This window comes from Alkalimonas collagenimarina, assembly GCF_030717845.1.
Classification (GTDB): Bacteria; Pseudomonadota; Gammaproteobacteria; order Enterobacterales; family Alteromonadaceae; genus Alkalimonas; species Alkalimonas collagenimarina.
This window is the reverse complement of sequence record NZ_JAUZVZ010000010.1, coordinates 1-57,083: the sequence shown is the minus strand read 5'-3', so window position 1 is coordinate 57,083 and position 57,083 is coordinate 1. Positions and strand designations below refer to the sequence as shown.

The window sequence follows — 57,083 nt, the reverse complement described above, 5'->3', positions numbered from 1 at the left end:
AAGCCAACTATTTGGTTGCACTGAAAAGTATTCTGAACAAAGAAACCAACCGATTCTTACGTATCTGGGTACAGACTTTAGTGCCACCTGCCATCACCATGACGTTGTACTTTGTTATTTTTGGTAGTTTGATCGGCTCACGTATTGGTGAAATGCAGGGCTTCAGCTACATGGAGTTTATCGTGCCTGGGTTGATTATGATGTCGGTGATCACCAGTTCGTATTCCAATGTTGCCTCATCATTTTTTAGTGCCAAGTTTCAGCGCAATGTGGAAGAGCTATTGGTAGCACCGGTGCCAAATTACATCATTGTATTGGGCTACATAGGCGGTGGTATGGCCCGCGGTATTCTGGTTGGCCTGATCGTTACACTGGTATCATTGCTGTTTGTTAGTGTGAAACTGCACAATATTCCGATTGTGATGGTGACGGTATTTCTCACCTCGATGGTATTTGCTCTGGGCGGCTTGATTAATGCGGTCTATGCCAAGACCTTTGATGACATTAGTATCATCCCAACTTTCGTGCTGACACCACTTACTTACCTGGGCGGCGTGTTTTATTCGCTGCAAATGTTACCGGGGTTTTGGCAGCAAGTAGCGGCGTTGAACCCCGTGGTGTATATGGTCAATGCTTTTCGTTTTGGCTTTATCGGCATCAGCGATGTCAATTTGTGGCTGGCTTTTGGCCTGCTGTTGATGTTGATTGTGCTACTCTTTAGTTTTGCTATGTACTTAATCAACAAAGGCATTGGTTTACGCAGCTGATCTGTCTGAAATCATGGTCTGCATTTTTTTGCAGACTTTTTTCATGCCTTGCAGTAAAGTGAACGCCCTTTTTTGCTCTGGATCCCTGATAAGCAGCTGGATGATAGATACCGAATGACAGATGTAACCAAACGGCAGGCAACGGCGTCGGAAGAAGCGCTATGGCGGATATTTACGGTGCCAGAAGCGCCGGATTCGACGCTAAGCATTATTGAGCAAAATATTTCGCAGAATCTGGCAGGTTTCTTGCGCGAGAGCATTGTGGCCGTTGAAAAGCCATTGTGGCAGATCGAGCGGGATTTTCAGGCTCATCAAATTCCTGAGCAGCCTCAGTTTGTTTCTGATTATGCTGAATGCATGATGGAAAAGCTGGTAGCACACTCCGTACATACTGCATCACCCAGCTTTATTGGCCATATGACGTCTGCTTTGCCTTATTTTGTTTTGCCGCTATCGAAAATGATGGTGGGTCTTAATCAGAATCTGGTCAAAATCGAAACCTCAAAAGCTTTTACCCCACTTGAACGCCAGGTGCTTGGCATGATGCATCATCTGGTGTACCAGCGAGACGATAACTTTTACGGCAAGTGGATGCATAGTGCCAACCATGCGCTTGGGGCGTTTTGCTCTGGTGGTACTATTGCCAACATCAGTGCATTATGGATTGCTCGCAACCGCTTATTGGGCCCTGATGGTGACTTCAGAGGCATCGCCCGTGAAGGTCTGTTGCGTGCCATGAAGCATTACGGCTACGATGGCCTGGCGGTATTAGTATCGGAGCGTGGGCATTATTCGCTCGGTAAGGCGACCGATGTGCTTGGGATTGGCCGGGATGATCTGATTGCCATTAAAGCCGATGGCAATAATAAAGTGGATGTGGCGGAAATGCGCCGGGTGTGTGCTGAGCTTAAAGCCAAAAATATCAAAGTACTAGCGATTGTTGGTGTGGCGGGTACCACCGAAACGGGCAGTATCGACCCACTGCATCAGCTGGCCGATTTAGCCGAAGAGCAGCAGTGTTTTTTCCATGTTGATGCGGCCTGGGGTGGTGCCACCTTGTTGTCGCAGCAGCACCGTCATTTAATGGCTGGTATCGAACGGGCTGATTCGGTCACCATCGATGCGCATAAGCAAATGTATGTGCCGATGGGCGCTGGCATGGTGGTGTTTAAAGACCCATCCAGTGCGCATGCCATTGAGCACCATGCTGAGTACATTTTGCGGAAGGGCTCAAAAGATTTGGGTAGCCAGACGTTAGAAGGCTCGCGGCCAGGTATGGCGATGCTGGTGCATGCTTGTTTGCAGGTGATTGGCCGCGATGGTTATGAAATTCTGATCAATCGAAGCTTAGAAAAAGCGCGTTACTTTGCTGATTTAATTAAAGCACATGCTGAGTTTGAACTGATCACCGAGCCTGAATTGTGCCTGTTGACCTACCGTTATGTCCCCGTTGAAGTCCAGCGTGTGCTTGCAAAAGCCAGCCCGGAGCAACGCGAAAAAATCAATGAATTGTTGAATAGCTTGACTAAGTTTATTCAAAAGCGGCAGCGGGAAGAGGGTAAATCTTTTGTCTCCAGAACCCGGTTAACCCCCGAACAGTACCAGCGGCAAGAGATGATCGTATTTCGGGTGGTACTGGCTAATCCACTCACCACCAAAGATATTTTGCAGGATATTTTGCAAGAGCAAACAGACATTGCTAAGCAAAGCCGGCAGGTCTATCCCAAACTGATGCAATGGGTAAAAGAGCTGGCGGCCTGAAGATTACTTATGTAATGCACCGGATTAAATGCCATATCAGGCTCTCTGCTATAGCCGTTGTTTAATAACTGGCTAGCCAATCGTCTGTTGGCTGAGTCACCTCAGCGAGCTGTGCGTCGAGCAGTGGGCTGTCCGCTTGCTCAGATAGAGTCAATGGTTGCGTCACGGCATCATCCAGGCTACAGAACACAGTATTTGCCAAACTCAAGTTGGCCACGACGATCACTGCAATCGCTATCCATTCTTTTTTCATTTCTGCTCTCCGTACATCGCTTGGTAGTGATCACAATGCAGGCTGTGTGCCAAATTATTTTATTTCTTAATATCAATGATTTAATCATTTGAAACACAGGTGGAGGGGAATCATTGGTGTAAATTGTTGCTCGCAGCATACAGTTCTGTGGCAATATCTGATTATAGTACTATGATCAGTACCTTACAATGTCGCATTATGGCGACACAAGAGAAGATGAAGCTGCATGAACTAGCGACCGAGCAGCCACAGGCTAAGCGCCAAAAAGCTTAGCAACAAAGCACTGCCATAACAGAGCCACTTGGCCAAAGCACTATGAGCCCATTGCAGATCATGCAGGCCATGATGAATGCGGTGCATAGCATGAAACAGTGGCAAAATAATCACAGCGCCGATAAACATCAAGCCGAGTGGGTGATAGAGCAACGTACTGATGCGCTGATAACTCAGGGTATCGGGACTCAAAAGCCCTAATGATGGGCCAAATACCAGCAAGACAATCAACGCTGGGATCAGCATGGCGACGCAGACGCCGCCAGCACTGAACAGTGACCACCAAATCGGCTCGTCAGAGCGTTGAAAACGTTTAGTTAATGACATGGTAGGCTCCCAATAACCACCACAGTGCCAGAAAGACCAGCAGCACACCAAACCATTGCCCGGCAATCATCCAACCGGCTGGCAGAGTACGGCTACCTACGCGCAGCGGCATCACCTGTGGAAATAAACGAAAAAACGTGAAGGCATGGAATAAGCTGGCGACAAGTGCCAGCCCATTCAGCGCCATCACCCAAGGCTGTTGCAGCCAGCTCAGCCAGACAAGCCAGCTGGCTTCGCCTTGGCTTAAGCAATACAAGCCATACAGCAGGCTACCGATAAAAAACAGCAGGGGCAGGACGGTAGCTTCGCGCAGCATATAAAAGCGATAGGCCGGATGCTTTAACCACCAATCCGCTGGCATTGACGGCTGATAGGGTTTTCGGCTCATGAGGTTGGCTCCTGCGGGGTTGCATCCAGTTGTTTTGGGCTAAACCATTGGATCACGCCATCCATGGTTGAAACGATTTTCCCCTGGTTGATAGCCGCCGCCGGGTCGACGCCTTTTGGACAGACGGTCGAGCAAAAGCCAACAAAGGTGCAGCTCCAGACGCCATCCTTGCTGTTGAGTGCCGGTTGCCGCTCTGCTTTGCCTTGATCGCGGCTATCCAGATTGTAACGATGAGCCAGCGCAATGGCAGCTGGGCCTAAAAACTCTGGGTTTAAGCCAAATTGTGGGCAAGCGGAATAACAGAGGCCGCAATTGATGCAGTTGGCAAACTGCTGATAGCGTTTGACTTGTTCCGGGCTTTGTAGCTGCGGTTGCAAGGCTGCTGAACTGGGCTGGTCTGAGCCAGCTGAAGCTGAACCGGCCTGAACGAGGCTGGGCTCGCCAATCAGATATGGCTTGATGGTTGTGAGGTGCTGCAAGAAGCGACTCATGTCGACCACCAGATCTTTCTCGATCGGGAAGTTTGCCAAAGCAGCCACTTTAAGACCCTGTGGGTAGTCGCGCAAAAACGTTTTGCAGCCCAGTTTTGGTGTGCCATCCACCATGACGCCACAAGAGCCACAAATAGCCATCCGGCACGACCAGCGGTAGGTTAAGCTGCTGTCCTGATGTTCTTTAATCCAGTGCAATGCATCGAGCACTGAGGTGCTGTCATCGTATGGCACCTGATACGATTGCCAGACAGGAGTATCATCCTGCTCAGGTCGATAGCGCTGGATAGCCACGCTGAGGTGTTGCATATCAGACGGTTTAGTCTCGGGCTGCTTCATACCGGTTTCTCCGAAGTCGATGCTGCCTGTTGCTTAGCAGCGTCACCATACAAACGAGCCGCCGGTGGCATCATGCTGCAATCGACGGCTTGCCAGTCGATGCGCGGGGCTTGGTCTTCCTGATAATACGCCAGACTATGTTGTAAGAAGTTTTTATCGTTGCGCTTGGTATAGTTGGCATCACGGCGCTGATGGGCGCCACGGGATTCTTTTCGTAACAGCGCGGCCTGACACATGGCTTCGGCGACATCCAGGCTAAAGCCGAGTTCCAGTGCGTGCAGCAATTCGGTATTGAATGCGAGGCCGCTATCGCCAACCTTTAGTTGCTGATAACGGCGTTTTAAATCGGCAATCGCCAGCAATGAGGCAGTCAGTCCCTGTTCATCGCGATAAATACCGCAGCCTTGTTCCATGGTTTGCGCCAGTTGTTGACGGATATCAGCCCATTGTTCGGTGCCATCACCCTGCCGTAGCTGCCGAATGGGCCCCGCGGCCTTGTCGGTTAGTTCCTGCATCACCGCATCACTGACCTTGGTTTGGCTGCAGTGAGCTGCAGCTTGCTCACCCGCTACCTTGCCAAACACCAGCAATTCACTGAGCGAGTTGGAGCCAAGCCGGTTGGCGCCATGCAGACCGACGGATGCACATTCGCCCACGGCGAACAGTCCGCGAATGCTGGTGGCACAGTGGGCGTCGGTCAGAATACCACCCATGGTGTAATGCACAGCCGGGCGAATGGGGATGGGGGCTGTTACTGGGTCAATATTGACATAGGCTTTCGCCAACTCGCAAATAAAAGGCAGACGTTCCAGCAAGTAACGCTGGCCTAAATGGCGTAAATCCAGATGCACAACATCGCCTTGTGGGTGTTGTATGGTGCGGCCTTGTTGTTGCTCATGCCAGAAGGCTTGCGACAACTTATCGCGTGGGCCTAATTCCATGGTTTTATTCTGCGGCTGGCCCAGCGGGGTTTCCGGGCCAAGGCCATAATCCTGTAGATAACGATAACCATCTTTATTTAGCAAAATACCGCCTTCACCGCGGCAGGCTTCGGTGATCAGTATGCCTGAACCGGGCAAGCCAGTGGGGTGGTATTGCACGAACTCCATATCGCGAAGCGCCACACCATGACGGTAGGCCAATGCCATGCCATCACCGGTGACAATGCCGCCATTGGTATTAAACTGAAAAACCCGACCAGCACCGCCGGTGGCCAAAATCACACTGCTGGCGAGGATCTGCAGCAGCTCTCCGCTGGCAATTTCAATCGCCAGTACGCCAACAATCGCTTGTTCATGCACCAGCAAATCCAGTAAAAAATACTCGTCCAGACGATGAATGCTAGGATACTTCAGCGAGGTCTGAAATAGCGTGTGTAGAATATGAAAACCGGTTTTGTCGGCCGCAAACCAAGTGCGCTCGGTTTTCATGCCGCCAAAGCGACGAACCTGCACCTGCCCGGATGCTTGCCGACTCCACGGGCAGCCCCAATGCTCCAGCTGCACCAACTCCTGATAGGCATGTTTGACGAAAAAATCGACCACCCCCTGCTCAGCTAACCAGTCACTCCCAGCCACGGTATCTTCAAAATGAGCGGCAATACTGTCGTGCTGCAAGGTCACGGCCGCTGCTCCCCCCTCGGCAGCTACGGTATGCGAGCGCATTGGATAGACCTTGGAAAGCAGATGAATGCTCAGTGATGGCTGAGCTTCGGCTGCCGCTATCGCACTCCGCAGGCCTGCACCACCGCCACCTACAATCAGCACATCGGTTGTTAGTTGCTTCATTTAAGCTCCAAGTGTTTTTTCCAGTATCAGCCCGGCTAAAACCAAAGCAGGCAGGGCATGTGTCAGCAGTACATTGCGCCCCAGTGTCGGCACCAGTTGCTTGGGTGCATCGGCATAGCGCGATACATCACGCATCAATACCAAGGCGAGCGGTAAGGTGAACAAAGCAAGCAAACTAAATGCAGGCAGCCATTGTTGCCAAACAGCCAGTAGCAATAGAGCATAGCAGCTGACGAGTAGGCCTCGATAAATATGAGCACTGGGTTTTCGCCCCAACACGATGGGGAGATGGCGACGTCCGACTTGTTGATCAGCGTCGACATCCGGGAATTGATTCAGCAGCAACAGATTACTAATCAGCAAAGCCAATAGCGCTGAGACACTTAGTGCCAAGGCATCAAGTTGACCGGCCAGAACCCAGTAAGCACCAAGGGTCATAAAGCCACCAAAGCCAAGACCGGGCGCGATCAGGCAAAGTAGGGGCAACTTATTAACGTACTGGGTGTAACTGTATATCAGCAGGACTCCCGGTATACCAAGCCAAAGTAACTGCCAACCATGTTGGGCGCCAAGCCATAATCCCGCTACCGTTACGAACAGCAAGCAACTGATGGCCAGCAGCAAGGCTAATTTGGTTTGTTCGGGCGCGGCAACCAGGGTGCCACTTCCGCCACTAAAAGGCGTACGTTCCGTTAAGTGATCGAGGCCGGAGTGAAAATCAAAGTACTCGTTAAAAGCATTCACACTGATATGGGCGGCCAGTGCCATCAGCAATACCAACCCTGTTAGCGACAGAGAAAAGTGACCGTACTGATACCATACACTACTTGCGGCAAGTGCGATGCACAAGGCTGTCAGGGTCAGAAAAGGTAAACGGGCAACACCACAGAGAATTTTGAGCACAGATTTTGAGGTCACTTGAGGATAGATATCTCCACAGTATAGCAAGTCGTTATGACATGCATTGATCCAGCCCAAGCAAAAGCCGATTAGCAGGCTTTAATAGTTGACTAAATTAGTCGGGTATTTTAGGCTGGTTGTTCTTCTGGTAGGCACGAGGTGGCAATGGCAAATTGGCTTGAAGCAAAGGTGGCAGAAAATGTGGCTTGGAATCCAACCCTGTGTAGCGTACGGGTAGAATTGCCGGGATTTGATTTTATTGCCGGCCAGTTTGTCCGTCTGGCCGTCGAAACGGATGAAGGTCGTATGCAGCGGGCTTATTCGTTAGTAAATGCGCCTGGCGACCCACGCTTGGACTTCTTATTAACACCAGTGGCCGATGGTAAGGTGTCGCCACGGCTGCATGCGCTGCAAGCCGGAGATGCCATTTGGGTTAGCCAACCAGCGACCGGATTTTTTACCCTTAGTGAAGTACCAGATGGCAAGGTGCTGTGGCTGATTGGCACCGGCACCGGTATTGGCCCTTACCTTTCTATGCTGGCGACTGCTGAGCCATGGCTACGTTTTAATCGGGTGGTGTTGGTGCATGGAGTGCGTCACGCTGAGGATCTGGTTTACTCTGAATTAATCCAGCGATGGCGGCAACAGTATCCACAGCAGTTTCATTATCAACCGGTAGTGACCCGGCAGCATGTTCCCGGTGCTTTATCAGAGCGGCTACCTCAGCTGATCCAGCAGCATAAGCTGCAAGAAGCTGCTGGCGCTCATTTTGATCAAGACAGTCAAGTGATGTTATGCGGTAATCCTGACATGATTAAAGACGTTCGTTCCGAGCTGGAACAACTGGGGTTGCAAAAAAATCTGCGCCGGACGCCAGGTCATATCACGGTTGAACAATACTGGAATTAACCCCATAGCCAAGTATATGAGCATAAGTATGTGAGCAATAGTATGAAGGCAATTTTTGCTGATGAGTTTGGCTGTCATTCTGACAGTCGGCTTTTCATCAACTAAGCTTATAGTCTTGCAAGCCATTCATCAAAAATAAGGAGTACGGACTCATGAGTCAGCGCACCATCGATTGTGCCACACCGCTTAAAGTGGGAGATACAACCTATCGCTATTACAGTTTGGATGCCGCCGCGAAAGCTCTGGGCGATTTGTCCCAACTGCCTTTATCCCTGAGGGTCTTGCTAGAAAATCTACTGCGCCATCAAGATGGCGTGAGCGTGCAATACGACGATTTGAAAGCCATTGCCGATTGGCAAGAGTTACGTCGCTCCAGCCGGGAAATTCAGTTTCGACCGGCTCGGGTACTAATGCAGGACTTTACTGGCGTTCCCGCATTGGTCGATTTAGCCGCGATGCGCGATGCAGTGGCGAAAACGGGTGCCGATGCCGAGTTAATTAATCCACTGTCTGCGGTGGATCTGGTGATTGATCACTCCGTGATGGTAGATCGCTTCGCCAATTCGGCAGCTTTTGGCGATAACGTGGCGTTGGAAGTAGAACGTAATAAAGAGCGCTATGCCTTTTTGCGCTGGGGTCAGAAAGCCTTTCAGAACTTCCGGGTGGTGCCACCTGGTACCGGTATCTGCCATCAGGTCAATCTGGAGTATCTGGCCAAAGTAGCCTGGACAGAAGAAAAAGGCGACGACACCCTGGTCTACCCGGATACGCTGGTGGGGACGGATTCGCATACCACCATGATCAATGGCCTGGGCGTGCTGGGCTGGGGGGTGGGTGGCATTGAAGCGGAAGCTGCGATGTTGGGCCAGCCTGTGTCGATGCTATTGCCTGAGGTCGTGGGTTTCAAGCTGGTTGGTCATATGCCTGAAGGCTGCACGGCAACGGATTTGGTCTTAACGGTCACGCAAATGCTGCGAGCCAAAGGCGTGGTTGGCAAGTTTGTCGAGTTTTTCGGCGAAGGCTTGGCGCATTTACCGCTGGCCGATAGAGCGACCATCGCCAATATGTCGCCCGAGTTTGGCGCCACCTGTGGCTTCTTTCCTGTCGATGAAGAAACAATCAAGTATCTGGAGCTGTCTGGCCGTTCTGAGCAACAAATTAAGTTGGTTGAAGCTTATGCTAAGGCTCAGGGTTTATGGCGAGACGATGAGCAGCCGCTCGCATTTAGCGATGTGTTGGAGCTGGATCTTGCTACCGTTAAACCGGTGATGGCAGGGCCAAAGCGGCCGCAGGATAAAGTGGCGTTACCAGATATCAAAGCGACCATGGAACTGGAGATTTCTCAAGCGATCGATCCTTCTCGAAAGGTTCCGGTGGAAGGCATGAAGCATCAACTGACGCATGGCGATCTGGTGATTGCCGCCATAACGTCTTGCACCAATACCTCCAACCCCAGCGTGATGATGGCTGCTGGTTTACTGGCAAAAAATGCCATCGAAGCAGGGCTGAATGTGAAGCCCTGGGTCAAAACCTCATTAGCACCCGGCTCAAAAGTGGTGACCGATTATCTGGATAAAGCTGGTCTGACATCGTATTTAGAACAGCTGGGTTTTCATTTGGTCGGCTATGGCTGTACGACCTGCATAGGCAACTCCGGTCCGCTGCCTGATGCCATTGCTAAAGCGGTTGATGAAGGGGATTTAACCGTATCAGCAGTGCTATCCGGCAATCGAAACTTTGAAGGCCGTATTCACCCGCAAGTCAAAGGCAATTGGTTGGCGTCGCCACCGTTGGTGGTGGCTTATGCTCTGGCTGGCACTACCTCCATTGATATCACCAGCGAATCACTTGGCGAAGGCAGCGAAGGGCCTGTGTATTTAAAAGATATCTGGCCAAGCAATGCGGCCATAGCCGAGCAGGTGGCTAAAGTAGATCATGCCATGTTCCGCAAGCAATATGCCGATGTATTTAGTGGCGATGAACACTGGCAGAAACTACCTGTCAATGAAAGCCGTACCTATGACTGGCAGAAGGAATCAACCTATATCCAGCATCCGCCTTTCTTTGAAGCCTTTGGTGAACCGGTGCTGATTGAACCGATCAAGGATGCCCGGGTTTTGGCACTGTTTGGTGACTCCATCACCACGGACCATATTTCACCGGCTGGGGCTATTAAGCCCAGCGCACCCGCTGGTGAGTATTTGCAACAACAAGGGATCAAGCCAGAAGATTTTAACTCCTACGGTTCGCGTCGTGGTAACCATCAGGTGATGATGCGGGGTACCTTCGCCAATATCCGCATTCGTAATCAGCTGTTACCTGGCTCGGAAGGAGGCGTTACCCGACATTTCCCCAGTGATGAAAAGGTCTCTATTTATGAAGCCGCTATGCGGTATCAGCAAGAGAACACCCCGCTGATTGTACTGGCAGGCAAAGAATACGGCACAGGTTCCAGCCGCGACTGGGCTGCTAAAGGCACGCGTTTGCTGGGCGTTAAAGCCGTGATCGCCGAAAGCTTTGAGCGTATTCATCGCTCTAACCTGGTTGGCATGGGCGTGTTGCCGCTGCAGTTTACGCATCACGAAAACGTCGAGGTACTGCAACTGACCGGTGAAGAGCATTTCAACCTGCCCGATCTCGGCGCAGATCTGAAAGTAGGCCAGTCACTGACCGTCGAAGCCATCCGGCCAGATGGCAAAGTGAAAAGCTTTCAGGTGCAATGCCGTATCGATACCGAAAACGAACTGCACTACTTCCGCAGTGGTGGCATTTTGCAGTATGTGCTGGAGCAGTTGTTGAAGCAGTAAAATGATGGTAATCAGAAGAACACACCCACTAGTTGTGTCGGCAACGCCGGGTGTGCTTTATGTAAGGGAAGCCAGATGAGCCACCCATTTCTCTTGCAAGCGGCCATATTGGCCGCGTCCTTGAACAAAATCCCTACTAGCTTTTAACGGTGTCAGCTTCCGCATCGGTGGGCCTGGCACTGCTGCGCTGGAACCACCAGCTTAGCAGTACCAGACTAAAGCCAAGGCCAATAAAAGACAGAGCGCGCAGCACGCCGGACAAACCTGCCAGATCGAACAGGAAAACCTTCAATGTCACCAGACTCAGCAATACAAAACCTGCCTTGCGGATGTGATGCCATTGTTGGCGCTGGGCGCTTAGCACCATGGCAATGGCCAGCAGCAAATACACCACCGAGTAGCTAAAATGCTCTGCCATGGAGGTACTGAGCTGAATACCAATGCTGCCGTCTTGCCAAAAATGCCGGATGCTTGCTGTGATAAAAAGCAGTGCAAAACCGGTTGCAACACCGAGCATTAGGGTGCGCAATTCGACAGGGACCAACCGGGCGCAAAGGAAACAGAGCAGTGCCGGAAGACCCCAGAGCGGTAACAATTGGTTCCACAGCAGCCAGCTACCCAGATTGGCATTGGTTGCAAAAGGATTGGCTTCCAGGCTGAGGTAGCCATGCATTAGGGCCGCAGCTGCCAACAACGCCATGGCCGCAATCCGGTACAGTTGCTGCAAGCTTCCAGCCAGAGCACTACGCCACAGGTAAACGATAGCCAGCAGCAACCAGTTGCAGGCATGCACAGCAGTGACCAGCGGTGATAGCTGCGCAGGTTCAAGCAAGGCATAAAGCGGGGAGCCTGTGGCCAGCCAGTATTGAGTTTGTACTGTGACAAAAAGCGCCAGCACATGCAGGCAGGCGCCTTCCAGCCAAGGCGTTAGCCCGGTGTTTTGCCATAACTTACGGGCTATAACAAAACATAGCAGCACCACAGGATACAGCACAAAAGACCAGTGCAGACCAAGCAAGGTCAGCTGTTGATAGCTATCGAGCACGGCAGCACCGGTTAGCCGTAGCAGTAGCAAACCGACGAGTAGCTTGATCAACCAGAGAGGTAAAGGCAATTGCTGCTTGCGACTAAGCAGGGTGATCAACACCAACTGCAGGGCAATGGCGATGGTGAGTGCGGCTGTGCTTAGCAGTAAAACCAGACAGAAAGTGAGCGCAAAGTTAGCCCCTGCACTGTGAATAAAGGCTCGTAGCGGCATGCCACTGCGGCGGCTAAGCAGGGCTTGCAGGATGGTCAGCAGGGCAGCATAACCCAGCCAGAGCGGTTGCAGTTGGGATTGCACTGCAGGGCTGGTAGTCGCATAACTAATACCCAGCATCAGCACTGGTGCTACGGCTAGCATACTGTGCCAGTGCAGGCGATCTGGCCGCAGACTGCCGCCAAGCAATGGGATGATACTGAGCAATACTATCAGCAGTTGTGCTGGCAGAAGTTCGGGGCTTAGCAACAATGGCAGCGTGTTGTCTGTCAGGTTTTGAATAGGGTGTCGCAGCAGATAACCAGCCGCCAGCAGCAGGGTGCTCCACAGCCAGAAGTCGGTCCGGCTGTGGCTAAAGGCTGCGGCAGAGAGCAGCAGCATCAGCAGTAGCATGGCACTGAAATTCACGGCTGCTGATGTTAACACTACCACCAGCAGCGCCATCAATAGCAACAGACCGCCCAACACATCTTCACGCCGCACCGGCAGCCATTGTGTTAAGGGGAGGTGGGCCAGCTGCAGGCTGCGTGCCCGATAGCCAAGTTGAGGCCACCAAACTAACAGCGCAAAACTTAGTCCCAACGCTAACCAGCTGAACCAAAGGGTGCTGTCAGAGGCGATTGCAAAGCTCAGACCAAGCCACAGCATATGGCCAGCCATAGGGAGGTACCAGAGCCAGAGGCGGCGCACCCGCTGTTCAACCAGTACCGACGAAGTGGTCACGAAGCCGGTGTAGAGCAACAATGCTATGGTATTTCCGGAGTCCTGTGATACCAGTGCAGGCACTGCGTAGGCGCCCACAATGCCCAAGACAGCGAGCACCGGCCCTTGCCGTAAGGCAAACCAACTGGCAGCGAGTGCAACTGCAGCCAGCAGCACAAAAGCCAACCACAGCGGCAGCAACTGATAAAATTGCGCAGCGGTTAAAATGGTGGCGTACAGCGTAATAAAACCAGCACCGGCAAAAGCGGCCGGGGCATAGTGCTGCAAGCCAGATTGGCCCCGATCGTGCTGATGCAGCCATTCGCTGAAGGCAATCAGAGCAAAGCCAAGCAGGCTGGCAGCAATTAAGCGCAATTCCGCGGTGAACCAGCCGGCATCCAGCGAGTGACGTACCAGAAAAATCCCACCGAGTGCCATGGCGATGCCACCCAGCCATACCATGCCGCGTTGGATCAGCTGCTGCTCCAGCCAGTTTAGGCTTTGAGCCCATAATTGGCTGCTGTTGGCGCCAGCAACCGATCGAGCGGTGGCTGATTTTGCTGCTATTGTTGGCCTGTCGGCTACTTTGCTGGCGGTCACTTTGGCGACTGTGGCCTGAGTTACAGGTTGAGTTGGTGCAACCGTCGCTGTTGCTGGTGCTGGTGAAGAAGGCGAATCGGCTGCGCGACTGACCGCCTGCTGAGATTGAGACGACTGGTTCGTATGGGGCGTAGCAAGCGTTGCCGGCTTGTTTTTCAGTTGCTGTGTTAACAGACGAAGTTGTTTACGAACACTTTGCAGCTGAATAAATGCCACCCAGCCGAGCACAGAGCCTGCCAGCAAGGCCAGCGAAAGCAAGATGAGCAGTAGTTCCATCAAGAAACATCCATTGGTCACACTTTTGTCAATTGACCAGCATAAAAAGATTTAGCGCTGGGCGCAATCCAGACGCGCAATAAATATAAGAAGTTCTAGCACAAATTCAAAAGCAATAAAGATTCGACTCGAAGGGAAGTATGGTTATTTTTTTGGTGTTATTGTGTGAATTTTTATTTGATAGCATTTCAATTCCATAGTACTTTATGTTTTTTAATGGACTAAAAAGGAACCGCCATGCAGCCAAGCTTACCTTATCGTCTCCCTGAAACTGTAACAGGCCAAATTGATTTTTTATGCCAGTTAATTGGTTTACCACGAAACTCTTTTAATGCTTATGGTAATTTATCAGCAATTCCAGATGATGTTGCTTTAGAAATTCTGACTGGTATTGTGTTGTATCATCATTTGCATCGACATGAACAGAGTCAGGTATTAAGGCTTATCCATCAGCAAATGCAAGGGCGCCCAGCTATCTCGCATGCAATAGCAAAGATTACTGATCCGATGGTTAACCCTATGTGGGGACTTTGGGCAAAAACAACCGCGGAACTTGAAGCAGATTTAGAGTTTTCCGAAACGGTGAGTAGTATTTTAGGTTTAGCTGGTGCTGGTTTTTCTGTCCCATCTCTGTACCAGATGACGAAAAAAAGCCCCGTTGGTTCAAGGGGGCCTGGGGTTCGAACCCACCCTGTTTTGCTAGTGATGATATGGGGTTTTTACTACAACCATGATGCAGGTAGAAAAGAGATTCAACAAGAGCTAGTAAGGCGTGCAAGGAGTCATTGAGTGGTTCTTTTAACATCCAAGGCAGCATTTTTACTTGAGAGAAGCATGCTTTTCCGCTGGATCAGGTTTTTATTGATCCCTCTGGGGATTCTGGTTGGTGTTGTTTTTTTACAAAGCGATATACAGCTGAATCTTGTCGTGAAACTCATTGTGTTCCACGCTGTGGTTTTGGCTATTTTCTTTGTTTTTACACGATTAAGTGACTGGCTTTCAGGCTTGTCCGATAGAAATGTTCAGATCGCCTGCTTTGATCAAGGCAAGTTATCTCTCAATTTAGATGTACAGGCGGAGTATGATGCTACAAGCATTCAACGTATCGAGTTTGTCATTCCCAGTGTGTTTAAAACATGGAATTGGCCGTACGCAAAAAATACCATAACGCTTTATGGTAATGATGGGGTAAAGCAGCTGAAAACGAGCTTTGAGTTGATGAGCTTGCAATCTTTTCTGTGTAATGTAAACCGCTCCCTGAATGAAAGTAATCAATCCTTTTTAAATAAGGCGGAAAATGTTTAACCATTTTATTTCAGATAAAAAAACTTCGTTCGTTGTTTTACTCTGTATCGCTGCATTTCCCTTGCTTTTTCACATGAAGTCTTGGGGGGGGGATGGTACAGGTGTGTCAGATGATGGCATGACAGACCAAATTAACACCTTATCGCATCTGGTTCAGCAAGGTGAAGTACATGATTTGCAGTCATTTCTTCAGGCTGAAAAAGGTGCATACTGGTTGCAAGACGAAGCAGCAGGAGTCGCTACTCTTAAGGCGTTAGAAAGCCGATGCTCAGCTGATATTGTTATCATACTTATCAAGTATGATGTTGGACTTTCATCCTCACAAGCAGGAACACCTTTTCATAACTTAGCTTTTAATGATTCAGTTGATGAATCCATTGAGTGTATGGATGCGTTAGTTCATGCTGGGGTCGATATCAATGCAGTGGATAAAGAGGGACACACCGCACTTGTGCGTACTTTGTATTCTCATCAGGAAAATACATTGCAAATCATAGAAGAACTATTGGCTCGTGGAGCAGATCCAACCATTCGTTCTGAGCGGGGGTTGGATTTAATTCATCATGCTTTGATGTTGCGTTTGCTATATACGGAGCAAATAGCATATAGCGAGCAGGAGGATGTTTTTAGTATCAAGGCTCAACAAATGATTAAGATGACTGAGCAGGTGAATCATTTAGCCAGCCAATATTATCTATCGAGATAAATTTTCAGTAGCAGCTGTCTTTCACCCACTGCAAATAACCAGCATGGCCCTTTTCAATCGGTAACTGAATGATCTCTGGAGTGTCATAACTGTGCAGCTTGCTAATGCAGGCCTCCAATTCGGTATAGCATTGGCGGGTGGTTTTGATCAGCAGTAGGATTTCGCTTGATTGTTCAAGTTTGTCTTGCCAGACGTAGTGGCTGTCGATGGTTTGGTGCTGAATGCAGGCAGCCAACTTTTGTTGCAGCAGAGCGGCGGTGATCTGCGCCGCCTCATCTTTATTCGGACAGCTCACCATCACTAAACAGTAGTCTGACATTCAGACCTCCAGATTATCCAGCAATTTGGTGTTGCCAAGCCAAGCGGCCGCTAGAATGACCAGTGCCTGCTGGCGACTGTCAGCAGGTTGCAATGTCTCACGATCGCTGATGTTCAGATAGTCTGGTCGAAAACCTGCGGCGCTAAGCTGTGCTTTTGCTTCACTTTCGAGCTGGCGGAAATCAGTCTCACCGCGCTTTATTTGCTGACTGACTTGCTGTAACACTTCTTGCAAAGTAGGCGCTATCGCCCGTTGCTTTACAGTGAGATAAGCATTACGAGAGCTTAGCGCTAAACCATCGGCAGCGCGCTCGGTGGGTACACCAATGATCTCAATGGGAAAGGATAAATCCTCGACCATCTGACGAATAATGGCTAGCTGCTGGTAATCTTTTTGACCAAAACATGCGACATCGGGCTGCACCAGATTAAACAGTTTCGCCACCACGGTTGCCACGCCACGAAAATGACCGGGCCGGCTGGAACCACAATGATGATCACCTAATTCTGGCACTTCAACAAAGCTTTGCTGTGCTAAACCACGCGGATAAATGATCTCTGGTGTTGGCGTAAAGACCGCATCGGTCTGCATTTGCTGCAAGGCAGCGCAATCGTCTTGCAGGGTACGAGGGTAGTTGTCGAGATCTTCGTTGGCACCAAATTGCATGGGGTTAACAAAAATACTGGCAATGACCCGATCAGCCTGTTGTTTGGCTACTTCAACCAGCCGCAGATGGCCCTGATGCAAATTGCCCATGGTGGGAACAAAGGCAATACGTTCACCTGCTTGCCGCCAGCTGGCAATTTCAGCCCGCAGGCTGCTGATGGAGTCTATAATCTTCATGTTATTGAAAGCTGTGTTCTGCTGCCGGAAAGGTTTGGCTTTTGACATCGGTCACATACTGGCGGATGGCTGAGCGTATCTCTCCGGTTTGCTGTAAAAAGTTTTTCGAGAACTTAGGAATATAACCACTGCTGATGCCGAGCAAGTCATGCATGACCAGAACCTGACCATCAGTGCCTGCACCGGCACCAATACCAATCACCGGAATAGTCAGCGCTGCCGTAATGCGGTTAGCCAGCTCGACCGGAATACACTCTAATACCAGCAACTGCGCACCGGCTGCTTGCAGTGCTTCTGCCTGACGCACCATGGCACTGGCTTGTTCATCACCACGACCTTGTACTTTGAATCCACCAAACAAATGCACCGATTGTGGTGTTAAACCTAAATGACCACAGACGGGCACACCGCGCTCAGTCAGGGCCTTGACGGTGGATAGTAGAAAATCACCGCCTTCCAGCTTGACCATATTAGCACCCGCTTGCATCAACGGCAGTACGGATTGAAAGGCCTGCTCGGTAGTGGCGTAGCTCATAAAAGGTAGATCAGCGATGACAAAAGCATCTGGCGCACCAGCGCGCACACAGCGTGTGTGATAAGCAATATCATCGACAGTGACCGGGAGGGTATCGGCATGGCCTTGTAGCACCATCCCCAGTGAATCGCCGATCAACAGCACATCCACACCTTCTTCTGCGAACAATTTGCCAAAACTGGCATCATAGGCCGTTAACGAGGTGATTTTATCGCCTTGCTGCTTCATTTTTTGCAGCACAGCAGTGGTTATTTTGGCCATGTATCTGCTCCGATCTCATGTCTGTTTATTCGGTTGCGAACTTTGTCATAAAGTCAGCATGGCTGCAAGCAGCTGTCAGCTAACTTAGCTGATGCAAGCCGTTACGTGGGACCTGGGTCAGCAGGTCGCGAAGCATGCGACCATCAGGTAATTGTAGTTCAGGGGCAATATCATGCAGTGGGTACAATACAAACTCACGCTCTGGCAAACCATAATGCGGCACAGTAAGCCGTTCGGTGGCAATCTGCTGATTGCCATACAGCAGTAAGTCCAAATCGAGCGTGCGAGGCCCCCAGCGTTCGTCCTTGCGCTGCCGCCCTTGTTGTTGCTCTATCCGTTGTAACTCATCCAGCAATGCTTCCGGGGCCAGCGTGGTGGCCAGCTCGGCGACTGCATTGACATAATCCGGTTGATCCTGCGGCCCCATGGGTTTGGAACCATAGAAGGCAGAGCAGTTCACGAAACGGCTGGCCGGGAGTAGACGCAAAGCGTTGAGAGCTTGCTCCAGTTGCTGCACTGGTTGGTCTAAATTGGCGCCCAGACCAATAAAACAGCGGATCATGGCTGACTCTGGCTAGTCCGTTTGCGTTTGTAATTGCGACGACGCTTGGGCTTGCTGGCACCTGGTGTTGCCGGTGCTTGTTGCACCATTTTCAGCTGATCATCTTCGGACTCAAACTGAAAGCGTTGCCACCAATCGGCTTGTTCTTGCAGCTCACCGCCTTCAGCTTTGGCTCGTAACACTAAAAAGTCAAAGGCAGCGCGGAATTTGGGCAATTGCAGCAAGCTATGCGCACGACGGCCATTGCGACGAGCTAAACGACCTTGCAGGCCCCAGATGTCGCGGGTAACCAAGCTAAACCGTTTAGGTAGCGAAATGCGCTGCTGCAAGTCGGATAATACTTCAGTCATGGCAATATTCAGTGCATCTACTGGTGGCAAACCACCTTCAAGCTGCATGGTTTGACTGCGCATTTCTACCTGATACCAGAAAAAGGCCGCAAACAAAAAGGCCGGTGTGACCGGCTTGCCATCGGCGACCCGTTGGTCGGTATCCTGCAGCGCCTGACTCACCAGCTGAAAGGTCTTGCCTTCCGGCTCCAGCTTGATGGCTTTATCCAGCGAGGGCATCAGTTGCTTGATAATGCCGAACTGTTTCATCAGCATAAAATTATCAAAGGCCTTGCCAGCCATGAAAAGCTTTAAGCATTCTTCGAATAAGCGTGCTGCCGGAATACTCTGCAATAGCGGAGCCAACTCAGCAATCGGTGCTGCAGTAGCTGGCGCGATTTGCATATTTAATTTAGTGGCAAAGCGAATAGCGCGCAGCATCCGCACCGGGTCTTCCCGATAACGGGTCTCCGGATCGCCGATCAATTCAATTTTGCGCTCAGCAATGGCCTGAATGCCATTGGCGAAATCGAGTACTTCAAACTTGTTGATGGAGTAGTACAGGGCATTGATGGTAAAGTCGCGACGTTCGGCATCTTCTTCAATGGTGCCATAGACATTATCCCGCAGGATCAAACCCTCTTCACTAGCTTTGGCCAGGTGCGTTTGATCGTCCTCGCTCTCGTCAGGCTGGCTGTGATGGCCACGAAAGGTGGCGACCTCAATGACTTCGCGGCCGAACAAGACGTGAGCCAGCCGGAAGCGGCGGCCAATCAGTCGACAGTTGCGAAATACTTGCCGTACTTGCTCAGGTTTGGCATTGGTCGCGACATCAAAGTCCTTTGGCTGCAAGCCCAGCAGTAAGTCACGAATACAGCCACCCACCAGATAAGCCTCAAAGCCAGCATCCTTTAAGCGATACAATACTTTTAATGCATTGGGGCTGATCTGCTTGCGCGAAATACTGTGTTGATCGCGGCTTAGGCGCTGCATCGGCGGTAACACACTGGCCGTTTGATGCTGCTTGATGGCAGCCTTTTTTCCAGTCGTTGCCGACTTAGTGCTTAAGTTACGACGACAGAAATTAATAACACGGGAAATTATAGCGAACTCCTGATTGCTCGGCTGCTGGTACTCCAGCGGTTATCTGGTTGTGTTTCTCAAGGGCGGTAGCTTAGTGTCCGCTCGCTGAAACACAGATTGAATCTTAATACATAAGGTTATTTTACCGCAGGCAGTGACAAAAAAGCATCAATTAAATGGATTTAACACGATTTCACTAACTTTTGGCACCGCAGAAGGTAACCAATTTTGTATAGCCCAGCTTAGGATCTCATCTACAGGCGCCCCGCTAAACTCGTTGGGACAAGACTGGCCCAGTACATTCAGTGCTTGAAACAGCAAGGTGGATGGCGGCTGCAAATGGATCGCCGGGGCATGATTCTGCTTGCTCAGCTTAAAACCCGCTTTGGCTGAAATCAGAGGAATATGACCAAAGGCTGGTGCTGTTGCGTCCAATAATTGGAACAGCCGTTGTTGCCGGGTCGTCATCTCTAATAAATCAGCGCCGCGGATCACCTCGCTGATCTGCTGATCAATATCATCAATGACGACCACCAATTGATAGGCAAACAAGCCGTCGCGGCGTTTGATAATATAATCTTCCTGACAGAATGGCGCAGGGATTTGCTGTGGCCCTTGCAATGTATCGTAAAAATCCGTTTGAACTCCGCTGGATTTAAGCCGGTAGGCCAGAGGTTTTTCGTGGCTGGGTTCTAGTTGACGCTCCCGGCAATGGCCATTGTAGTGACCTCCCATGGCTGCGACCTGTTTACGGCTGCAATCGCAGCCATAAATTAACTCCGCCTCTTTAAGCTGGTCAAAGACCTGCTGGTAGCGCTCTAAGCGTTCACTTTGATACCAAACCGGGCCATCCCAATGCAAGCCAAAGGCCGCTAAGTCACGCTGAATAGCATCGGCAGCGCCGGGCTGGGTTCTTGGCTGATCGATATCTTCAATACGAAGTAACCATTGACCACCACGGGATTTAGCGTGTAAAAAACTTGCGACGGCTGCCAGTAGCGAACCAAAGTGAAGCGGGCCGGAGGGGGATGGAGCAAACCGGCCCACAATAGGAAAGGCTTGGTCTGGCATATTAGCCGCCGAGTTGCTTTTCCTTGATTTCCGCTAAGGTCTTACAGTCGATACACATATCGGCGGTAGGACGAGCTTCCAGACGCTTAATACCAATTTCGATGCCACAGGTATCGCAGTAACCGAAATCATCATCTTCGATTTTCTGCAGCGTCTTCTCTATTTTCTTTAACAGCTTACGCTCACGATCACGAGCGCGAAGTTCTAAGCTGAATTCTTCTTCCTGAGCCGCACGATCGACTGGATCAGGAAAGTTAGCGGCTTCATCCGCCATATGGTTTTTGGTGCGATCAACTTCTTCGCGCAGTTGGCGGCGCCAAGCATCCAGAATTTTTCTGAAATGTTCCCGCTGCTTGGAGTTCATGTACTCTTCGCCCACTGCCTCCTGATAAGGCTCAACCCCAGCCAGCGCTAACAGCCCTAACGTCTTGTGTGCTTTGCCTTCTGGCATAGTCATCTCCTGTACAATACAGACAAGCAAAAAAATGGCGGATATTCATAGCAGAATATCAACCTCATCGCAAATGAAAAAGACGCCGAAGTATACAGATAGTTGGTAAAACCGTCACTACTTTTCGCCTTTTTACTTTTCGCCTTTTTCCGGCGCTCATTTTTTTTGGCAGTCATGGTACAATGACTTACTTACTGTTTTATAGATACAGGATGCCTTACATGTCTGATGCAATTCACGTTTATCTTCAATCGGAACCCGCTGCTGAAAAGTGGGGCAAAAAAGCCAGCCTGACTCCGGTCGAGCAGGGATACCAGATCCATTTTGATGCCAGTCAGGCACTTCGCAGTATCCAAAAGGCGGCTCGACAGCTGGATACTCTGGGCATTGAGCAAGTGGAACTGAGTGGAGATGGCTGGACGTTAGATTATCAGTGGGCGTTTTATCTTGGTTTTACCTCAGCAAAAAAACTGAACGGCGTCAGCTGGCAGGGTGATGATGCCGCTACTTTGCAGCAACTGGAGCGCTGTTATAGCTGGTCCCGCCAGCTGACGAACCAGACACCAGAGCAATTATCGCCAGAAGTGCTGGCTCAAGAAGCTATTGATTTTTTAACCCCTTTGGCGCCAGATGCCATTAGCCATCGCGTCATTCGTGGTGAAGAACTGGCCAGCGAAGGCTGGGTTGGTATTCATGGTGTTGGTCGTGGCAGTGAACGCCCGCCTGTGATGCTGGTGCTGGATTACAACCCTACAGGGAAAGCCGATGCTCCGGTTGAGGCTGTGCTGGTTGGTAAAGGCATTACCTTTGATAGTGGCGGTTATTCCATCAAACCCAGCGAGTCTATGTCGTACATGAAATGCGATATGGGCGGTGCGGCTACGGTAGCGGGAGCTTTAGGTCTGGCTATTTTGCAGGGCTTAACGCAACGGGTGCAATTGGTACTCTGTTGTGCTGAAAACCTGATCAGCGGTCATGCATACAAGCTGGGTGATATTCTGACCTATAAAAATGGCACTACGGTTGAAATTTTAAATAGCGATGCTGAAGGGCGCTTAGTTCTGGCCGATGGCTTGTTGTACGCCACAGAGACTGGTGCACCGTTGATTATTGATGCTGCCACCTTAACCGGTGCTGCTATGGTTGCCTTAGGCAATGATTACAATGCCTTATTTTCATTAGATACCGAACTACAGCAGCGCGCACTTGGTTATGCAGAGCAAGTGAAAGAGCCGACCTGGCCACTGCCATTGGCGCCCTGGCACCAGCAGCAGTGTCCATCCCCTTATGCTGATACTGCCAATAGCCGAGCCATGAAAGGCGGTGGTACTGGTGGTGCCAGCAATGCAGCAGGTTTCTTAAGCCGCTTTGTCCGCCCCGATGGCAAAGGCTGGTTGCATTTTGATTTGGCCTCAGCTTTTAATAGCAGCAATAGCGCTTTGTGGGCGGCTGGCGCAACCGGCCGGGGCATCCGTGTGATTGCCGAAGTCTTGCGGCAGGAAACCAGTAAGCGCTGATATGACTTTGCCGGTTGCTGCGATTGCGACTGAATTGCTGCATAGCTTGCAGCGTAGCAATCGGGTTGTGTTATCGGCTCCACCCGGGGCCGGTAAATCGACATGGCTGCCGCTGTATTTACTGCAGCAGCCTTGTTATCAACAGAAAAAAATCCTCCTGTTAGAGCCAAGGCGGCTGGCGGCAAAAAGCATAGCCAGCTACATGGCGGGTCAGCTGCAGCAGCAACCGGGCCAAACCATTGGTTATCAGGTTCGTTACGAACGTAAAGTCAGCAAGGCCACTCGTTTACTGATCGTCACCGAGGGTATTTTAACCCGAATGATCCAGCAAGACCCTGAGTTATCGGCCTATGATCTGGTGATTTTCGATGAATTCCATGAACGCTCTTTGCATGCAGACCTGGCACTGGCTTTGGCGCTAGAAGTACAACAGCTGCGTGATTCGTTGCGACTATTGCTGATGTCGGCCACGCTGGATACCGAACGTTTGGCTTTAGCGCTGAATGCTGAAGTGGTGCAAAGCGAGGGCCGCAGTTATCCTGTCGCTATCCGTTATCAAACCCCAACGCGCGAACCGTTATGGCAGCAAGTTGCTAAAACCTGCAGCCAGTTAGTGCAGCAGGAATCAGGCAGTATTCTGGCTTTTTTGCCCGGCCAGCGGGAAATAGAGCAAGCGACTGAATGGTTGCAGCAACAAGACTTACCGACTGAGATCTCTGTACTGCCGTTGCTTGGCTCTTTGCCCTTGAGCCAACAACAACGCGCGATTGCGCCTCCAGAGACTGGACAGCGTAAAATTGTGCTGGCGACCAATGTGGCCGAAACCAGTTTAACCATCGAAGGCATCCGGCTGGTGGTGGATAGCGGTGTCTGCCGTAAAGCGCACTTTTATAGCCGTCATGGTGTGATGAAGTTAGAGACGGTCGCCATCAGTCAGGCGGCAGCCATTCAGCGTGCCGGTCGTGCTGGCCGGCTGGAGCCCGGGCTTTGTGTCCGACTGGATACCGAAGCGCTCTGGCAGCGAAAAGCCAACTTCACGGTGCCTGATATTTGTGAAACTGAACTGACCGGTCTGCGGCTTGATTGTGCTGGTTGGGGCGCAGAGCTTGATACCCTGTTTTGGTTGGACCCACCGCCTGCGGCCCATGTAAGGATGGCAGAGACATTACTGCAGCAACTTGGCGCGCTGAATGAAGCACTCAAGATCACTGCTCGCGGCAGAGCCATGCTGGCGCTTGGCACTGAACCTCGTCTTGCTGCTATGTTGTGTGCAGCGCAGCAGCTGGAGCAAGCTGGTGAGCAAGGTGCTGTTTGGTTAGCTGCTCTGTTGACCGTGGTGTTAGAGCAAGGTCGTGATCGCAGTTCGCTGTGGTCTCAGCTGCAAGCGATGCAACACGAGCGCACGAATCACCCTAATCGTGTGTTGATTCAGCAGGCTGACTCATGGCGTCAGCAGCTCGGTGGCCAGAAAACGATGCCTTCCACGCCAGATCTCTTTATTCTATTGCTGTGCCGGGCTTACCCCGATCGGGTGGCGGTAAAGCGCGGGAAAGGCTATTTACTGGCCAATGGGGCAGGCGCTGTCTTGCCTGCCGATCATGCGCTGCAGTCCGCACCTTTTTTAATCATTAGTCAGTTGCAATTAACGGCTCAGGGCTTGCTGATCCGCCAGGCTGAAGCCTTGACCTTAGCGCAGATACAACAGGCTTTTGCCGAGCAACTGCACTGGGTCACACAGAGTGGTTTTGACGAAAAAAGTGGTCGTTTTACTGCAGAGCAACAACTGCGTTTAGCTGCTTGTGTGCTGCAGCGTAAAGCCAGCTCCGAGCGAATCAGTGCTGAGCAACGTAGCAGCGCCTGGTTGAGCTATATACAGCAAAAAGGGTTAGCTGTGTTGCCGTGGCAACCAGACAGTCAGCAATTACTGGCACGTATTCGCTTATGGGCGGCACTGGAAGCAGAGTCATGCGTGCATCATTGGACAGATGAGGCCTTGCTGCAAGAAAGTTCTGATTGGTTGAGCGTTTGGCTTGGTTCTTGTGCATCCTTGACTGAGCTGGCAAAGCTACCCTTAAAGCAAGCCTTACTCAGCCGATTGAGTTATCAACAACAACAGCAGCTCAATCAATTGTTACCAGAGCGTTGGCAAGCACCAACCGGCAGTCAGTTGTTGATTGATTATCAAGCCGAAGCAGGGCCTCAACTGGCGGTGCGTATTCAGGAAGTGTTTGGTCAGTTGGATAGCCCTGTCCTTGCTAACGGGCGTATTAAACTGACGTTAGAGCTCTTATCTCCGGCCAGAAGGCCACTTCAACGCACGCAGGATCTGGCCAGTTTTTGGAAAAATGCGTATAGTGATGTGCGTAAAGAAATGAAAGGGCGTTATCCTAAGCACTATTGGCCGGAACATCCGGCTGATGCGATGCCCACAACCCGCACCCGTAAAGCTATACAGTCATAAAAACTATGCAGCCATAAAAACCATGCAGTCATCATGAAGGTTCCATCATTGAAAACTCGTTTACCCTCGCTACGGCAGGCGATGCACTACCTACTATGGACAGGTCTCAAACTAAGTCTCGTTCTATTGGCGTTGGTGTGTGTCTATCTGGTCTATCTCGATAGTAAAGTGACTCAGCAATTTAATGGTCCGAAATGGCAAGTGCCTGCACAGGTCTATGGCCGTTCATTGCTGGTGCAACCAGACCAACCTCTCAGTGTGACGCAACTGGTGGCCGAGCTTGAACTGTTACAGTACCGCCGGGTGAGCCAAATCACCGGGCCAGGTCAGTTTCGTTTAGCCAATCAACAAGTCGAGGTGTATCGGCGTGAATTTGATTTCGTCGATGGCTATCAGCCGGCTGAACGCTTTCAGGTGACCTTTGCCGCCAATCGGGTGCGAGCGATTCAGGCAGAGCAAGCCACAGAGCCTCACTTTCATCTCGAGCCACCGTTGATTGAACATTTAATTTCACCGCATCAGGAAGATCGAGAGTTGCTGCGGCTGGAGCAAACACCCACCTTATTACGTGATACCTTGCTTTTAGTCGAGGATAGGGACTTTTACCGCCATCGTGGCGTGGCTCCGCTCGCTATTGTGCGCGCTTTTTTGGTCAACCTGACGGCCGGGCGAACGGTACAGGGTGGCTCTACGCTGACACAGCAGCTAGCGAAGAATATGTTTCTTACGCAAGATCGCACGCTATGGCGCAAAATGAATGAAGCATTGATGGCCTTGATTCTGGATTTTCGCTTTAGTAAAGATGCGATTCTGGAAGCCTATTTAAATGAGGTGTATATCGGCCAGAACTTCGCTCACCCAGTGCATGGTTTTGGCCTTGGCAGCCGTTTTTATTTTGCCAAGCCGATTAATGAACTAACGGTTGCAGAAACAGCTTTATTGGTGGGTGTGATTAAAGGGCCTTCGTTTTATGATCCTCGTCGCAACCCCGAGCGTGCCCGGCAACGACGTGACCTGGTACTTCGGTTGATGTTCGAGCAGCACATGCTGGATCGTCTTGCGTATGAGCAAGCACTGGAAGAGCCGATTGCTTTGGTCGCCCGTGGCCAACACCGTAACTCACGTTATCCGGCTTTTATCGCTTTGGTGCGACAGGAGCTGCGACAAAAAATGCGTGGCAGTGTGCTGCAACAAAGCGGGCTTCGAATTTTCACCTATTTGGATCCAGTACAACAGCAGCAGGCTGAATTGGCATTGCAACAAACCATGCAACACAGAGCGGAGGGGCTGGAGGCTGCGGTCGTGGTGGCTGATTACCACATTGCTGCAGTGCGAGCCATGATTGGCGGACGTGACCCACGCTATGATGGCTTTAATCGAGCTGTTGATACTCGTCGACAGATTGGTAGCTTGATCAAGCCGGTGATTGCGCTAGAGGCATTGGCGCAACCAGAGCGTTTTGATTTGCAAACCCCCTTGCAAGACAGCCCAATCCAGCTTCGCAGCAACCAGCAAGACTGGCAACCTCAGAACTTTGATCAACAGTTTCGTGGTGAAGTTAGCTTATTGGATACCTTGGTTTATTCCTATAATGTACCGATGGTGCGGTTAGGTTTGCAGCTAGGTATGCCGCAAGTGGCAGCAGCACTGAGCAAGTTGGGTTTACAGCGTCGGGTGCAGTTGCATCCGTCTGCATTACTCGGGGCGGTAGAGTTATCGCCGCTTGAAATCACGCAGTTGTATCAAACCATGGCCAATGATGGGGTCTATCAGTCGTTAGCGAGTATAGAGGCGGTTACCGACCAGCATGGTACTGTGTTGTATCAGCGAGCGGATAAGCCGATACGCCGTTATCCAACAGCAGCCGCCGAGTTATTGCACTTCGCCATGCAGCAGAGCGTTACGCGGGGAACGGCCCGGGTATTGGGGCAAGGCTTCCCTTCAGCACAGTTGGCTGGTAAAACGGGAACCTCGAGCGACTATCGGGATAGTTGGTTTGTTAGTTTCGATGGTCAACAGGTGATCACCGTTTGGCAGGGGCGGGACGATAATGCTTCCACAGGCTTAACTGGCAGCTCAGGTGCATTGGGGCTGACCAGAGCAATTTATGTGTTGAGTCCACCGCAACCGTAGCCGGATAAAGCAGCGGTTTCATGTAAAATGCACACAGAATAATCACTAATTACGCAAAGCACTTGTTATTCTTTGATTTTTAGGTTGATAATGGGTGTTCTTCTTGTTGGTTAGCATTAGGTCAGATGTGAATAAGTTATGGCAATAAAACCAGAGCATCGAGTCAAAGTTGGTGAGTGGTGGTATCTGCCCGAGCGGGATAAGTTGGTGAAGCTTGCCCCATCCGGTCAGGTAGAGGCGACTGCCGAACTGGATAATCTCTGCCAGAATGTGATCAACTATTTGATCGTGCGTGCAGGCGATCTGGTGACTAAAGATGAGCTTTTGGATAAAGTGTGGGGGATCCGCGCGGTATCTGATGGCCGGATCACCCGAGTGATCCGAGTATTGCGGGTTGCGCTGGGAGATGACAGCCGTACGCCGTTGTATATTGAAACAGTACCCAAACGAGGCTATCGCTTAGTGGCCACCATTGCCACCGAAGAGCAGGCCGCAGAAGCAGCTGCTGTCGAGGCGGCACAAACCACTTTATCATCCGATGCTTCGTGGCAACCCCGGGTTAGAGCGGCAATCATTACTGGCTTGTTGCTACTCCCCATGTTGCTGGCAGCCATTATTTGGTGGTTTTCTGCCTCAGATAGTCAGGAGCCAGCCGTAACGCCTTTATGGCGTTATGAACCAGTCACTTTCTTAGATGGCATCGAGTTTTACCACAGCATTTCACCAGACGAAAAGTTTCTGGCCTTTAGTTATGCCAGTAGCCCAAGCGACGATGTAGTGGTGTTAAAGTTACAGAATTTAGAAACGCATCAAGTCATTACATTAACTGAAGAACCATACAGCAGCTTTGGTGCAGCGTGGAGCCCGGATGGTACTCAACTGGCTTATCACCGTATGTTATCTGGGCAACTGTGTGAAATTCGATTATTGACATTGGACTCGAATAAAATAGGTATTAACAGTGATCGTTTGTTAACCGAGTGCGGTAGCAAGTCTGTATCTGCTCGTTTAACCTGGTCACCAGATGGGCGTTACATAGTTTATCCTTCAAGAGAAGTAGGACAACGTCAAATGTCACTGATGCTATATCCATTGGCTGGTGGGCAAGCTGAAACTTTAACGGCTCCACCATCAAATGGCTTTGGAGATTATGCGGCCCGCTTTTCCAGAGATGGAAATCGACTGGCTTTTTTGCGAGATGCGGCAGGTGCCGTGCAAATTTGGCAGCTGGAATTATCCAGTCGCTCATCCAGTATGCTACTCCAGCTTAGTGATACCTCACCGGGTAATATTGACTGGAGCCTGGATGATCAAGCGATTATTTATCCTGCAGGGCGTTCCATGCTGGCCGCTGTGCAGGTCGAAACTGGGCAACGACGTCTGCTTGCATACACCGATCATAATGCCAGTGAAATACAAGTCAGTACCTCAGGGCGCATTATTGCCTCTGTGGGGGCTTTTTCTCAGCTCAATATATTAAAAGTACCTAATAAAATATTAAATACTTCAGGGCAGCTTAATCAGCAAGTATTTAGCTCAAATCGCAGTGAAGCTTATGCTGAAGCAAGCCCTGTAATTAATGGGCCTGTCGCGGTAGTGTCAAGGCGATCAGGTTTATCACAAGTGTGGCTATTTTATCCTGATGGCCGCCAGCATCAGCTGACGAATTTCACTGAAAATGAGCGTATCAACCAGTTGACCTTCTCACCTGATGGCACTCATTTGTTGGCGTTAATTAGTCAGCAACTGTGGTTATTGCATAAAGACAAGGATCCCATTCAGATTACTTCATTTTTAGAGCAAAATGTAAGTAACCCAAGTTGGGGAGCGGATGGCAGAACCATCTATTACGCGGTTTCTCGCCAAGGTCGCTGGCAAGTGATGACAACGCATTTGGATGCTCCTGCACAAAGTGAGCTCTTTAATCCCCAAATGGAGCTGTATTTAGAGAGCCGGGATGGACGCTATAGCTTTTGGCAGCATAGTCATACCCGCCACTACTATCTGCAGCGAATGGATGGTAGCCCAGCCGAGCGCCTGGAATTGCCCTTGCAGGAGTCATTGCCTCTGCATTTTGTACTGGCAGAGGATGGTTTATATTACTCAAGTTACTTAACGGATAATCGCTACCAGCTATACTTTCTTGACTTCTCCAACCGAAAAGTTACCGTCGCAACGGATTTAGAGTCGATTTACTCCAGCCACTTTAGTTTAAGCGCAGATAAAAATTACTTTTACCTGCCTTCTATGGGGCGTGGAGATATGGATATTGCTGAAATTCCCATACAACAACAGAATTTATAATTTTTTTATATGAATTTCATCGAGTTAATCTAGGTTTCTTATGTAATTCTGAGTTTAACAACATAACCTAAACTTAGGAATTGACTTATGAAAATTGCATTAACTACAGTCGCTGCTATCACTTTAAGTACTCTTTTCGCAATCAATGCTGACAAAGTTGAGAGTTCGAATAGCGAAGTTGATAATCTTATTGCTTGTGCGTGGTTCCCAATCTGCCGTGACCCGGACTTTCAGCAAGAAGTTGCAGATCCAGCTGAGGCAGAAATTGGAGAAGCAATTATTGCTTGTGCATGGTTCCCAATCTGCCGTGACCCAGATTTACCTTTTGCTGACGAAGTGACCACCGCTGAACTGGTATAACTCTGTAACAAATAAGCCCCTGATTTTTTGCTGGTTTACGTTATAATCCGTCTATACATCTTGTATAGGCGGATTGTTTTTGTCGAATCTGGAGCCTCTGGTTCAATTTGGTCCCTGGTGCTACCGGGCAACGGTTGGTAAAGTCTGGCTGGCAGCAAAGGATGAAACCTCTGCTGTCTTGCTGGAACCTCGCCTGCAGAAACTATTGAACTATTTCTTACTACACCCGAATCAGTTGTTGTCTAAAAATCAACTGATAGCCGATGTGTGGCCTGCAGGTGAGGGGACAGATGGCGCAGTGATGCGTGCAGTCGGGGCTTTACGGAAAATCTTAGGCGATAATACTCAGGCGCCTAGCTTCATTAATACTATCCCCAAAAAAGGCTATTGCTGGCTGGCTACGGTGACGCCGTTAACCAGTGATCAAGCAGGTTTGACCGTAGCTTTAGATGATGCTTCAGCACCCCGTGAACCTGAGGCTCAGGGTTTTCGTCAGGAGTGGTTACAGCACAAGCGCTTTCTTAGCCTTGCCGTACTGTCACTCGTACTAAGTTGCGGCATCATTGCCTACGGGCTAACCCATCTGACATTGAGCTCCGTCCAACCTACCTATACACGTATCCAACCCGTGAGTGCGCTTAATGGCCGCGAACAATCGCCCTTAGTAAGTGATTATCACCAGATGCTCTGGTACCAGCATCAGCCTGCCGGTCAGCAGCAGTGGCACTGGGTGCGTCAGTCGTTGGATCAAGTATCGGTGCAGCACGCGACGTCTTACTTTAGTGCTATGGGGTCTGGCGTGATGGTGGATAATCATATGCTGTTTAGCGCAGAACAAGCGGGGCATTGTGGTATTTATCTACAACGTATGATCCCTGTCATGCAAGCTGAGCGTCAGATTGGTTCATGCCGGCTGTGGCTTCGAAATGGTTTGGCATGGCATCAAAGCCAGCTGTATTGGTTGGATCGCACCGATAAACATGGTTATTTTCAGCTGTGGCAAAGCCCGGTTCAGTTTGACAGTGAGCAGTTGCGTGCGGAACCGGTGTTAGAGACTCCCTTACGGGCATTGCAAATCTTTCGGGTACTGGTTTGGCAAGAGCATCTGTATGTTTTGGCACAAGTGAGTTTCTTTCAAACTGATTTAATCCGTATTCGGTTAGACAGCAATAAATGGGATGTGAAACAAAGCTTCCCTTATGTGGTAACCGAGTTAGCGTCTGACAATGAGCAGCTCTGGGTTGGCTTACCACAACAGCCCTTTACAGGCTTAGCCGGAAAGAAGGTATCGCGCCAGACACTGGGTAGTCTGTCCACCGGTCTTCGTGATGTTCAATTTGTCGATGATGGCATTGTTGCAGTAGAAGGGGCTGATACCGTTAGTGATTTATGGGCATTTCAGCTTCAGCAAGCACATCAACCAGCGCTGACCCAGCGCCGCTGGTTTGCATCCAATAGAAGTGAGCGCATCGCTGCGGTACAAGAGCATCAGGTCGCTTTTGTCTCTGAGCGCTCTGGCAGTGGTCAAATTTGGTTAGCGCAACGTGAGCAGTTACGTCAGCTGACAGAGCTTAGGGCCGATCAACAGGTGCAGCAGCTGTTATGGTATCGTCAGCAGTTATTGGTACTGATTAATCAGCAGTTGTATCAGGTGGATGCGACCACCGGTGCTTTACAATCTTTTTTGCCGATGGACATTCGGCCATCGCGGGTTGAAGTTTGTCGTCAGCAATTGTATTGGACGGAGAACACAGAAAGCGGCTGGAAGTTGTTTACCATGGCGGCTGATCGGGTGAAGTCGGTACTGGCCAATGTGGTCGATTTTCGCTGCGCTCCTGATGGCTTTGTGGTGCGAACCAGTATGGATAGCACCCCTGCTTTATGGAGTTATGATGGCATGATGCCGTTGCAGTTAGCGTCTTTTACACTGGCTTTAACCGATTCTGTCAAGTGGTTGAGCAATGATAGGGGGATCGCATGGCTGGATACAGAGTCGAGTCTTGTGCGCATGCAGTTTTGGGATGGGCAACAACAACAAATTCCACTGAGTCAGGAACAACAAGCGATTGGATTATTCAGCGATAAAAGTGGGCAGTTTTGGTTGGTGCAGCAAGCCCGGCAGCAGGACAGTGACATTGTCCGCCTACTGCCAGAGCGACGACGTTAGCTGGTAGCTAACGCCTTAAAGCTGCGATCAGCTGCTGCCAGTGTATCGGCTAAGTCTTGCTCGGTATGAGCTAACGAAATAAAGCCTGCTTCATACGCCGATGGTGCTAAGTACACGCCCTCAGCCAGCATCAGATGGAAAAAGCGTTTAAAGGCCTCGATATCGCATTGAGTTGCTTGCTGGTAGTTGGTGATGTGCTGTTCAGAGCTAAAGAACAGACCAAACATGCCCCCGACCTGATTGGTTGTGACAGGAATGCCATGACGATTAGCAGCTTGTTGCAAGCCTTCGATCAGCTGAGTGGTTTTTGCCGTTAAGGCTTCGTACACGCCTGGCTGGCTAATCGCATTCAGAGCTGCTAAGCCAGCGGCCATTGCCAGCGGGTTGCCAGATAAAGTGCCTGCCTGATAGACCGGGCCTGTTGGGGCGATATGCAGCATGATGTCGCGCTTGCCACCAAAGGCACCGACCGGCATACCACCGCCGATAATTTTGCCGAGCGTGGTGATATCAGGCGTGACACCATACACTTGTTGTGCACCGCCTAAAGCGACCCTAAAGCCGGTCATCACTTCATCAAAAATCAGTACGCTGCCATAGCGATCGCATAACTCGCGCAAACCTTGCAGAAAACCGGGTACCGGTGGGATGCAGTTCATATTACCTGCCACTGGCTCGACAATAATGCAGGCGATATCATCGCCTTTTTCCGCAAAGATGCTTTCCAGTTGCGCCAGATTATTGAATTCAGCCGTCAGGGTGTATTTAGCAAAATCATCCGGTACACCAGGTGAGTTGGGTACGCCCAGCGTTAAGGCGCCAGATCCAGCTTTTACCAGCAAGGAATCAGCATGGCCATGGTAACAGCCTTCAAATTTTAAAATGGTATTCCGACCGGTGTAGCCGCGTGCCAGACGAATCGCGCTCATGGTCGCTTCGGTACCAGAGCTTACCATGCGCACCATCTCCATGCTGGGCACCAGTTTGCTGACTAGCTCTGCCATATCGACTTCAGCCGGGCAGGGGGCGCCAAAGCTAAGACCATGCTCAGCAGCATTAATGACTGCTTGGCGGATCTCCGGGTGATTATGGCCCAATAACATGGGGCCCCAAGAGCCGATATAATCAATGTAACGCTTACCATCCACATCAAAGATGTAAGGGCCATCAGCCCGCTCGATAAAAATAGGGGTGCCACCCACGCTTTTAAAAGCGCGAACCGGTGAGTTTACTCCACCAGGGATAGTGTGCTGAGCACGTTCGAATAAAACTTCAGATTGAGTCATGCAGAGGGTCCTTTGAATTTAAATGGACGTAATAGATGATTTGGTGGTGTACCAAGGTACATCGCAGTCATACTTACTGATTAAATGCTCGACGCCCAGTGTTAGAGCGAACAAAGCCATCCGCACCAGGACACCATTATCAGCTTGGCGGAAAATAGCCAGATTAGGGTTCAGGTTCAGATCATTGTCGAGTTCATTGGCATCCACTCTGGAGTCACGAGGTAGCGGGTGCATGATGACGGTATTGGATTTGCAATGCTTGGTATAAATATCCTGATTCAGTCGAAACTTGCCCCGATACAGGTTGGCTTCGTCCTGGCTGGAAAAACGCTCTTCTTGCACCCGTGTTTGATAGACAATATCTGCACCCAGCTTGCCTTCAAGGGCGTCACAGATTTCAACCTGATGACCAGCATTGTCTATGGCGGCTAACACCGAGTCGGGCATGGCCAGCTCTTTGGGCGAAATCAACGTAAAGCGAATGTTTTTGTAAAGACAGAGTAGTTTAGCCAGGGAGTGAACGGTACGGCCAAACTTTAAATCACCAACCATGGCGATATGCATGCCATCAACACTCTGGCCACTCGCGGCCAGTTCTTTTTCAATGGTAAACAGATCCAATAACGCTTGAGTCGGGTGTTCATTCGCACCGTCACCGCCATTGATTACCGGGACCCGGCTGCCTTCGGCAAATTCAGCAACTGAACCTGCCTGCGGGTGACGCATGGCAATCACATCGCTGTAACTACTCAGGACCCGGGCAGTATCAAATAATGATTCCCCTTTCGCGAGTGCTGAGCTTTGCATGCCGGTGGTTTCCCGTACTTCTCCGCCGAGTAAATTAAAAGCGCAGCCAAAGCTGACCCGGGTCCTGGTGCTGGATTCAAAAAACAAATTCCCGAGGATAGCCCCATCCAGCACTTTGGTGCGTTTGTGCCGACTGGCATAGGGTTCCATACTGTGGGCAACCTGAAAAATGCTTTGGATACTGTCGAGATCAAATTGATTGACGGACAAGATGTGCTGGCCTTTGAAGCTCATACGCTGCTGCCTGTGGTAACTATGTATTGACGGGTAGACTGACGAAACCAAAGTAAGGAGTGAGGTTGCAGCCAGTCCGTTTCAGGATACTGATTATACGACAAACTGGTTGCTAATGGCGAATGCAGTTACGTAATGCTTAGGGTAACGAGTCTAAACAAAGCATTCAAAATGGCGTCGGGTCAGTGTAATACGGGTAACAATACCAGCCTGCTCTAATTTCAGCAGCGTTTGCGGATTTTTATCAAAAGTAAAGGTTTCTACCGGGCCGAAGTGTTTGGCCGGGCTGGCCGTACCAAACGGTGTTTCAGTATATTCAACCGTATTATCCTTGGTCATACCATTGCCTAAAAACTGTTCATTGGCGCCAGTGCTGTTTTTAAGCTTATGCCGAACCTCGAGCAGATTGATTTCGTCTTCATCAAAGCCGCACTTGCCAACAGTAGACAGAGTGCGGCTTTTTAGTGGGGTATGGCAGCAGGGTTACAGCACACCAGCTTTGATTTTAGCGGCAATATCGTCCAGCACATCAATCAGCCCATGTTCAAACAATAAAGCATCGGTAAAAGCGTACTGTTTAGCAAAACCATGTTTATCTTTGCGATCCAAAGTCACAAATCCGTAGCCCCCACCCCGGCCATCTGCGCCAAGGCCAAAGCAACGCTTTAGCTTTAATTGCTCACCGCCGATCGCGGCTTTATCATGAAACTTGCCTTTGGGTAAACCGCCTTCGGCCTCGGTTTTAAAGAACTTAGTGCGCAGGCTGTCCAGATACCATAGCAAGCCTTGCTTAGGGAACTCGATTTGGTGGTTTAACCATTTGCTAACTTTGGTCAGCTTGTTTGTGAAGTAATTTGTATTGGCAATAATCATGTAATCATCAATAACTAAAAAATAAAACGTAATATTCGGGTCACGATCATCGGCTAGTGATGCTACCAAATTAGGATGTTGTTTAATCGTCAGTGGATCGATATCTGGAAACTGTCTCATCTAAATTATCCTTTTATTGGCGTCAGTGGAATACGGGTAACAATACCAGCTTGCTCTAGCTTCAACAGTGTTTGCGGGTTTTTATCGTAGGTAAAGGTTTCTACCGGACCATAGTGTTTGGCCGGGCTGGCGGTACCATAAGGGGTTTCAGCATACTGCACGGTATTATCTTTAGTCATACCATTGACTAAGAATTGTTCGTTGGCACCGGTACTATTTTTTAGCTGATGCCGCACCTTGAGCAGATTGATTTCATCTTCATCAAAGCCGCACTTCCAACAGTAGACAGAGTGCGGCTTTTTAGTGGGGTATGGCAGCAGGGTTACAACACACCAGCTTTGATTTTAGCGGCAATATCATCCAGCACATCTATCAGCCCATGCTCAAACAACAAGGCATCGGTAAAAGCGTATTGCTTGGCAAAACCTCGCTCGTTTTTTCTGTCCAGTGTTACAAACGCATACCCCCCCCCCCGGCCATCCGCGCCAAGGCCAAAGCAGCGCTTTAGCTTTAATTCTTCACCGTCGACCACTGCTTTATCATGGAACTTGCCTTTGGGTAAACCACCCTCAGCTTCGGTTTTAAAAAACTTAGTACGCAGGCTATCCAGATACCAGAGTAAGCCTTGTTTTGGGAACTCAATCTGATAATGCAGCCACTTGCTCACGCCCGTGTCTTTATAAGTAAAATACATAGCATCAGCAATTAACATATAGTCATCAATAATCAGAAAATACCATGTTGTTCGTGGATCATCGTTATCAACCAGCGATGCCACCAAATTAGGATGCTGCTTGATGGTTAACGGGTCTATCTCTGGAAACTGTCTCATCACTTATCCTTTTGCACTAAGAGGAATACGGGTAACAATACCAGCTTGCTCTAATTTCAGCAGCGTTTGCGGGTTTTTATCGTAGGTATAGGTTTCTACCGGGCCATAGTGTTTATCTGGGCTGGCAGTGCCGTATGGGGTTTCTTCATACTGCATGGTGTTGTCTTTGGTCATACCATTGCCTAAAAACTGTTCATTGGCGCCGGTGCTGTTTTTAAGCTTATGCCGAACCTCTAGCAGATTGATTTCATCTTCATCAAAACCCAGATCCTTTGCTAATTCATTAAATTGCTTTTCGTCATTCAGATTAATCCCTTTCACCTCAGCGGACTGATACACCCGCTCGTAATGGTGGCTGTATTCTTCGGTCATGACGGGGGCAATTAATTCTTCCTGATCGACAAATTCATCAGCAAGTTCAGTCGCTGCAAACTCTGCCAGGTTATCGTAGGTCGGAATAAAACTAACCATATCGCCCCCGGCATTGGCCTTTTCCTGATCAATCAACAGCAGGGTGTAGCTGGCATCGGGATCATAGGTAATACCTACCGCACTGGTGAGCAACTCAGGGTCACTGTCGGCATGCTCCAATTGCGTAAAGGTGGTAGTCCAGTAGGTGGCGGTATTAGCCCCCTGCGGAACATAACCAATGGATCCGTTGTCTCCGGCATACTTTGTTTCGATGACGCGAACAATAAACTTCTCATCCAATCCACCGGCTACTACATACAGCTTGTCTTCACTGCTGTATGGAGATGAGGGCGGTGGTTGATTATTGGCTTTGGCGGCAGCAACTTTTTTCCCTGCTTCATCCAGCCGTTTCATGGCTTCTTCGGTAGTTTTTGGGCCCTCAGGTAACTTCGCTGCATTCGGCCCTTTGTAAGCTTTATCGCCAATTAACACTGTGGGGTTACCCATCACGATTTTACCGCCATGATCGGTACTATCGCCCAGCCGTGCTGCGGCCTTACCGTTGATAGAAACAGACTTTGACCCTGTTTTGATGCTATCCGGCGGGCCTACACACACCAGTTTATCGCCAACTTTGGCGGCAGGCATACCACCGATAAACACATTGGGCGAGCCCTGTACTATTGGGCCACCGACATGGGGAACTTTAGAGGTGACTTTAGGGCAGACATGCATGTCGCCAATTCTGGCGGCTGGTTTACTCATACATTCATTCCTTGAAATGCATAAAATAATAACTTATTAAGTGCGTTTTGCAACATTTATTTCAATAAAGTGAGCGTGAGTGATGGGCATGTAAGAATGGTTCCGGCAGGAGAGCTTAAGGGCATGATTGGGTGTGCCGCGTTGCAGGCACACAGTGATGTGCCCTTGACTGTATATTATAAACTGTTAGCCCTTAGAGCAGGTTTCGCCTGGCTGGTTTGAATTTATCTGCGTTTACCCATAGTATAAATTGTGATTTGTTTTTTATTTCAAGCAGTAACCCTTAACGGCGGTATGCGGAGATCCCATGGTACCAGATGCAGGAAAAGAAAGACCCCAATCTTCGGATAGCGGGTTGTCGCGGCTGATGCTACGGGCGCTATTGTGGGTATTGCTGTGGTGGCTGTTGGCTGGCGGTCAGGGTTGGTGGTTTTTTTTGGCCTTATTGCCCTTGCTGCTCTGGTGCTCCTGGTTGTGGCCAGTTCCTTTGCTGAGCGTGCGCTGGCGATATGTCCCATCCTTTATCGCGTATTTTTTCCAGCAGATGTGGCGGGGCGGAGTCGATGTAGCATGGCGGGCTTTTCGAACTCCGCCGGCTATCTCACCAAACTGGCAGCGCTACACGATACGATTGCAGCATGCATCTAGCCAGCGGGTGATGGCCTGCTTAATTAGTTTGATGCCAGGCACTACCGCCTGTCGCAGCCAGATGCTCACCTTAACGACCGAATCGACTGAACTGACTCAAGAGGATGAGCAGGCTTGGTTGGAGTTGCACCTACTTCGCAAAGACGATGACTGGGCTGAGGAAGTGTCTCAATTGGAGCAACGTCTGAGTCAACTGCTGGCCAAGGAGACGCCATTATGTTGATGTGGCTGGCTTGTTTGTTGTTATTGACTGTGCTGCTTGGGTTGTGGCGAGTCTGGCGTGGGCCGGATCTGGTGAATCGTTTACTGGCTATTCAACTGCTCGGCAGTGGTGGTGTAGCCGTATTGTTGGTGTTGTCACTGGCGTTCTCTGACACTGCTTTGCTGGAAGTAGCACTGGTGCTGGCATTACTGGCTGCGGTGGTACCAGCCGCTTTTGTTCACCGCTTGAAACGGGAACACAAATGATGCAGTTGCTGATAGCAGTTCCTTTACTCGTTCTTGGGCTGGCTTTTTTTGCTGCGGGCAGTGTCGGATTGATCCGCTTTCCAGATGTGTTTAGCCGTTTGCATGCGGTGACCAAGGCCGACACCTTAGGGCTTGGTTTTCTGGTGCTGGGTCTAACGGTATTAGCACCCGATTGGCAACGATTTTTGCTGATGCTGCTGATTTGGGGGCTGATTATGCTGTCAGGCACTATCTCATGTCAGTTACTGGGGCAGTTTGCCCGTGATGCCGGGCAAGACGATGTTCCTAAGAGCGATGCACACAAAAGCATAGACCCAAAGGACCGTCCTGATGAGTGGTGACTTTTGGTTTGATACCATACTTGGCTTGGTGCTCCTCACGCTAGCTTTGGCAACGGTGCGGGCACAACAACTGGCCGCTGCCGTGATGATCTTTGTGGTCTTTGGTTTAATACTGGCGGTAGCTTGGGCCCGGTTAGGCGCTGCCGACTTGGCCTTGGCAGAAGCAGCGATAGGCGCGGGCCTCACCGGAGCTTTACTTTTTTCTGCCTTAGCGCGACAAGCAAAAGCGGAGTCAGCACCTGTGAGTAAGAGCTCAAGCCGATCTTCATGGCTGGTCCTGCTGCTTAGCCTGATGTTGACAGGCATTCTTTGTTTCTCCTTATGGTGGGTGCCGCTGCAACCTGAGCACCATCTGATGCCATTGGCACTTGAACACCTGGCGAACAGTGGCACTGAGCATCCAGTGACAGCAGTGCTGCTCAACTTTCGGGCTTGGGATACTCTGCTGGAGTTGATTGTATTGTTGTTGGCTCTCATGGGCGCTCGCTTGGTGTCATCGCCAATGCTGCAAACTCCGCAACGCTGGCCATTGGCCAGCCAGTGGAGTAAACGCTTGGCGCCATTGCTCATTTTAGTGGCATTCTTTGTCCTTTGGCGGGGGGCAACCGCGCCGGGTGGTGCTTTTCAAGCAGGAGCTTTACTGGCCGCTGCCGCAGTGGTGCTGCGATTAAATCATCAGTTACCGCCGCTGCATTGGCGTTATGGCTGGGTTCGGTTGATTGTACTCAGTGGTGTGTTGGCCTTTGTGGTAGCCGGTATTGCAAGTGCTCTGTTGCAGTATCAACCAGCTTTACTCATCCATTGGCTAGAATGGCCGCTCTGGCTTGCTAAGCCGCTGATTTTGTTCATTGAGCTCTGTGCTACTTTAGCCATTGGTTTGACCTTGACACTTTTGGTGGTGGGCGAACCAGAGGAGCTATCATCATGAGTCTCCGATTATGAGCAGCATAGTGTGGTATCTGTGGATTGGGGCTGGTATCTGGGGCATTGGACTCTATGGCTTTATGCGCGGCCCTGAATTATTGCGACGTATTATAAGTCTTAATCTGATGGGGGCTGGGGTATTTATGGTGATGGTAGCGCTGGCTGCCCGTACCGAGCCCACTGATGGTGTATTGCATGCTCTGGTGTTGACCGGGTTGGTGGTGGCGGTGAGTGCGACAGCCTTTGCTTTGGCGTTATTGGCGCGTCTGTTGGCGGCTAAGCCATGAATTATGCTTTAGCCGCGGTCTTACTGCCACTGCTGGCAGCCTTGCTTGCACTAGGTTGGCGCCGGTATGCTGCGTGGGTAAGCTGGGGGGGTACCATACTAAGTTTGCTTTGCGCGATAGTAGCATTGCAACAGGTGTTGAGTGATGGGCCACAGCAGATGCTATTGGGCAACTGGCCAACCGGTTTAGCAATTCGCTGGCAACTGAGCGAGTTAACCGCGCTGTTGCTGCTATTAACCACGGTAATCCACAGTCTGGTTGCCAGTTACAGTCTGACCAGTCTGCGTCGTTTGCAGGTCGCTGCAGATTTCTGGCCCTTGTCATCGTTGTTGCAAATGTCGTTATCCGCCCTGTGGCTGTCGACTGATTTATTCAATTGGTATGTAACGTTGGAGCTGCTGGGTTTGGTAGCTGTTGCCATGGTCACGTTATCAGGCAATAAATCGGTAGCGGCGGCATTGCGCTATCTGTTGTTATCGTTAGCCGGCTCTTTGTGTTACTTACTTGGTGTCGCTTTGCTGTATGGCCAATTTGGCGTGTTGGATGTGGCCGAGTTGGCAACACGGATGCCGGCGTCTGAATCGCACATGACTACCTTCGCGTTAGTGCTTATGACGGCTGGCCTGATGTTAAAAGGAGCACTCTGGCCGTTGCATCTATGGTTGCCCGCGGCTCATGCAGTTGCACCTGCACCAGTGAGCGCTTTACTCTCGGCCCTGGTGGTCAAAGGGCCGCTGTTTATTCTATGGATGTTGTGGAGCCAGTTGGCTACGGTTGAGCTTAGCCACGCAGCAGCAGGGTTCTTCTTATTCGCAGGCAGTATGGCTTTGCTTACGGGGGGCTGGTCAGCACTGCGTACGCCCTACGCCAAAGTGATGGTGGCCTACTCAACTGTGGCTCAATTGGGTTATGCGCTTCTGGCTATAGGACTGGCGCTACGTTCGGCCGACCCCGCCTTTCAACTGGCTTTATGGCTATTTATTATTGCCCATGCATTGGCAAAAACATCTGCATTTTTGGCCGTCGGTGAGATGCAACATAGTCTGGGTGGCAAACGTGTTCAGATGCTCAAAGGGGCCAGCCAGACGATGCCTGTGGCGATGTTTGCACTGGCGGTAGCGGGCGGCAGCTTAATTGGTTTGCCGCCGAGCGGTGGCTTTTTGGCAAAGTGGCAATTGCTGCTGCCGTTATGGCCAGAGTGGCAACTGTGGCTCTGGTTGCTGGTGATTTTTCTGGGTACCTTATTATCTGCGGCTTATGTTTTTCGTTTGGTGGTTCTGGCGTTTGACAGAGCTGATCCAGTCAAGCCAGACTTTGCTCCGCAACTGTTGCCGCAGTGGCTGGCCTTAGTACCCGCCTTATTGGTATGGGGGCTGGCATTCGGTAGCCATTCATTCGTGCACTGGCTAGGAGGCTAGCATGGATTTTAATAGCTGGTTACCTCTGCTGATTGTGCTGAGTTCGTTGATACCGGGTTTGTTGATATTCACCCTGGCTGAGCATCGCACACTGTTGCGTACCTGCTTAAACCTGAGTGGTGTGGTGATCAAGCTGCTGCTGGTGGTCTGGATGTGGCTCGGCGTGAAAGCGGGCGAGGATTATTTCTTTCAGTTGCCTTTCTTGCCGGGCGGGCCTTTTATTTTGCATGGTGATGCTCTGTCATTGCAGTTCGTGATGCTGTCTTCCGTCTTGTGGTTAGCGACTACAGTGTATGCCATTGGTTACCTGGAAAACTCCCCGTTACGTTCCCGCTTTTTTGGTTACTTCAGCCTCTGTGTCAGTGCGACCGTTGGTTTAGCACTATCGGGCAATTTGGTGACCTTCGTCTTGTTTTACGAGCTGCTGACGTTGGCTACCTTTCCATTGGTGGTGCATCGTGGCACCCCTCAGTCGTTGCGGGCAGGACGTCGCTATCTGGCTTATACCATTAGTGGTGGCGTGTTATTACTGATGGGAGCAGCATTACTGCATAGCGTGGCAGGTAGCCCTGTGTTTATGCCGGGTGGCTATTTATCTGCTCAGCTGGATACGCAGTCAATGGCGTTGATCGTCGCTTTTGTGTTGTTGATTGCCGGCTTAGGTGTCAAAGCCGCTCTGTTGCCTTTGCATGGTTGGCTGCCTGAGGCCATGGTCGCGCCAGCACCTGTTAGTGCCTTGTTGCATGCCGTCGCGGTGGTAAAGGCAGGGGCTTTTGGCATTGTCCGGGTGGTGTACGATGTATTTGGTGTCGAGGTGATGCAGCAGCTCGATCTAACCTGGCCTTTGGTGGTACTGGCTTCATCCACGATTTTGTATGGCTCTTGGCGCGCATTGCAGCAACAGGATATTAAGCGTCGATTGGCGTATTCGACGGTCAGTCAGGTGTCCTATGTCACCTTGGGCGTTGCCATGCTTGGCCCTGTGGCTGCCATCGGTGGCCTGGTGCATCTGGTGCATCAGGGCGTAATGAAAATCACCCTGTTTTTCTGTGCCGGTAATTATGCCGAAACCCTTGGTATTCATAAAGTCCATGAGTTAAACGGAGTAGGGCGACGAATGCCCTTAAGTAGTGTCGCCTTTTCGTTGGGAGCTCTGGGCATGATAGGCATTCCTCCAACGGCTGGCATGGTGAGCAAATGGTATTTATCGATGGGCGCTTTAGAGGCTGGCTTTCCTTGGGTATTAGGGGTGCTGCTGATGTCCAGTGCATTGAATGCTGCTTATTTTTTACCGTTGTTGTATCGGATCTGGTGTTTACCGGCTGCCGAATGGCCTGAAGAGCGCCGTTTATCTGATCGTTTCGAAACCCATTGGATGCTGTTGTTGCCACCAGTGCTGACCGGCGCTTTGATCGTGTTGATGGGGGTTCTGGCTGGCACCGATATTAGCCCGCTGAGTTGGACGGAGCTGATCGTGGAGCGGGAGTTTGGCTATGTTGAGTAATGTGGTCGAGTGGTTATGGCCAGGCGCAAGCTTTGGCCTAGCTAATCAGCTGGCTCAGTTGTGGTTTGGTTTTACGCTTCTGTTGTGGCTCGCTGCTGCTTGTTACAGCGTCACTTTTATCAAACGCCAAGTCGGCTTTTACTGGTTGTTTTTCATCGTGGCGATGTCAGGCAATCTGCTACTGATTGTGGCGCAGGATGTACTCGGGTTTTACCTCGGTTTTGCTCTGATGAGTTTGTCAGCTTATGCGCTGGTGATCCATAGCGGCAGCAGCCAAGCAAGGCGAGCAGGGCGCTTGTACTTGCAATTGGCTATTGTCGGCGAGCTGTTACTGTTTGCTGCCATAGTGCTACGAGTGCATGAAAGTGATGGTAACCTGGCACTGGCTGAGTTGACTATGGATAGCATTCAGCCCCTTACCTTGCTGTTGCTGTTGTTGGGCTTTGGTTTAAAAGCAGGCTTTTTTCCGCTGCATGTTTGGCTACCGCAAGCGCACCCAGCAGCTCCAGCACCTGCCAGTGCGGTGCTGTCGGGTGCGATGATCAAAGCGGGACTATTTGGCTTGTGGGTATTTGTGCCTGCTTCAGCAGTGGTGGTGCAGCAATGGGCCGTTGTACTGTTAGTCCTGGGGCTTTGTTCCGCTTTGTTTGGTGCTGTGATCGCTTTGTGGCACCAACAAAGCAAGGTGGTATTGGCGTACTCGTCGGTCAGCCAGATGGGCTATATGCTGATGGCTTTGGCGATTGTCTGGCTATCGACTGGTGACGCACGGGTGATGGCAGCTACCGTGCTCGTTGGGTATGCCTGCCACCACGCATTTTTGAAAGCCGCTTTATTTCTTGGTGCTGGCGCGTGCTCGTCCTATCGGTTGCAGCGCTTTCATTGGCTGGCGATTGGCTGGTGCTTATTCACCTTGGTGGCATTGCCACTTAGCTCTGGTGCTGCGGTTAAATATGGCTTGAAACAAGGGCTGATGGCGCAGCAGAGCAGCCCTGTCTGGCTGGCAGAATGGTTGTACGGATTGCTTAGTGTCGGGGCGCTAACAACCGCCTTGCTGGCACTGCATCTGTGGTGCTTACTGCGACAGCAACAGATGGCAACTCACAGCCAATCGATGCCGGCTGTCAGCGGCTGGATGAACAGCGGCTGGCTGATATTGGTGGTCGCCAGCATCAGTATGCCTTTCGCAGTGATAAGCACACAGCCATTTTGGTGGGCTAGCATCAGCTTGAGCGCAGTTTGGGCAAGCAGTTGGCCAGTTCTTGCTGCCGTATTGTTGTTTTTAATAGTGCGGCAGATTGGCTGGATTTTGCCTGAGCGCTGGCGTGATCCACAGAGCCGCTTTGTTTGGCTTTCTTTGCGGGCCAAGCGGTTGTATCAAACCCAGAGCCGCGCAGAATGGCAAGTTCGTTGGCCTGGTTGGCGCTCGCTAGAGAGACAGATCAACCAAGGCTTGCAGCGCGCAGAGCTGTTATCCACGGCTGCCGTTGTGTTGAGCTCTGTGATGCTCATACTGTGGTTGCTGCATTAGTTAAAATACATGCACTGCCCGGATACCCAGTGTCAGGGTTCGTGGTGCTGCTGGCTCAAAACTACGACCATTGCCCTGATTGACGATGACGGCTCCGACGTAGTTGCGATCGGTTAGATTATCCAGTTGAACCCATTGCTGCCATTGCCAGCCGCCCCATTGCTGCTGGAGTCGCATAGCGACATCTACTGTGACATAAGATGGTGCTTGTTCATCATTGGCATCACTGGTGTACACCGAGCCACGATACTGGCTGGTAATCAGTGTGCTTAAACGCTCATCTTGCCAGGGTTGCCACTGCAACTGCCAATACAAGGATTGGCGTGCCAGCCCTGGTAATTGCTTGCCATCCAACGTATCGCCTTGATAACGAGCACTTAACCAATGAGCACTAAAGCGATGGCTCAGGCTTGGGTGTTGTTGCCAGTCCAGTTGCATTTCCAGCCCCTGCCGTTGTGTTTCGGCAGCATTACGAAAGCTAGTACGTCCACCGAGCGCGGTATCGACCACCAGCTCATTGCGGGTATCGATGCGAAACCATGAGACATCAAAGCGGGTCTGCGTCGATGGTAACCATTTAAGTCCCATTTCCCATTGCTGATTTCGAGCCGCTTCCAGGTCTAAATTCAGACCAGTACCTTCGCTTTGATACGCCATTTCGGTGAGGGTTGGAGTTTCAAAGCCTTGCCCGATGCTGGCATAAAGACTTAGGTCTGGTCGCAGCAGATAGCTACTTCCTAACGCCCAGCTTTGCTCACGAAAACGTTTTTCACCGCTGTCATCCGGGTTGCCTGGCACAATAAAGAAATCATCAACTGCAAAGCGCAGCTGGCTGGCACGAACTCCCGCGATGAAGTGCCATTGCTCGGTTGGGTCCCATTGGCTGCGCAGATACAGATCGCTGCGAGTTACTTGTCCTTCTTCGTCACGACGAAGATCGCCTCGCTGCCCCCGGTCGTTGACAAAGCCAAAGCGACGATCGGTGCTTTGCTCCAATTGGCTGCCGAGTGTCACGGTCACATCATGCTGCAACTGCCAACGATGCCAGGCATTGAGCCCGAGGGCCGTCCGTTGCAATAAAATTTCACCGCCCGATGAAGTGATAGCGTCACCAGGAAAAGCCAGGTTCTGATTGATCTCACGCTCGGTTCGCCAGCTCGATAGCTGCCATTCACCATGCTCTGGCATTAATTGCCAAGCCATTTGCAGCTGGCGGCTTTGTTTACGCGTATCAAACAGCTGTGCTGTCGGGTGTGTTTGTTGTGGATCGACACGCCAGTCGTCAGGGCTGATGCCTTGTGGATCGAGTAGAGTTGGATCATAGGACCAATCCATCCGAAAACGGCTGTACAAGCCAGGCTGAAATTGCCAGCGCCAATCCAGCACTGCTTGCTGCTTAGTGGCACTGGATTGGGCGCGGAAACCATCATGCTCAAACCGGTGCGCTGCCAGTCGCAATTGATGATCCCTATGCTGCCATTGTAAATCGGCATCCCATTGTTGACTTCGCGCCGAATGAGCACTGGCTAAGCCGATACTATTATCCGTGATATCTTTACTCAACAGTTGGATAACACCGCCCGATGCATTGCCATACAAGCTTGCTAATGGCCCACGTAATACTTCGACCGAGCCAATTTGACTGAGTTGCAAACTAGAGACCTGACTTTGGCCATCGGGATTGGTCAGCGGAATGCCATCGAGCGTTAAATAAAGGCCTCGAACACCAAAGGCACTCCGGCTACCAAAGCCACGGATGCTAAGGCGGGTATCCTGAGCATAATTGGTTCGACTGTCGGCTTGCAAACCGGGTAGTCCTTCAAACAAGCGAGCACTGTCTTGCGGCAGTTGCCACTCTGTGACTTGATTTTGGGCGATACCAGCTGCAGTGGTGAGCCAACGGCTTGGCTGTTGATAGGCGGTGACAACGATCACTTCAGGCTCATCGGTACTTGGTTCTGAAGCTTCTATTAGGGGAGCAAAAAGTAGCGCCAAGCTGACGACTGCGGTGACATTCAAAACTCGCATGAGAACACTCTATATGTATGAAAAGATAACGACAAAGGGACTTTAGCCCCGACTGTTCTGGCTCCGACTGCTCTAACCCCAATACGACTAAGGCTTGAGTACGGCCAGAAAAATAGTGGCAAACAAGATCAATACCGGGGCTTCATTAAACCAGCGATAAAAGCGACCGCTGCGCTGATTCTTATCTGCTTTAAAATCGGCCAGCAGCTTAAAGCAATAGCCATGGTAGCCATACAGTAAGGCGACCAACAGTAACTTATAGTGCATCCAGCGACTGGCACGAAACCAATCCATGCCATAGGCATGGATCAACAGCAAGCCAAAGACGAGCGTTAGCAGCGCAAAGGGCGTGACAAAATACAACAGACGGCGTTCCATCACCTTCAGTTGGTTTTGTACTACTTGCTGGTTCGTTTCTGCATGGTAAACAAAGAGACGTGGTAAATAAAAAATACCAGCAAACCAAGCCACCATAAATGCAAGATGCAATGCTTTATAAATCAAAATTAGCGTCATAATAGATTGTTCTGTTTCACCAATAAACTTTGCACCTGATCCCAGCGGATCAAACCAATAGGGTGCACTTCAGCCTGCGAATCGTCGTAAACATAAACGGCACCTTCCCGTTGAGCCTCCAGGGCATTGAATGCTTCGGCCATGGTTGCTTGTTTTATGATACCTACCATAGGCAAGTATCGAATCGAATCGGCACCACTCATGGATAGGCTCACATCATAACTGGCTAGCTGAAACTCTGCACCTTGCTCTTGGGTACGTTTAATCACCAGTAACTCATCTGCTTCAAGCAAATCCAGATGGTGGCGAATCGTGACATCATCCGGATTGGTAATTACATGGTAGCGCTCATCCAGCAAAGCCAATACGCCCACTTTTTGCAATAGATCATCGGCGGGCGATAATTTATAGGGCATTTGTAAAAAGTCGAGTTGCATTAAGAACAGCGATTTGTTTTTAAAAAGCTGTACACCGGTGACGTAGGCACTGGTAATGACTAGCATGGCCGGCAGAATGATATCTGGATTCGAAGCCAGCTCCATCACAGCGACCAAAGCAGCCAAGGGCGCGTGTAAGCAGGCGGCCATCAGGCCTGCCATACCAAGGACTGCATAAGTACCAGCATGAGCACTATCGCCATGCACCATGCCAGGTAAAATCGCCAGCATGGTTCCAAAGATAATGCCGATACCAAAGATGGGGCCGATGACTCCTCCCGGTACCCCAAGGCCTAAGGCAAACACGGTCAGTATCATTTTGCCAATGAATAGGGCTAACAGCAGTTGCACATCGGTAGGAGCAGAGACAGCGTATTGAATCGCTCCGGTTTCAGCCCCCATGGCTTGAGGGATCAAAAAACCTACTGCCGCGGTGATGGCGGCTGCCAGTAGCAGTCGAAAGGGCAGTGGCCAGCTTTTAAACAGGCGGATTACCCGCATCATGTTGGTATTAAAGACAAAAGCAATGGCGCCAATCATCACACCACAGAGGATCAGGTACGGGAAGTGCCAACCGGGTAAACTGACGATCTCTAAAATAGCCAACTCACGTTCCACACCGAACACCGAGCGTGTGACTAAAGCACCCACCACGGCTGCTAGCATGACGGGAATAAAGACATGAATCCGGTATTCGCGCAACACTACTTCCATGACAAAAATTACCGCAGCCAATGGTGTATTAAAGGAAGCGGCAATACCTGCGGCAATACCACAACCAACAAGGGTACGAATGCTGTTAAAAGGTAGTTTCAGTTTTTTACCAATGAAGCTGGCACCATAAGCACCCAAATGCACTGAGGGACCCTCACGGCCGACTGAGAAACCACTGGCTAAGGCTGCAATTCCGCCAAAAAATTGGTTCAAGGTATTACGAAACGGCATCATGCCATATTGTGTTTTCATACGGTGGATAACAAAGGGAATACCAAGTCGATAGTGGCGATAGCCGGCAAACAAGGCAACAGCACCAATGCAGATGGCACCAGCAAAAGGCAACATCCAGCGAAACTCGCTGTCGGCTGTTGAAAAGTCATCAAACGATGATAAGTACAGACTTTGCAACGCTAAAATGGCCAATCGAAACAAGATGATTAATACCGCGGCTACCAAGCCACCTAAAGCACCTAGCAAGCAGAGTTGCAATGAGGTTTGCGGCAAAGCCAGTTGCTTTTGCAGGCCAGGTAAACGTTGATGCAGATATTGTTGGCAACGCTGCCAGCTTTTCATCATCAGAACACACAGAAGTTTGCTGCTTTTATACAGTGTAACATACTGTTGATGAAGCAGAAATTTTTTAACTTAAGACTGTGGAACTGGAATACTTGAATAAAACAGTCAGGTATTAGATAATTCGCACCATTGATGTAATAAGGGAGCCACCATGACAGACGTACAGGTACCTATTGAATTTACCGATTCTGCCGCCAGCAAAGTACTGACACTGGTCACAGAAGAAGAAAACCCGGCTTTAAAGTTACGGGTCTATATCACCGGTGGTGGTTGCTCTGGTTTTCAGTATGGCTTTACTTTCGATGAAAAAATCAATGAAGGTGACTTTGTTATTGAAAAACAAGGGGTAAGTATGGTAGTTGACCCTATGAGCCTACAGTACTTGATGGGAGGTACGGTGGATTACACCGAGGGGCTTTCAGGCAGTCGCTTTATTGTAAATAACCCCAATGCCACCACAACGTGCGGTTGCGGCTCTTCGTTTTCGGTTTAATGCATTCAAGTTGTAGCCGCTTTGCAGCTGGCTACAACTTGGTCAGCCACATAATTCCCAGTAATACTAATGCAATGGCCGCATTAAAAATAGCTATGTAGATGAAGCCTTTCCAGCCTTGTTTAATGCTCAACCCCTGAACCTGTAAAAACCAGAACCAGGCGGCAAACATCACCAGAGGCAGTAAAAATAACAAACGAACCATAGTATGTCCTCTTTTTGTTCAGTATAGGGGAAAAGCGACAGTCACTAAAGATATAGCCGAGCTGTTTCATAGCATGATAACAGTCAAACCTCACTTTTTTCCCGATTATAGGGTTGCCCTAAACAAACCCATCCGACCTGTCAAGTAAAATTGCTATTTTTAACGCTTGTAACTGTACGCTTGTCGCATCCTATGCTTTAATGGAGCTGTTTTCACTGGTTTGCTCGATAGAGTGAATAGTGAACTTGGGCAAAAGTTAACAATTAAATAATAAAAGCGTAATAAACGCTGGGAGTATTCATTAGATGAAAGGTGGTAAAAGCGTTATCTCGGAAGAGAATAAACGACTTTGTGTCTGGTTAAAGCGCCAACGTCAAGAAAAAGGCCATACCATGCGCAGCTTGTCGGAGTTACTGGGAACCCCTCATTCCTTTATCGGAAAGGTTGAAAACCAGGAGCGACGGTTGGATGTCGTTGAGTTTATACGTTATTGTCAAGCGCTTGAAATAGACCCCGCAGAGGGTTTGAAGCAAGCACTGAATTAAGGGCATGCAATAAACAAGAATGGGGTGCCGTCAGGGACCCCTTTTTTAATTGAGTTGAAGTTGGCCTTTGTTAAAGTGCGCTTGCTTTTGGCTCCAACTGTCTGAATTTTCGACCAACCCATAGTAATAAGCAAAGCGATGGGATTACCATGAGTGCAGTAATGGTAAAGAATAAGGCCCAATTTCCATCCAGATAATCTACCAGTTCACCGCTAAAGGAAGCCAGCGTCGTTCGTCCCAGATTACCTAATGAAGCTAATAACGCATATTGTGTAGCCGAAAATGCATGCCCGGTCAGGTAGGTTAAAAAAGACACAAAGGCGACAGTAGAAAAAGCGGAGGTGAAGTTATCCACTAAAATAGTAGCTAAAAAGAGGTCCGTGTTAGGGCCAATCACAGCAATCCAGGCGAACATCAGGTTGCTGGCTGCCATGGCAACGCCACCAATAAACAAGCCTCTTAGAATACCAAAGCGGATATTAATTGCACTGCCTATGAGGGTAAATACCACCATAGCAAACCACCCAATCAGTTTGGAATACTCAGCAATTTGCTCATTGCTAAAGCCGACTTCTCGATAAAATGGGATCGACATGCGGCCTAAAAAGGCTTCACCTATCTTAAATAAAAAGACGAAAAGCAATAATGCCAGCGCCATCTGCCAGCCATTACGCCGGAAAAACTCAGCAAAAGGCTCAATCACCGTCACACTTAACCACACCAGGTAGCCTTGAATTCTTCCTTGGCCCAAATGTTGCTCATAGCGCTGACTGGCTTGTTGCTGCAACTGGACCCGTTCGGTAGTTGGTTCACGAATATACAGGGTGGCCAGCATCAGCAGCAGTTGCACACCGGCCATACCAAGGTAGACCGTATTCCAGCCTAAAGCATCCGCATTAAAAAAGGCGATAGCGCCCGGCAACGAGTAACCAGTCCACCAGCCTATTACCGCCATCGCAGCTGCAGGCGGTAGCCGTAGTTTTTCACCAGCAATAATATCGATGCGGTAAGCATCGATGGCGACATCCTGAGTGGATGACGCTACGGCGATGGATAACGCCAGCAATGAGGTCCAGAGTAAGCTATAGCCGGGGTTGGTAAAAGCAATGGAGAGTGTGGCGCAAAAAATGAGGCTCTGCATAAGAAATATCCAACTACGACGCTGGCCCAATAAGCGATGCAGCAGGGGCAGTTTTACCCGGTCAAGTAACGGTGCCCACATGAAGTTGAGGGCATAGACCACAAAAATGGAGCCAAAATAACCAATCGCAGCACGTGATAGCCCAGCATCTTGCAACCAACCACTCATATTTGAGCTAATCAGCACCCAGGGGAAGCCAGAGGCGCATCCCATCAAAAAAATATAAAACAAACGGATATCGTGGTAGCTGTGAACCGCTTCGCGCCAGCTTTGAACTTTGCTTTCAGTTTTAAATAACATCGGAGACTCTCATAAGGACAGTGCTGACGATAGCAAAGCTAACGAACATGCGGAATACTCCATGGGAAAATAAACACAAAAAATCCTGACTTTGCAGTGAAGACAAGCGAGATGGTTAAGGACGTATGCCGATACAATCGAGCGGGACCGCTCCTTTGCCTCTAAGATAGCTCAAGCAATATTGGATGTTTTGCCGTAAAACATCATCACTCATTAGTTGCTGCTCAGGCCAAAACTCCAACTGATGCAACACATGCCAAAACACTTGTTCACGATAAGATTGTGGTGTTTTTAACCGCACGCCAAATTGCGCCCACTCTTCCAGCGTATCCCAGATAAACAAATGCAGTTCAGTGTGGGGCATACGGCCGCGAAAAAAACGCGACGCGTAATAAATTAGTTGTTGTGTTTTATGCTCAATAAATAGTTCCAGCATACACCTACCTCAACTCCTGTGATGCCAGCAAAGCATGCTGCTGTTATCGCAAGTATAGTAGGGTACGCCATGGATGAGAGAAAAAATTACTCCTGACTGAGCTCAGTTTCCGCTTGCAAAGTGACCTTATGCAATAAAATGGGTTCCACCGGAACATCGGGCCAACCAGTCACAGCATGATGGCTGGTTTCCCAATCATTCACTTTTTCCAGAATATCCATACCCATCATGACCCGGCCAAACACGGTGTAACCCCAACGAGATCCGGGATCCAGGTTTTCATTGTCCGATAAATTAAAGTAAAACTGGCTGGTGGCACTGTGTGGGTTGCTGGTTCTCGCCATAGCGATGGTACCTATTTCATTTTTCAGGCCATTACCCGATTCATTAAAAATGGCCTCTAGCGTGGTAATCGGCTCGAAATCCGAAGCATAGCCGCCACCTTGCAGAACAAAGTCGGCGATCAAGCGATGAAATATAGTGTCGTTATAGCGCTCTGTTTTCACATAACTAAGAAAGTTATTCACTGCAATGGGGGCGCGGCTGCGATCCAATTCAACGGTAATATCTCCAAGTGAGGTATGAAACACAACCTTAGGAAATAAATTATCCGCTTGCAGAGTTTCTCCAGCCATTAAAGCACTGTTGAAACAGAATACTAAGCTCAGAATGATAGCTCTCATCGATGACTCCTTAAATAAGCTTGCCAGTGGGTGTCGTTTAAAATATCAGTGAAGACTTGTTCCGTCAGTTTTTTCAATTCGCGTTCAACCATGGCATGATCGACCTTAAAAGGTGCGGTATAGCTACTTTTTCCCTGAAAGCGCTTGCGGTAGACGCCAGTCGTTGAGCGGATGTTTAGCTCCACCTTAATGCTGGAGTGGACCTCATGATCCAATGGATGCTGCTTCGCTTTGGCGTGTAACTCCAACACATTAAATTGCAAAGTAGTCAACGCATTTGTGTCAATCACGGCGCCGCGAAGGGTAAACATATACTGCAGTTGCTGTTGCAGGGACTCTGGCAAATTGAGTTTGTTTTTATAGCTACGGCGGTCTGTGCCTTTACTGATGTGTAAGGCATAGGGCTGGCTGCGCTGATCCTGCAGTTGCCACTGGAAGCGAGTCTTGTTGAGATCCAGTGCTGGTGGCGCGCTCAGTTCAGTATCTATGAATAATGGACGTTGTGTACTTGAGCAGGCGGCCAGAAGGGTCAAGCCCATCACGATGATTACCAGCAATTGGTGAAAGGATCGCTTCATGCTTTACTCCTGAGTTGTGACTCCAAAATGATAAACTTTGCCTGGCTCGCAATGCAGCGACAACCGGCAAAGATTCGTTGTAATTGTTGGCCATAGGGTAGATGCCTATTGGCGACAATTCGTAAATGGCCTCCGGGTTTGAGTACTCGTTTGGCATCGACAAACATCTGCTTGGCCACGTGCGTGGTTATCGTTTGTTGTTGATGAAAAGGAGGGTTACACAAGACCCAATCTGCACTTGCTTTGGCCTGCTGACTCAGACCGTCGTCTATTAAAAAAGTGCACTGTGCCGCTAAGTGAGGTGCATTTTCCATAACGGTTAAACGCGCCGACTCAACTGCCATATAAGACTCATCACAAAATATGACGTGTAATTCCGGGTTGGCTAGCAAAGCTGACAGGCCAAGAACCCCATTACCGCAGCCAAGGTCAACCAGTGTTTGCCCCGCTTGAGTTGTGGGTAAATGAGCGAGCAAAAAACGCGCGCCGATATCTAACTGATCGCCACTGAAGACATTGGCATGATTGATAAGCTGAACATTTTGCGCAAGGGCAGGCCACTTTTTTGGCCATAACTTATCTGTCTTTGGCAGAGGCCACTGCAGTTGACACTGCAGCAAACGACATTTCTTGATGGTCAGCGAGGCGCTGGTTGGCCCCAGTGTATTTGAGAATAGTTGTAACAAGTTTTTATGGATATCTTTGGCTTTAGCTGCAATCAGCAATGCTGTCTGCGCACTGATCTCATCAGTCAATTGCTGTAACTGATACTGCAAGTAGCCATGATCGCGCGGTATACGCATGATTACCATATCCGGCTGGATTGGACAGGGGTCTAAACTGTTGATGAAATTTAGCTGGCTACTATCGAGCTGATTCAGCGCCAGGTTGTGTTGGCAAGCAAGTTGACTCACTCTTGAATCACTACGATGCCAGATCATCAGCTCGGGATGCGCTTCGAGCAGAGCACAACTGATGGCACCAAAGTGATCGTTGATGACCAATACGTGGTGTGGCTTGGTGGTCTGGATGTTCTCAAAAGCCGTAGTTAACAGCAGTTCATCGACTGCATCCCATGCTTGCAGGTTTGGAAAGTCACTATCTGCTGGCCAGCGCTTTAATTGCAGAGCTTGCTCTGCCAACGTAAAATGTGTGTTCATTAGGACTCGGACTTTACAAAATGACGGCTATTTTGACACGCTCCACCGAGCAGCTCAAGCTACAGCAGCCTCGGCATTTTTCTTTGCCTGATGCCGAGTTAACACTCTGGCCAAATTGGATGAGCGAAGCGAAGAGCAGAGTGCTGCTGCAACAGCTCTGTGATGAACTGGATTGGCAGCAGCCAGCTATCCGATTGTATGGCAAATCGGTAGCGATTCCCCGCCAGCAAGTATGGATGGGCGACCCGCATTGTCACTATCGTTATTCCGGTACCCGCTTTATGCCGGTGGCATGGCATCCGTTGGTACGAGCTTTAGTGGCAGATGTGAACCGAAGCTGCCACCACACATTCAATTGTGTGTTGTTGAATCATTATCGTGATGGTCATCAGCACATGGGCTGGCATGCCGATAATGAGCCTGAGTTAGGCGCTCATCCGGTGATTGCGTCATTAAGTTTGGGACAAGCCCGACGGTTTGATTTAAGACACCGTCAGACTGAAGAGCAGTTGCAGCTATCGCTAAGCGATGGTAGCTTGCTGCTGATGAAGGGAGCCTGTCAACAATACTGGCTGCATCGGGTGCCGAAACAAAGTAAAGCCACGTCTTTGCGCATTAATCTGACATTTCGTTATATCCCAGCCACTGTTTAGACCAATATATTTTTTTTAGCAAAGCCAGCCTGTTACTGCTCAATAAAGTGCTTGACAGGAAAAACAAGCTGGCAAGTTTGGTGGCTTTAACTAGAGTAAAATGGAAGGACCAAAAAAGGATGAAGTCTATGTTGATCCACACCCGTATAGAACAAAAGTTATTGGATGCATTTGATCCTGTCGTGTTGGATGTTGTTAATGAAAGCCATATGCACAATGTCCCCGCCGGTTCAGAGTCGCATTTTAAAGTGGTGATCGTCACTCCACATTTTGATGGTATGCGATTGTTGCAACGACATCGGGCCGTGAATGCGGTCGTTGCTGAAGAAATAGCAAAAGACATACATGCGCTGGCGCTTCATACCTACACACCAAGTGAATGGTATGAGTACTACGCGGAAAAACCACCAGCATCACCAAAATGTATGGGAGGTGAAAAAAAGTTGCCGGTATAGAGTTCCCAGCCTCATGCGAATGGCACGAAGTTTCATTTCGCTTTTTATGTCAGTGAATGTCTTATCAAGAAAGCAGCGTAGATAGCGTTGCTTTTTTTATGCAGCTGTTTACCCTTAAATAGGATAAGAGAGATATAAGTATTCCTCTATAATTTCATTGAAAAACATGCTGATCCGACCAGCTTAGGCTGTTAAAGTCTTACACTAGTCGCAATTTTGAAGCAAAACAGGATTTATTATGGTCATTCAACCTAAAGTTAGAGGCTTTATTTGCACCAACGCCCACCCGGTTGGTTGCGCTGCACATGTCAAATCTCAGATTGATTATGTCAAACAGCAAGGCACAGTAAACAATGGCCCTAAAAATGTATTGGTGATTGGCGCCTCTACTGGCTATGGCTTAGCCTCGCGAATTACCGCTGCGTTTGGCTCTGGAGCAAACACCTTAGGGATTTTCTTTGAAAAAGCGCCGACAGCCAGCAAAACTGCATCAGCAGGTTGGTACAATACAGCTGCTTTTGAGCAAGAAGCCAATGCCGCCGGCTTGTGGAATAAGCATATTAATGGCGATGCCTTTACCGATGAACTTAAAGCTCAGGCTATTGAATTGATCCAACAAGAAATGGGTAAGATTGATCTGGTGGTTTACAGCTTGGCAGCTCCTCGTCGCAAAGATCCGGTCAGTGGCGAGGTGTTCAGCTCGGTACTCAAGCCTATTGCGAAGGCTTATACAGAGAAAAACCTGAATACCAGCAAGCGGGTCATTGAAGATGTCAGTGTAGAGCCAGCAACGGAAGAAGAAATTGCTCATACTGTGAAAGTGATGGGTGGAGAAGACTGGGAGCGTTGGTTGGATCAACTGGATGCCGCTGGTGTGCTGGCTGAAAACTGCCAGACCGTTGCTTATACTTATATTGGCAAAGAACTAACCTGGCCTATCTATGGCAAAGCAACCATCGGGAAAGCCAAAGAGGATCTGGATCGCGCCGCTAGTGCTATCACCGCCAAGTTAAGTCAGAAACAAGGTAAAGCCTATGTTGCTTCGCTGAAAGCTGTGGTAACACAAGCCAGCTCAGCAATTCCTATTATGCCGCTGTATATCTCTTTGTTGTACCGCGTGATGAAAGCAGAAGGCAGCCATGAAGGTTGCATTGAGCAAATAAATGGTTTGTTCCGTGAGGGGTTGTACAGTGCAGCACCTACCTTAGATGAGGCCGGACGTTTGCGACAAGATGGCAAAGAACTGGCTGAGCATATTCAGGCTGAAGTAAAAGCATTATGGAAGCAAGTGGAAACCGACAATATTGATACACTGACCGATTATGCGGGCTATCATCAGGACTTCTTGCAATTGTTTGGTTTTGGTGTAGATGGCGTCAACTATGATGCTGATGTCAACCCAGAAGTCCTGTTGCAGCATTTACACGACTGAACAGTCTTCTAAAGTATAAAAAGTCACCTTAGGT

Annotated in this window: 55 protein-coding genes and 1 pseudogene (1 of these 56 running past the window's edge); 26 read left to right on the top strand and 30 right to left on the bottom strand. The window is 49.8% G+C overall.

The features are described 5' to 3' along the window. Positions 1–767, top strand: the 3' portion of a protein-coding gene (locus Q3O60_RS08655; protein ID WP_305893522.1) for an ABC transporter permease. Its footprint begins 22 nt before the window's first position; the window shows 767 of its 789 coding nt (coding positions 23–789); the start codon falls outside the window, past its left edge; the stop codon is at positions 765–767. Between the two features lie 114 nt (positions 768–881). Then, positions 882–2,528, top strand: a complete 1,647-nt coding sequence (gene panP, locus Q3O60_RS08650) for a pyridoxal-dependent aspartate 1-decarboxylase PanP (protein ID WP_305893521.1) — start codon at positions 882–884, stop codon at positions 2,526–2,528. Between the two features lie 61 nt (positions 2,529–2,589). Here panP and Q3O60_RS08645 read toward each other — a convergent pair whose 3' ends face one another. The 6 genes from Q3O60_RS08645 to Q3O60_RS08620 all read right to left on the bottom strand — a co-directional run bounded on the left by Q3O60_RS08645 (position 2,590) and on the right by Q3O60_RS08620 (position 7,304). Then, positions 2,590–2,781, bottom strand: a complete 192-nt coding sequence (locus tag Q3O60_RS08645) for a hypothetical protein (protein ID WP_305893520.1) — start codon at positions 2,779–2,781, stop codon at positions 2,590–2,592. 231 nt (positions 2,782–3,012) lie between these two features. Continuing rightward, positions 3,013–3,381 (bottom strand): fumarate reductase subunit FrdD, encoded by a 369-nt coding sequence (gene frdD, locus Q3O60_RS08640; RefSeq protein ID WP_305893519.1) that lies wholly within the window; start codon positions 3,379–3,381, stop codon positions 3,013–3,015. Further along, on the bottom strand, positions 3,368–3,769 hold the full coding sequence (locus Q3O60_RS08635; protein WP_305893518.1) for a fumarate reductase subunit C: 402 nt from the start codon (positions 3,767–3,769) through the stop codon (positions 3,368–3,370). Before Q3O60_RS08635 ends, frdD begins: the two co-directional genes overlap by 14 nt. Continuing rightward, positions 3,766–4,599, bottom strand: a complete 834-nt coding sequence (locus Q3O60_RS08630) for a succinate dehydrogenase/fumarate reductase iron-sulfur subunit (RefSeq protein ID WP_305893517.1) — start codon at positions 4,597–4,599, stop codon at positions 3,766–3,768. Before Q3O60_RS08630 ends, Q3O60_RS08635 begins: the two co-directional genes overlap by 4 nt. Then, positions 4,596–6,386 carry a fumarate reductase (quinol) flavoprotein subunit gene (gene frdA / locus Q3O60_RS08625; RefSeq protein WP_305893516.1) on the bottom strand — a complete coding sequence of 597 codons (1,791 nt, stop codon included), beginning with the start codon at positions 6,384–6,386 and terminating at the stop codon, positions 4,596–4,598. The genes Q3O60_RS08630 and frdA overlap by 4 nt, the downstream gene beginning before the upstream one ends. Next, the gene (locus Q3O60_RS08620; protein ID WP_305893515.1) at positions 6,387–7,304 is read right to left on the bottom strand and encodes a prenyltransferase; all 918 of its coding nucleotides are present in this window, start codon (positions 7,302–7,304) and stop codon (positions 6,387–6,389) included. A 147-nt stretch (positions 7,305–7,451) separates the two neighbouring features. Here Q3O60_RS08620 and Q3O60_RS08615 point away from each other — a divergent pair, with 147 nt between their 5' ends. Beyond that, positions 7,452–8,195: a ferredoxin--NADP reductase gene (locus Q3O60_RS08615; protein WP_305893514.1), complete on the top strand. Its 744-nt coding sequence runs from the start codon at positions 7,452–7,454 to the stop codon at positions 8,193–8,195. Positions 8,196–8,347: 152 nt separating this feature from the next. Continuing rightward, a complete protein-coding gene (gene acnA / locus Q3O60_RS08610; protein ID WP_305893513.1) occupies positions 8,348–11,002 on the top strand; it encodes an aconitate hydratase AcnA in 2,655 nt (884 codons plus the stop codon). A gap of 136 nt (positions 11,003–11,138) precedes the next feature. Here the strand turns inward: acnA and Q3O60_RS08605 are convergent, their stop codons facing one another. After that, on the bottom strand, positions 11,139–13,838 hold the full coding sequence (locus Q3O60_RS08605) for a DUF2339 domain-containing protein (RefSeq protein WP_305893512.1): 2,700 nt from the start codon (positions 13,836–13,838) through the stop codon (positions 11,139–11,141). A 237-nt stretch (positions 13,839–14,075) separates the two neighbouring features. Between Q3O60_RS08605 and Q3O60_RS08600 the strand changes: the two genes are divergently transcribed. From Q3O60_RS08600 to Q3O60_RS08590, 3 genes are read left to right on the top strand one after another with little or no spacing between them, the layout of a single operon-like run. After that, positions 14,076–14,627 carry a hypothetical protein gene (locus Q3O60_RS08600; protein ID WP_305893511.1) on the top strand — a complete coding sequence of 184 codons (552 nt, stop codon included), beginning with the start codon at positions 14,076–14,078 and terminating at the stop codon, positions 14,625–14,627. After that, positions 14,628–15,143: a hypothetical protein gene (locus Q3O60_RS08595; protein ID WP_305893510.1), complete on the top strand. Its 516-nt coding sequence runs from the start codon at positions 14,628–14,630 to the stop codon at positions 15,141–15,143. After that, positions 15,136–15,849 carry an ankyrin repeat domain-containing protein gene (locus tag Q3O60_RS08590; protein WP_305893509.1) on the top strand — a complete coding sequence of 238 codons (714 nt, stop codon included), beginning with the start codon at positions 15,136–15,138 and terminating at the stop codon, positions 15,847–15,849. The genes Q3O60_RS08595 and Q3O60_RS08590 overlap by 8 nt, the downstream gene beginning before the upstream one ends. Before the next feature lie 4 nt (positions 15,850–15,853). On the opposite strand, the gene cutA is transcribed toward Q3O60_RS08590, so the two are convergent. The 7 genes from cutA to dksA form a co-directional block, all read right to left on the bottom strand. Continuing rightward, positions 15,854–16,168: a divalent-cation tolerance protein CutA gene (cutA, locus tag Q3O60_RS08585; protein WP_305893508.1), complete on the bottom strand. Its 315-nt coding sequence runs from the start codon at positions 16,166–16,168 to the stop codon at positions 15,854–15,856. Next, complete coding sequence (gene panC, locus Q3O60_RS08580) at positions 16,169–17,011, bottom strand: pantoate--beta-alanine ligase (protein WP_305893507.1); 843 nt, start codon at positions 17,009–17,011, stop codon at positions 16,169–16,171. Between the two features lies 1 nt (position 17,012). Beyond that, positions 17,013–17,807, bottom strand: a complete 795-nt coding sequence (panB, locus tag Q3O60_RS08575; protein ID WP_305893506.1) for a 3-methyl-2-oxobutanoate hydroxymethyltransferase — start codon at positions 17,805–17,807, stop codon at positions 17,013–17,015. A gap of 79 nt (positions 17,808–17,886) precedes the next feature. Further along, positions 17,887–18,369 carry a 2-amino-4-hydroxy-6-hydroxymethyldihydropteridine diphosphokinase gene (gene folK, locus Q3O60_RS08570; RefSeq protein ID WP_305893505.1) on the bottom strand — a complete coding sequence of 161 codons (483 nt, stop codon included), beginning with the start codon at positions 18,367–18,369 and terminating at the stop codon, positions 17,887–17,889. Next, positions 18,366–19,691, bottom strand: coding sequence for a polynucleotide adenylyltransferase PcnB (pcnB, locus tag Q3O60_RS08565; RefSeq protein WP_305893504.1), 1,326 nt, complete (start codon positions 19,689–19,691; stop codon positions 18,366–18,368). The genes folK and pcnB overlap by 4 nt, the downstream gene beginning before the upstream one ends. A gap of 258 nt (positions 19,692–19,949) precedes the next feature. Continuing rightward, positions 19,950–20,852 carry a tRNA glutamyl-Q(34) synthetase GluQRS gene (gene gluQRS, locus Q3O60_RS08560; protein WP_305893503.1) on the bottom strand — a complete coding sequence of 301 codons (903 nt, stop codon included), beginning with the start codon at positions 20,850–20,852 and terminating at the stop codon, positions 19,950–19,952. Position 20,853: 1 nt separating this feature from the next. Continuing rightward, positions 20,854–21,303, bottom strand: a complete 450-nt coding sequence (gene dksA, locus Q3O60_RS08555) for an RNA polymerase-binding protein DksA (protein WP_305893502.1) — start codon at positions 21,301–21,303, stop codon at positions 20,854–20,856. A gap of 221 nt (positions 21,304–21,524) precedes the next feature. Here dksA and pepB point away from each other — a divergent pair, with 221 nt between their 5' ends. From pepB to Q3O60_RS08525, 6 genes are all read left to right on the top strand, one after another. Next, positions 21,525–22,820 carry an aminopeptidase PepB gene (gene pepB / locus Q3O60_RS08550; protein WP_305893501.1) on the top strand — a complete coding sequence of 432 codons (1,296 nt, stop codon included), beginning with the start codon at positions 21,525–21,527 and terminating at the stop codon, positions 22,818–22,820. Between the two features lies 1 nt (position 22,821). After that, positions 22,822–25,281 (top strand): ATP-dependent helicase HrpB, encoded by a 2,460-nt coding sequence (hrpB, locus tag Q3O60_RS08545; protein WP_305893500.1) that lies wholly within the window; start codon positions 22,822–22,824, stop codon positions 25,279–25,281. A 33-nt stretch (positions 25,282–25,314) separates the two neighbouring features. After that, positions 25,315–27,414, top strand: a complete 2,100-nt coding sequence (mrcB, locus tag Q3O60_RS08540; protein ID WP_305893499.1) for a penicillin-binding protein 1B — start codon at positions 25,315–25,317, stop codon at positions 27,412–27,414. A 138-nt stretch (positions 27,415–27,552) separates the two neighbouring features. Continuing rightward, on the top strand, positions 27,553–29,718 hold the full coding sequence (locus Q3O60_RS08535) for a winged helix-turn-helix domain-containing protein (protein WP_305893498.1): 2,166 nt from the start codon (positions 27,553–27,555) through the stop codon (positions 29,716–29,718). An 87-nt stretch (positions 29,719–29,805) separates the two neighbouring features. Next, on the top strand, positions 29,806–30,078 hold the full coding sequence (locus tag Q3O60_RS08530; RefSeq protein WP_305893497.1) for a hypothetical protein: 273 nt from the start codon (positions 29,806–29,808) through the stop codon (positions 30,076–30,078). Between the two features lie 79 nt (positions 30,079–30,157). After that, complete coding sequence (locus tag Q3O60_RS08525) at positions 30,158–32,245, top strand: winged helix-turn-helix domain-containing protein (protein WP_305893496.1); 2,088 nt, start codon at positions 30,158–30,160, stop codon at positions 32,243–32,245. Here the strand turns inward: Q3O60_RS08525 and hemL are convergent. The 7 genes and pseudogenes from hemL to Q3O60_RS17705 form a co-directional block, all read right to left on the bottom strand. Further along, positions 32,242–33,531, bottom strand: coding sequence for a glutamate-1-semialdehyde 2,1-aminomutase (gene hemL / locus Q3O60_RS08520; protein WP_305893495.1), 1,290 nt, complete (start codon positions 33,529–33,531; stop codon positions 32,242–32,244). The genes Q3O60_RS08525 and hemL overlap by 4 nt on opposite strands. An 18-nt stretch (positions 33,532–33,549) precedes the next feature. Next, on the bottom strand, positions 33,550–34,572 hold the full coding sequence (locus tag Q3O60_RS08515; protein ID WP_305893494.1) for an aspartate carbamoyltransferase: 1,023 nt from the start codon (positions 34,570–34,572) through the stop codon (positions 33,550–33,552). Positions 34,573–34,725: 153 nt separating this feature from the next. Beyond that, positions 34,726–34,911: a hypothetical protein gene (locus Q3O60_RS08510; protein WP_305893493.1), complete on the bottom strand. Its 186-nt coding sequence runs from the start codon at positions 34,909–34,911 to the stop codon at positions 34,726–34,728. A 144-nt stretch (positions 34,912–35,055) separates the two neighbouring features. After that, positions 35,056–35,565 carry a hypothetical protein gene (locus Q3O60_RS08505; RefSeq protein WP_305893492.1) on the bottom strand — a complete coding sequence of 170 codons (510 nt, stop codon included), beginning with the start codon at positions 35,563–35,565 and terminating at the stop codon, positions 35,056–35,058. Positions 35,566–35,570: 5 nt separating this feature from the next. Beyond that, positions 35,571–35,744: a hypothetical protein gene (locus Q3O60_RS08500; protein WP_305893491.1), complete on the bottom strand. Its 174-nt coding sequence runs from the start codon at positions 35,742–35,744 to the stop codon at positions 35,571–35,573. A 143-nt stretch (positions 35,745–35,887) separates the two neighbouring features. Next, positions 35,888–36,397 (bottom strand): hypothetical protein, encoded by a 510-nt coding sequence (locus tag Q3O60_RS08495; protein WP_305893490.1) that lies wholly within the window; start codon positions 36,395–36,397, stop codon positions 35,888–35,890. Between the two features lie 891 nt (positions 36,398–37,288). Continuing rightward, positions 37,289–37,573, bottom strand: a pseudogene (locus Q3O60_RS17705) (PAAR domain-containing protein); the annotation flags it as partial. A gap of 307 nt (positions 37,574–37,880) precedes the next feature. Between Q3O60_RS17705 and Q3O60_RS08485 the strand changes: the two are divergent. The 8 genes from Q3O60_RS08485 to Q3O60_RS08450 are packed head-to-tail and all read left to right on the top strand — an operon-like array spanning position 37,881 to position 44,694. Continuing rightward, complete coding sequence (locus Q3O60_RS08485) at positions 37,881–38,444, top strand: Na+/H+ antiporter subunit E (protein WP_305893488.1); 564 nt, start codon at positions 37,881–37,883, stop codon at positions 38,442–38,444. Next, entirely contained in the window at positions 38,438–38,689 is a 252-nt protein-coding gene (locus Q3O60_RS08480) for an MrpF/PhaF family protein (protein ID WP_369812651.1), read from the top strand. The genes Q3O60_RS08485 and Q3O60_RS08480 overlap by 7 nt, the downstream gene beginning before the upstream one ends. Beyond that, on the top strand, positions 38,686–39,030 hold the full coding sequence (locus tag Q3O60_RS08475; RefSeq protein WP_305893487.1) for a cation:proton antiporter: 345 nt from the start codon (positions 38,686–38,688) through the stop codon (positions 39,028–39,030). Before Q3O60_RS08480 ends, Q3O60_RS08475 begins: the two co-directional genes overlap by 4 nt. Further along, positions 39,020–39,958: an MnhB domain-containing protein gene (locus tag Q3O60_RS08470; protein WP_305893486.1), complete on the top strand. Its 939-nt coding sequence runs from the start codon at positions 39,020–39,022 to the stop codon at positions 39,956–39,958. The genes Q3O60_RS08475 and Q3O60_RS08470 overlap by 11 nt, the downstream gene beginning before the upstream one ends. A gap of 10 nt (positions 39,959–39,968) precedes the next feature. Continuing rightward, positions 39,969–40,241, top strand: coding sequence for an NADH-quinone oxidoreductase subunit K (locus Q3O60_RS08465; RefSeq protein ID WP_305893485.1), 273 nt, complete (start codon positions 39,969–39,971; stop codon positions 40,239–40,241). Continuing rightward, complete coding sequence (locus Q3O60_RS08460) at positions 40,238–41,659, top strand: complex I subunit 5 family protein (protein WP_305893484.1); 1,422 nt, start codon at positions 40,238–40,240, stop codon at positions 41,657–41,659. Before Q3O60_RS08465 ends, Q3O60_RS08460 begins: the two co-directional genes overlap by 4 nt. Position 41,660: 1 nt before the next feature. Next, positions 41,661–43,163 carry a complex I subunit 5 family protein gene (locus Q3O60_RS08455; RefSeq protein WP_305893483.1) on the top strand — a complete coding sequence of 501 codons (1,503 nt, stop codon included), beginning with the start codon at positions 41,661–41,663 and terminating at the stop codon, positions 43,161–43,163. Then, a complete protein-coding gene (locus Q3O60_RS08450) occupies positions 43,153–44,694 on the top strand; it encodes a proton-conducting transporter transmembrane domain-containing protein (protein ID WP_305893482.1) in 1,542 nt (513 codons plus the stop codon). Before Q3O60_RS08455 ends, Q3O60_RS08450 begins: the two co-directional genes overlap by 11 nt. Here the strand turns inward: Q3O60_RS08450 and Q3O60_RS08445 are convergent, their stop codons facing one another. The 3 genes from Q3O60_RS08445 to Q3O60_RS08435 form a co-directional block, all read right to left on the bottom strand. Then, complete coding sequence (locus tag Q3O60_RS08445; RefSeq protein WP_305893481.1) at positions 44,695–46,722, bottom strand: TonB-dependent receptor family protein; 2,028 nt, start codon at positions 46,720–46,722, stop codon at positions 44,695–44,697. A gap of 87 nt (positions 46,723–46,809) precedes the next feature. Continuing rightward, entirely contained in the window at positions 46,810–47,238 is a 429-nt protein-coding gene (locus Q3O60_RS08440) for a CopD family protein (RefSeq protein ID WP_305893480.1), read from the bottom strand. After that, a complete protein-coding gene (locus tag Q3O60_RS08435; protein WP_369812653.1) occupies positions 47,235–48,965 on the bottom strand; it encodes a chloride channel protein in 1,731 nt (576 codons plus the stop codon). Before Q3O60_RS08435 ends, Q3O60_RS08440 begins: the two co-directional genes overlap by 4 nt. A gap of 154 nt (positions 48,966–49,119) precedes the next feature. Between Q3O60_RS08435 and erpA the strand changes: the two genes are divergently transcribed. Beyond that, positions 49,120–49,461: an iron-sulfur cluster insertion protein ErpA gene (gene erpA / locus Q3O60_RS08430; protein WP_305893478.1), complete on the top strand. Its 342-nt coding sequence runs from the start codon at positions 49,120–49,122 to the stop codon at positions 49,459–49,461. 31 nt (positions 49,462–49,492) lie between these two features. On the opposite strand, the gene Q3O60_RS08425 is transcribed toward erpA, so the two are convergent. Further along, positions 49,493–49,666 (bottom strand): hypothetical protein, encoded by a 174-nt coding sequence (locus Q3O60_RS08425; protein ID WP_305893477.1) that lies wholly within the window; start codon positions 49,664–49,666, stop codon positions 49,493–49,495. Between the two features lie 305 nt (positions 49,667–49,971). Here Q3O60_RS08425 and Q3O60_RS08420 point away from each other — a divergent pair, with 305 nt between their 5' ends. Further along, positions 49,972–50,211, top strand: coding sequence for a helix-turn-helix domain-containing protein (locus Q3O60_RS08420; RefSeq protein ID WP_305893476.1), 240 nt, complete (start codon positions 49,972–49,974; stop codon positions 50,209–50,211). A gap of 70 nt (positions 50,212–50,281) precedes the next feature. Here the strand turns inward: Q3O60_RS08420 and Q3O60_RS08415 are convergent, their stop codons facing one another. The 5 genes from Q3O60_RS08415 to Q3O60_RS08395 form a co-directional block, all read right to left on the bottom strand. Next, entirely contained in the window at positions 50,282–51,652 is a 1,371-nt protein-coding gene (locus Q3O60_RS08415) for an AmpG family muropeptide MFS transporter (RefSeq protein WP_305893475.1), read from the bottom strand. Positions 51,653–51,767: 115 nt separating this feature from the next. Continuing rightward, positions 51,768–52,088 carry a hypothetical protein gene (locus Q3O60_RS08410; protein WP_305893474.1) on the bottom strand — a complete coding sequence of 107 codons (321 nt, stop codon included), beginning with the start codon at positions 52,086–52,088 and terminating at the stop codon, positions 51,768–51,770. Positions 52,089–52,174: 86 nt separating this feature from the next. After that, the gene (locus Q3O60_RS08405) at positions 52,175–52,771 is read right to left on the bottom strand and encodes a peptidylprolyl isomerase (protein WP_305893473.1); all 597 of its coding nucleotides are present in this window, start codon (positions 52,769–52,771) and stop codon (positions 52,175–52,177) included. Then, entirely contained in the window at positions 52,768–53,349 is a 582-nt protein-coding gene (locus Q3O60_RS08400; protein ID WP_305893472.1) for a YajG family lipoprotein, read from the bottom strand. Before Q3O60_RS08400 ends, Q3O60_RS08405 begins: the two co-directional genes overlap by 4 nt. Continuing rightward, positions 53,346–54,509 carry a methyltransferase gene (locus Q3O60_RS08395; RefSeq protein WP_305893471.1) on the bottom strand — a complete coding sequence of 388 codons (1,164 nt, stop codon included), beginning with the start codon at positions 54,507–54,509 and terminating at the stop codon, positions 53,346–53,348. Before Q3O60_RS08395 ends, Q3O60_RS08400 begins: the two co-directional genes overlap by 4 nt. Positions 54,510–54,529: 20 nt before the next feature. Here Q3O60_RS08395 and Q3O60_RS08390 point away from each other — a divergent pair, with 20 nt between their 5' ends. The 3 genes from Q3O60_RS08390 to fabV all read left to right on the top strand — a co-directional run bounded on the left by Q3O60_RS08390 (position 54,530) and on the right by fabV (position 57,049). Further along, positions 54,530–55,162 (top strand): alpha-ketoglutarate-dependent dioxygenase AlkB family protein, encoded by a 633-nt coding sequence (locus tag Q3O60_RS08390; protein ID WP_305893470.1) that lies wholly within the window; start codon positions 54,530–54,532, stop codon positions 55,160–55,162. Between the two features lie 128 nt (positions 55,163–55,290). After that, positions 55,291–55,617: a BolA family protein gene (locus Q3O60_RS08385; protein ID WP_305893469.1), complete on the top strand. Its 327-nt coding sequence runs from the start codon at positions 55,291–55,293 to the stop codon at positions 55,615–55,617. Between the two features lie 238 nt (positions 55,618–55,855). Further along, positions 55,856–57,049 (top strand): enoyl-ACP reductase FabV, encoded by a 1,194-nt coding sequence (gene fabV / locus Q3O60_RS08380; RefSeq protein WP_305893468.1) that lies wholly within the window; start codon positions 55,856–55,858, stop codon positions 57,047–57,049. Positions 57,050–57,083 lie beyond the last annotated feature (34 nt).

Coding starts and splice junctions, on each gene's coding strand:
- panP (WP_305893521.1), top strand. CDS start 882: ATGACAGATGTAACCAAACGGCAGGCAACGGCGTCGGAAGAAGCGCTA.
- Q3O60_RS08645 (WP_305893520.1), bottom strand. CDS start 2,781: ATGAAAAAAGAATGGATAGCGATTGCAGTGATCGTCGTGGCCAACTTG.
- frdD (WP_305893519.1), bottom strand. CDS start 3,381: ATGTCATTAACTAAACGTTTTCAACGCTCTGACGAGCCGATTTGGTGG.
- Q3O60_RS08635 (WP_305893518.1), bottom strand. CDS start 3,769: ATGAGCCGAAAACCCTATCAGCCGTCAATGCCAGCGGATTGGTGGTTA.
- Q3O60_RS08630 (WP_305893517.1), bottom strand. CDS start 4,599: ATGAAGCAGCCCGAGACTAAACCGTCTGATATGCAACACCTCAGCGTG.
- frdA (WP_305893516.1), bottom strand. CDS start 6,386: ATGAAGCAACTAACAACCGATGTGCTGATTGTAGGTGGCGGTGGTGCA.
- Q3O60_RS08615 (WP_305893514.1), top strand. CDS start 7,452: ATGGCAAATTGGCTTGAAGCAAAGGTGGCAGAAAATGTGGCTTGGAAT.
- acnA (WP_305893513.1), top strand. CDS start 8,348: ATGAGTCAGCGCACCATCGATTGTGCCACACCGCTTAAAGTGGGAGAT.
- Q3O60_RS08605 (WP_305893512.1), bottom strand. CDS start 13,838: ATGGAACTACTGCTCATCTTGCTTTCGCTGGCCTTGCTGGCAGGCTCT.
- Q3O60_RS08600 (WP_305893511.1), top strand. CDS start 14,076: ATGCAGCCAAGCTTACCTTATCGTCTCCCTGAAACTGTAACAGGCCAA.
- Q3O60_RS08590 (WP_305893509.1), top strand. CDS start 15,136: ATGTTTAACCATTTTATTTCAGATAAAAAAACTTCGTTCGTTGTTTTA.
- cutA (WP_305893508.1), bottom strand. CDS start 16,168: ATGTCAGACTACTGTTTAGTGATGGTGAGCTGTCCGAATAAAGATGAG.
- panC (WP_305893507.1), bottom strand. CDS start 17,011: ATGAAGATTATAGACTCCATCAGCAGCCTGCGGGCTGAAATTGCCAGC.
- panB (WP_305893506.1), bottom strand. CDS start 17,807: ATGGCCAAAATAACCACTGCTGTGCTGCAAAAAATGAAGCAGCAAGGC.
- folK (WP_305893505.1), bottom strand. CDS start 18,369: ATGATCCGCTGTTTTATTGGTCTGGGCGCCAATTTAGACCAACCAGTG.
- pcnB (WP_305893504.1), bottom strand. CDS start 19,691: ATGCAGCGCCTAAGCCGCGATCAACACAGTATTTCGCGCAAGCAGATC.
- gluQRS (WP_305893503.1), bottom strand. CDS start 20,852: ATGCCAGACCAAGCCTTTCCTATTGTGGGCCGGTTTGCTCCATCCCCC.
- dksA (WP_305893502.1), bottom strand. CDS start 21,303: ATGCCAGAAGGCAAAGCACACAAGACGTTAGGGCTGTTAGCGCTGGCT.
- pepB (WP_305893501.1), top strand. CDS start 21,525: ATGTCTGATGCAATTCACGTTTATCTTCAATCGGAACCCGCTGCTGAA.
- hrpB (WP_305893500.1), top strand. CDS start 22,822: ATGACTTTGCCGGTTGCTGCGATTGCGACTGAATTGCTGCATAGCTTG.
- mrcB (WP_305893499.1), top strand. CDS start 25,315: ATGAAGGTTCCATCATTGAAAACTCGTTTACCCTCGCTACGGCAGGCG.
- Q3O60_RS08535 (WP_305893498.1), top strand. CDS start 27,553: ATGGCAATAAAACCAGAGCATCGAGTCAAAGTTGGTGAGTGGTGGTAT.
- Q3O60_RS08530 (WP_305893497.1), top strand. CDS start 29,806: ATGAAAATTGCATTAACTACAGTCGCTGCTATCACTTTAAGTACTCTT.
- hemL (WP_305893495.1), bottom strand. CDS start 33,531: ATGACTCAATCTGAAGTTTTATTCGAACGTGCTCAGCACACTATCCCT.
- Q3O60_RS08515 (WP_305893494.1), bottom strand. CDS start 34,572: ATGAGCTTCAAAGGCCAGCACATCTTGTCCGTCAATCAATTTGATCTC.
- Q3O60_RS08510 (WP_305893493.1), bottom strand. CDS start 34,911: ATGACCAAGGATAATACGGTTGAATATACTGAAACACCGTTTGGTACG.
- Q3O60_RS08505 (WP_305893492.1), bottom strand. CDS start 35,565: ATGAGACAGTTTCCAGATATCGATCCACTGACGATTAAACAACATCCT.
- Q3O60_RS08500 (WP_305893491.1), bottom strand. CDS start 35,744: ATGACTAAAGATAATACCGTGCAGTATGCTGAAACCCCTTATGGTACC.
- Q3O60_RS08495 (WP_305893490.1), bottom strand. CDS start 36,397: ATGAGACAGTTTCCAGAGATAGACCCGTTAACCATCAAGCAGCATCCT.
- Q3O60_RS08485 (WP_305893488.1), top strand. CDS start 37,881: ATGGTACCAGATGCAGGAAAAGAAAGACCCCAATCTTCGGATAGCGGG.
- Q3O60_RS08480 (WP_369812651.1), top strand. CDS start 38,438: ATGTTGATGTGGCTGGCTTGTTTGTTGTTATTGACTGTGCTGCTTGGG.
- Q3O60_RS08475 (WP_305893487.1), top strand. CDS start 38,686: ATGATGCAGTTGCTGATAGCAGTTCCTTTACTCGTTCTTGGGCTGGCT.
- Q3O60_RS08470 (WP_305893486.1), top strand. CDS start 39,020: ATGAGTGGTGACTTTTGGTTTGATACCATACTTGGCTTGGTGCTCCTC.
- Q3O60_RS08465 (WP_305893485.1), top strand. CDS start 39,969: ATGAGCAGCATAGTGTGGTATCTGTGGATTGGGGCTGGTATCTGGGGC.
- Q3O60_RS08460 (WP_305893484.1), top strand. CDS start 40,238: ATGAATTATGCTTTAGCCGCGGTCTTACTGCCACTGCTGGCAGCCTTG.
- Q3O60_RS08455 (WP_305893483.1), top strand. CDS start 41,661: ATGGATTTTAATAGCTGGTTACCTCTGCTGATTGTGCTGAGTTCGTTG.
- Q3O60_RS08450 (WP_305893482.1), top strand. CDS start 43,153: ATGTTGAGTAATGTGGTCGAGTGGTTATGGCCAGGCGCAAGCTTTGGC.
- Q3O60_RS08445 (WP_305893481.1), bottom strand. CDS start 46,722: ATGCGAGTTTTGAATGTCACCGCAGTCGTCAGCTTGGCGCTACTTTTT.
- Q3O60_RS08440 (WP_305893480.1), bottom strand. CDS start 47,238: ATGACGCTAATTTTGATTTATAAAGCATTGCATCTTGCATTTATGGTG.
- Q3O60_RS08435 (WP_369812653.1), bottom strand. CDS start 48,965: ATGAAAAGCTGGCAGCGTTGCCAACAATATCTGCATCAACGTTTACCT.
- erpA (WP_305893478.1), top strand. CDS start 49,120: ATGACAGACGTACAGGTACCTATTGAATTTACCGATTCTGCCGCCAGC.
- Q3O60_RS08425 (WP_305893477.1), bottom strand. CDS start 49,666: ATGGTTCGTTTGTTATTTTTACTGCCTCTGGTGATGTTTGCCGCCTGG.
- Q3O60_RS08420 (WP_305893476.1), top strand. CDS start 49,972: ATGAAAGGTGGTAAAAGCGTTATCTCGGAAGAGAATAAACGACTTTGT.
- Q3O60_RS08415 (WP_305893475.1), bottom strand. CDS start 51,652: ATGTTATTTAAAACTGAAAGCAAAGTTCAAAGCTGGCGCGAAGCGGTT.
- Q3O60_RS08410 (WP_305893474.1), bottom strand. CDS start 52,088: ATGCTGGAACTATTTATTGAGCATAAAACACAACAACTAATTTATTAC.
- Q3O60_RS08405 (WP_305893473.1), bottom strand. CDS start 52,771: ATGAGAGCTATCATTCTGAGCTTAGTATTCTGTTTCAACAGTGCTTTA.
- Q3O60_RS08400 (WP_305893472.1), bottom strand. CDS start 53,349: ATGAAGCGATCCTTTCACCAATTGCTGGTAATCATCGTGATGGGCTTG.
- Q3O60_RS08395 (WP_305893471.1), bottom strand. CDS start 54,509: ATGAACACACATTTTACGTTGGCAGAGCAAGCTCTGCAATTAAAGCGC.
- Q3O60_RS08390 (WP_305893470.1), top strand. CDS start 54,530: ATGACGGCTATTTTGACACGCTCCACCGAGCAGCTCAAGCTACAGCAG.
- Q3O60_RS08385 (WP_305893469.1), top strand. CDS start 55,291: ATGTTGATCCACACCCGTATAGAACAAAAGTTATTGGATGCATTTGAT.
- fabV (WP_305893468.1), top strand. CDS start 55,856: ATGGTCATTCAACCTAAAGTTAGAGGCTTTATTTGCACCAACGCCCAC.